General features: G+C 37.1%; 56 protein-coding genes and 1 riboswitch. Of the genes, 32 read left to right on the forward strand and 24 right to left on the reverse strand.

Annotation, left to right across the window (positions count from 1 at the left end; genetic code table 11):
* Positions 1–313: 313 nt before the first annotated feature.
* The 3 genes from B2R82_RS10340 to B2R82_RS10350 form a co-directional block, all read right to left on the reverse strand.
* Positions 314–568, reverse strand: a complete 255-nt coding sequence (locus B2R82_RS10340) for a hypothetical protein (RefSeq protein WP_286924770.1) — start codon at positions 566–568, stop codon at positions 314–316.
* A gap of 68 nt (positions 569–636) precedes the next feature.
* Complete coding sequence (locus B2R82_RS10345) at positions 637–2,331, reverse strand: methyl-accepting chemotaxis protein (RefSeq protein WP_286924772.1); 1,695 nt, start codon at positions 2,329–2,331, stop codon at positions 637–639.
* A gap of 270 nt (positions 2,332–2,601) precedes the next feature.
* Positions 2,602–3,603: a M23 family metallopeptidase gene (locus B2R82_RS10350; protein WP_286924773.1), complete on the reverse strand. Its 1,002-nt coding sequence runs from the start codon at positions 3,601–3,603 to the stop codon at positions 2,602–2,604.
* A gap of 241 nt (positions 3,604–3,844) precedes the next feature.
* Here B2R82_RS10350 and B2R82_RS10355 point away from each other — a divergent pair, with 241 nt between their 5' ends.
* The 3 genes from B2R82_RS10355 (at position 3,845) to B2R82_RS10365 (ending at position 8,512) form a co-directional block, all read left to right on the forward strand.
* Positions 3,845–5,740: a PrkA family serine protein kinase gene (locus B2R82_RS10355; protein ID WP_376781211.1), complete on the forward strand. Its 1,896-nt coding sequence runs from the start codon at positions 3,845–3,847 to the stop codon at positions 5,738–5,740.
* Positions 5,741–5,904: 164 nt separating this feature from the next.
* A complete protein-coding gene (yhbH, locus tag B2R82_RS10360) occupies positions 5,905–7,062 on the forward strand; it encodes a sporulation protein YhbH (RefSeq protein WP_286924775.1) in 1,158 nt (385 codons plus the stop codon).
* Between the two features lie 46 nt (positions 7,063–7,108).
* Positions 7,109–8,512, forward strand: a complete 1,404-nt coding sequence (locus B2R82_RS10365) for a SpoVR family protein (RefSeq protein ID WP_286924776.1) — start codon at positions 7,109–7,111, stop codon at positions 8,510–8,512.
* A 348-nt stretch (positions 8,513–8,860) separates the two neighbouring features.
* Here B2R82_RS10365 and B2R82_RS10370 read toward each other — a convergent pair whose 3' ends face one another.
* A complete protein-coding gene (locus B2R82_RS10370) occupies positions 8,861–9,226 on the reverse strand; it encodes a hypothetical protein (protein ID WP_283869664.1) in 366 nt (121 codons plus the stop codon).
* 191 nt (positions 9,227–9,417) lie between these two features.
* Here B2R82_RS10370 and B2R82_RS10375 point away from each other — a divergent pair, with 191 nt between their 5' ends.
* Positions 9,418–10,296 carry a radical SAM/SPASM domain-containing protein gene (locus B2R82_RS10375; RefSeq protein WP_286924777.1) on the forward strand — a complete coding sequence of 293 codons (879 nt, stop codon included), beginning with the start codon at positions 9,418–9,420 and terminating at the stop codon, positions 10,294–10,296.
* A gap of 162 nt (positions 10,297–10,458) precedes the next feature.
* Here the strand turns inward: B2R82_RS10375 and B2R82_RS10380 are convergent, their stop codons facing one another.
* A complete protein-coding gene (locus tag B2R82_RS10380) occupies positions 10,459–10,848 on the reverse strand; it encodes a helix-turn-helix domain-containing protein (protein ID WP_286924778.1) in 390 nt (129 codons plus the stop codon).
* A gap of 178 nt (positions 10,849–11,026) precedes the next feature.
* On the opposite strand from B2R82_RS10380, the gene B2R82_RS10385 reads away from it, so the two are divergent.
* On the forward strand, positions 11,027–11,707 hold the full coding sequence (locus B2R82_RS10385) for a restriction endonuclease subunit S (RefSeq protein ID WP_286924779.1): 681 nt from the start codon (positions 11,027–11,029) through the stop codon (positions 11,705–11,707).
* A 48-nt stretch (positions 11,708–11,755) separates the two neighbouring features.
* On the opposite strand, the gene B2R82_RS10390 is transcribed toward B2R82_RS10385, so the two are convergent.
* Positions 11,756–13,429, reverse strand: coding sequence for a ribonuclease J (locus B2R82_RS10390; protein WP_286924780.1), 1,674 nt, complete (start codon positions 13,427–13,429; stop codon positions 11,756–11,758).
* A 165-nt stretch (positions 13,430–13,594) separates the two neighbouring features.
* Here B2R82_RS10390 and B2R82_RS10395 point away from each other — a divergent pair, with 165 nt between their 5' ends.
* Positions 13,595–14,362: a DUF2935 domain-containing protein gene (locus tag B2R82_RS10395; RefSeq protein WP_376781210.1), complete on the forward strand. Its 768-nt coding sequence runs from the start codon at positions 13,595–13,597 to the stop codon at positions 14,360–14,362.
* Positions 14,363–14,415: 53 nt separating this feature from the next.
* Here the strand turns inward: B2R82_RS10395 and B2R82_RS10400 are convergent, their stop codons facing one another.
* Entirely contained in the window at positions 14,416–14,910 is a 495-nt protein-coding gene (locus tag B2R82_RS10400) for a L,D-transpeptidase family protein (RefSeq protein ID WP_286924782.1), read from the reverse strand.
* A gap of 119 nt (positions 14,911–15,029) precedes the next feature.
* Here B2R82_RS10400 and B2R82_RS10405 point away from each other — a divergent pair, with 119 nt between their 5' ends.
* From B2R82_RS10405 to B2R82_RS10430, 6 genes are all read left to right on the forward strand, one after another.
* On the forward strand, positions 15,030–15,263 hold the full coding sequence (locus tag B2R82_RS10405; protein WP_286924783.1) for a hypothetical protein: 234 nt from the start codon (positions 15,030–15,032) through the stop codon (positions 15,261–15,263).
* 43 nt (positions 15,264–15,306) lie between these two features.
* The gene (locus B2R82_RS10410; protein WP_286924784.1) at positions 15,307–15,516 is read left to right on the forward strand and encodes a hypothetical protein; all 210 of its coding nucleotides are present in this window, start codon (positions 15,307–15,309) and stop codon (positions 15,514–15,516) included.
* A gap of 15 nt (positions 15,517–15,531) precedes the next feature.
* The gene (locus B2R82_RS10415) at positions 15,532–15,729 is read left to right on the forward strand and encodes a gamma-type small acid-soluble spore protein (protein WP_286924785.1); all 198 of its coding nucleotides are present in this window, start codon (positions 15,532–15,534) and stop codon (positions 15,727–15,729) included.
* A gap of 73 nt (positions 15,730–15,802) precedes the next feature.
* Positions 15,803–15,988: a cysteine-rich CWC family protein gene (locus B2R82_RS10420; RefSeq protein WP_286924786.1), complete on the forward strand. Its 186-nt coding sequence runs from the start codon at positions 15,803–15,805 to the stop codon at positions 15,986–15,988.
* Between the two features lie 172 nt (positions 15,989–16,160).
* Complete coding sequence (locus B2R82_RS10425) at positions 16,161–16,742, forward strand: DUF305 domain-containing protein (protein WP_286924787.1); 582 nt, start codon at positions 16,161–16,163, stop codon at positions 16,740–16,742.
* 317 nt (positions 16,743–17,059) lie between these two features.
* The gene (locus tag B2R82_RS10430) at positions 17,060–18,811 is read left to right on the forward strand and encodes a protoglobin domain-containing protein (protein WP_286924788.1); all 1,752 of its coding nucleotides are present in this window, start codon (positions 17,060–17,062) and stop codon (positions 18,809–18,811) included.
* Between the two features lie 41 nt (positions 18,812–18,852).
* Here the strand turns inward: B2R82_RS10430 and B2R82_RS10435 are convergent, their stop codons facing one another.
* Entirely contained in the window at positions 18,853–19,467 is a 615-nt protein-coding gene (locus B2R82_RS10435; protein WP_286924789.1) for a metallophosphoesterase family protein, read from the reverse strand.
* Between the two features lie 247 nt (positions 19,468–19,714).
* Here B2R82_RS10435 and B2R82_RS10440 point away from each other — a divergent pair, with 247 nt between their 5' ends.
* The 9 genes from B2R82_RS10440 (at position 19,715) to B2R82_RS10480 (ending at position 32,402) form a co-directional block, all read left to right on the forward strand.
* Positions 19,715–21,211, forward strand: a complete 1,497-nt coding sequence (locus B2R82_RS10440; RefSeq protein ID WP_286924790.1) for a class I adenylate-forming enzyme family protein — start codon at positions 19,715–19,717, stop codon at positions 21,209–21,211.
* Positions 21,212–21,475: 264 nt separating this feature from the next.
* On the forward strand, positions 21,476–22,462 hold the full coding sequence (locus B2R82_RS10445; RefSeq protein ID WP_286924791.1) for a C39 family peptidase: 987 nt from the start codon (positions 21,476–21,478) through the stop codon (positions 22,460–22,462).
* 68 nt (positions 22,463–22,530) lie between these two features.
* Complete coding sequence (locus B2R82_RS10450; RefSeq protein WP_286924792.1) at positions 22,531–23,763, forward strand: ATP-grasp domain-containing protein; 1,233 nt, start codon at positions 22,531–22,533, stop codon at positions 23,761–23,763.
* A complete protein-coding gene (locus B2R82_RS10455) occupies positions 23,760–24,461 on the forward strand; it encodes an aspartate/glutamate racemase family protein (protein ID WP_286924793.1) in 702 nt (233 codons plus the stop codon). Before B2R82_RS10450 ends, B2R82_RS10455 begins: the two co-directional genes overlap by 4 nt.
* Positions 24,462–24,679: 218 nt before the next feature.
* On the forward strand, positions 24,680–25,825 hold the full coding sequence (locus tag B2R82_RS10460; RefSeq protein ID WP_286924794.1) for a DEAD/DEAH box helicase: 1,146 nt from the start codon (positions 24,680–24,682) through the stop codon (positions 25,823–25,825).
* A gap of 5 nt (positions 25,826–25,830) precedes the next feature.
* A complete protein-coding gene (locus B2R82_RS10465; RefSeq protein WP_286924795.1) occupies positions 25,831–27,060 on the forward strand; it encodes an aminopeptidase in 1,230 nt (409 codons plus the stop codon).
* 33 nt (positions 27,061–27,093) lie between these two features.
* Entirely contained in the window at positions 27,094–27,996 is a 903-nt protein-coding gene (locus B2R82_RS10470) for an SGNH/GDSL hydrolase family protein (protein ID WP_286924796.1), read from the forward strand.
* Between the two features lie 171 nt (positions 27,997–28,167).
* Positions 28,168–29,325, forward strand: coding sequence for an exonuclease SbcCD subunit D (locus B2R82_RS10475; RefSeq protein WP_286924797.1), 1,158 nt, complete (start codon positions 28,168–28,170; stop codon positions 29,323–29,325).
* The gene (locus B2R82_RS10480) at positions 29,322–32,402 is read left to right on the forward strand and encodes an AAA family ATPase (RefSeq protein ID WP_286924798.1); all 3,081 of its coding nucleotides are present in this window, start codon (positions 29,322–29,324) and stop codon (positions 32,400–32,402) included. The genes B2R82_RS10475 and B2R82_RS10480 overlap by 4 nt, the downstream gene beginning before the upstream one ends.
* A gap of 107 nt (positions 32,403–32,509) precedes the next feature.
* On the opposite strand, the gene B2R82_RS10485 is transcribed toward B2R82_RS10480, so the two are convergent.
* From B2R82_RS10485 to B2R82_RS10520, 8 genes are all read right to left on the reverse strand, one after another.
* Complete coding sequence (locus B2R82_RS10485) at positions 32,510–33,229, reverse strand: LutC/YkgG family protein (RefSeq protein WP_286924799.1); 720 nt, start codon at positions 33,227–33,229, stop codon at positions 32,510–32,512.
* A gap of 3 nt (positions 33,230–33,232) precedes the next feature.
* Entirely contained in the window at positions 33,233–34,657 is a 1,425-nt protein-coding gene (locus B2R82_RS10490) for a LutB/LldF family L-lactate oxidation iron-sulfur protein (protein ID WP_286924800.1), read from the reverse strand.
* A complete protein-coding gene (locus B2R82_RS10495) occupies positions 34,648–35,391 on the reverse strand; it encodes a (Fe-S)-binding protein (protein ID WP_286924801.1) in 744 nt (247 codons plus the stop codon). The genes B2R82_RS10490 and B2R82_RS10495 overlap by 10 nt, the downstream gene beginning before the upstream one ends.
* A 45-nt stretch (positions 35,392–35,436) precedes the next feature.
* Entirely contained in the window at positions 35,437–36,750 is a 1,314-nt protein-coding gene (locus B2R82_RS10500) for a GntP family permease (RefSeq protein WP_286924802.1), read from the reverse strand.
* Positions 36,751–36,861: 111 nt separating this feature from the next.
* Positions 36,862–37,422 carry a PucR family transcriptional regulator gene (locus B2R82_RS10505; RefSeq protein ID WP_286924803.1) on the reverse strand — a complete coding sequence of 187 codons (561 nt, stop codon included), beginning with the start codon at positions 37,420–37,422 and terminating at the stop codon, positions 36,862–36,864.
* Between the two features lie 22 nt (positions 37,423–37,444).
* Entirely contained in the window at positions 37,445–38,608 is a 1,164-nt protein-coding gene (locus B2R82_RS10510) for a GAF domain-containing protein (protein ID WP_286924804.1), read from the reverse strand.
* Positions 38,609–38,835: 227 nt separating this feature from the next.
* Positions 38,836–38,961: a hypothetical protein gene (locus tag B2R82_RS10515; protein ID WP_286924805.1), complete on the reverse strand. Its 126-nt coding sequence runs from the start codon at positions 38,959–38,961 to the stop codon at positions 38,836–38,838.
* A 55-nt stretch (positions 38,962–39,016) separates the two neighbouring features.
* Positions 39,017–39,349: a DUF4870 domain-containing protein gene (locus B2R82_RS10520; protein WP_286924806.1), complete on the reverse strand. Its 333-nt coding sequence runs from the start codon at positions 39,347–39,349 to the stop codon at positions 39,017–39,019.
* A 125-nt stretch (positions 39,350–39,474) separates the two neighbouring features.
* Positions 39,475–39,582, forward strand: a riboswitch (TPP riboswitch).
* 118 nt (positions 39,583–39,700) lie between these two features.
* On the opposite strand from B2R82_RS10520, the gene thiT reads away from it, so the two are divergent.
* Both thiT and map read left to right on the forward strand, forming a co-directional pair.
* The gene (gene thiT / locus B2R82_RS10525; RefSeq protein ID WP_286924807.1) at positions 39,701–40,261 is read left to right on the forward strand and encodes an energy-coupled thiamine transporter ThiT; all 561 of its coding nucleotides are present in this window, start codon (positions 39,701–39,703) and stop codon (positions 40,259–40,261) included.
* A 199-nt stretch (positions 40,262–40,460) separates the two neighbouring features.
* The gene (gene map, locus B2R82_RS10530; protein ID WP_286924808.1) at positions 40,461–41,216 is read left to right on the forward strand and encodes a type I methionyl aminopeptidase; all 756 of its coding nucleotides are present in this window, start codon (positions 40,461–40,463) and stop codon (positions 41,214–41,216) included.
* Positions 41,217–41,235: 19 nt separating this feature from the next.
* On the opposite strand, the gene B2R82_RS10535 is transcribed toward map, so the two are convergent.
* Complete coding sequence (locus B2R82_RS10535; RefSeq protein ID WP_286924809.1) at positions 41,236–41,949, reverse strand: hypothetical protein; 714 nt, start codon at positions 41,947–41,949, stop codon at positions 41,236–41,238.
* Between the two features lie 198 nt (positions 41,950–42,147).
* Between B2R82_RS10535 and B2R82_RS10540 the strand changes: the two genes are divergently transcribed.
* Together B2R82_RS10540 and B2R82_RS10545 are read left to right on the forward strand one after the other, a co-directional pair.
* Positions 42,148–42,975, forward strand: a complete 828-nt coding sequence (locus tag B2R82_RS10540; RefSeq protein WP_286924810.1) for a polyphosphate kinase 2 family protein — start codon at positions 42,148–42,150, stop codon at positions 42,973–42,975.
* Between the two features lie 140 nt (positions 42,976–43,115).
* The gene (locus B2R82_RS10545; protein WP_286924811.1) at positions 43,116–43,703 is read left to right on the forward strand and encodes a GNAT family N-acetyltransferase; all 588 of its coding nucleotides are present in this window, start codon (positions 43,116–43,118) and stop codon (positions 43,701–43,703) included.
* Between the two features lie 87 nt (positions 43,704–43,790).
* Here B2R82_RS10545 and B2R82_RS10550 read toward each other — a convergent pair whose 3' ends face one another.
* From B2R82_RS10550 to B2R82_RS10560, 3 genes are all read right to left on the reverse strand, one after another.
* A complete protein-coding gene (locus tag B2R82_RS10550) occupies positions 43,791–44,360 on the reverse strand; it encodes a beta-class carbonic anhydrase (RefSeq protein WP_054771975.1) in 570 nt (189 codons plus the stop codon).
* Between the two features lie 177 nt (positions 44,361–44,537).
* On the reverse strand, positions 44,538–44,672 hold the full coding sequence (locus tag B2R82_RS10555; RefSeq protein WP_283869632.1) for a hypothetical protein: 135 nt from the start codon (positions 44,670–44,672) through the stop codon (positions 44,538–44,540).
* Positions 44,673–44,812: 140 nt separating this feature from the next.
* Complete coding sequence (locus B2R82_RS10560) at positions 44,813–46,048, reverse strand: aminopeptidase (RefSeq protein ID WP_286924812.1); 1,236 nt, start codon at positions 46,046–46,048, stop codon at positions 44,813–44,815.
* A 194-nt stretch (positions 46,049–46,242) separates the two neighbouring features.
* On the opposite strand from B2R82_RS10560, the gene motA reads away from it, so the two are divergent.
* Entirely contained in the window at positions 46,243–47,046 is an 804-nt protein-coding gene (gene motA, locus B2R82_RS10565) for a flagellar motor stator protein MotA (RefSeq protein WP_286924813.1), read from the forward strand.
* On the forward strand, positions 47,030–47,806 hold the full coding sequence (gene motB, locus B2R82_RS10570; protein ID WP_286924814.1) for a flagellar motor protein MotB: 777 nt from the start codon (positions 47,030–47,032) through the stop codon (positions 47,804–47,806). The genes motA and motB overlap by 17 nt, the downstream gene beginning before the upstream one ends.
* A 61-nt stretch (positions 47,807–47,867) precedes the next feature.
* Here the strand turns inward: motB and B2R82_RS10575 are convergent, their stop codons facing one another.
* Entirely contained in the window at positions 47,868–48,089 is a 222-nt protein-coding gene (locus B2R82_RS10575) for a DUF1128 domain-containing protein (RefSeq protein ID WP_283869628.1), read from the reverse strand.
* A gap of 294 nt (positions 48,090–48,383) precedes the next feature.
* On the opposite strand from B2R82_RS10575, the gene B2R82_RS10580 reads away from it, so the two are divergent.
* Together B2R82_RS10580 and B2R82_RS10585 are read left to right on the forward strand one after the other, a co-directional pair.
* Positions 48,384–48,710, forward strand: coding sequence for a YtxH domain-containing protein (locus B2R82_RS10580; RefSeq protein WP_286924815.1), 327 nt, complete (start codon positions 48,384–48,386; stop codon positions 48,708–48,710).
* A gap of 24 nt (positions 48,711–48,734) precedes the next feature.
* A complete protein-coding gene (locus tag B2R82_RS10585) occupies positions 48,735–49,676 on the forward strand; it encodes a YihY/virulence factor BrkB family protein (protein WP_286924816.1) in 942 nt (313 codons plus the stop codon).
* A gap of 46 nt (positions 49,677–49,722) precedes the next feature.
* Here B2R82_RS10585 and B2R82_RS10590 read toward each other — a convergent pair whose 3' ends face one another.
* Positions 49,723–51,627 carry a heavy metal translocating P-type ATPase gene (locus B2R82_RS10590; protein ID WP_286924818.1) on the reverse strand — a complete coding sequence of 635 codons (1,905 nt, stop codon included), beginning with the start codon at positions 51,625–51,627 and terminating at the stop codon, positions 49,723–49,725.
* Between the two features lie 338 nt (positions 51,628–51,965).
* On the reverse strand, positions 51,966–53,501 hold the full coding sequence (locus B2R82_RS10595; RefSeq protein WP_286924820.1) for a fumarate hydratase: 1,536 nt from the start codon (positions 53,499–53,501) through the stop codon (positions 51,966–51,968).
* 618 nt (positions 53,502–54,119) lie between these two features.
* On the opposite strand from B2R82_RS10595, the gene B2R82_RS10600 reads away from it, so the two are divergent.
* The gene (locus B2R82_RS10600) at positions 54,120–54,917 is read left to right on the forward strand and encodes a YwqG family protein (RefSeq protein WP_286924821.1); all 798 of its coding nucleotides are present in this window, start codon (positions 54,120–54,122) and stop codon (positions 54,915–54,917) included.
* A 62-nt stretch (positions 54,918–54,979) separates the two neighbouring features.
* Here the strand turns inward: B2R82_RS10600 and B2R82_RS10605 are convergent, their stop codons facing one another.
* Positions 54,980–55,165: an SE1561 family protein gene (locus B2R82_RS10605; RefSeq protein ID WP_286924823.1), complete on the reverse strand. Its 186-nt coding sequence runs from the start codon at positions 55,163–55,165 to the stop codon at positions 54,980–54,982.
* 367 nt (positions 55,166–55,532) lie between these two features.
* On the opposite strand from B2R82_RS10605, the gene B2R82_RS10610 reads away from it, so the two are divergent.
* Together B2R82_RS10610 and B2R82_RS10615 are read left to right on the forward strand one after the other, a co-directional pair.
* Positions 55,533–56,714: an MFS transporter gene (locus tag B2R82_RS10610; protein ID WP_286924824.1), complete on the forward strand. Its 1,182-nt coding sequence runs from the start codon at positions 55,533–55,535 to the stop codon at positions 56,712–56,714.
* A gap of 281 nt (positions 56,715–56,995) precedes the next feature.
* Positions 56,996–57,631, forward strand: coding sequence for a hypothetical protein (locus tag B2R82_RS10615; RefSeq protein WP_286924825.1), 636 nt, complete (start codon positions 56,996–56,998; stop codon positions 57,629–57,631).
* The last annotated feature ends 40 nt before the right edge of the window (positions 57,632–57,671 follow it).

The raw sequence follows: 57,671 nt of genomic DNA on the forward strand, positions 1-57,671 counted from the left end.
AAGAACTTGCTCAGGTGTCCCCCAAAACTGCTCGGGTATGGAAAGAACTTGCTCAGGTGTCCCCAAAACTGTTCGGGTATGACAAGAACTTGCTCAGGTGTCCTCAGGAACTGCTCGGGTATGGCAAGAACTTGCTCAGGTAGCTCCCAAAACTGCTCGGGCAGCGCAAGAACTTGCTCAGGTGGTTCCCAGAACTGCTCGGGTATGGCAAGAACTTGCTCAGGTGTCCCTCAAAACTGCTCGGGTAGGGGAAAAACTTGTTCAGGTGATTCCCAAATTGCTCGGGTAAGGCAAGAACTTGCTCAGGTGTCCCTCAAAACTGCTCGGGTATGGCAAGAACTTGCTCAGGTGGTTCCCAAAACTGCTCGGGTATGGCAAGAACTTGCTCAGGTGTCCCCCAAAACTGCTCGGGTAGGGGAAAAACTTGCTCAGGTGGTTCCCAAAACTGCTCGGGTATGGCAAGAACTTGCTCAGGTAGCTCCCAAAACTGCTCAGGCAGCGCAAGAACTTGCTCAGGTAGCCCCAGGAACAGCTCGGTCAAGGCAAGAACTTGCTCAGGTTGCTCCACAAACTGCTCGGTCAGGGCAAGAAACGGCCAAGCAGTCCCAAAACAGTTATCGAAAAACGGCTGGATTTTTAGATTTTAAATTGTTGCAACTGACTGTTTAGCTCTTCGGACAAACCGGCGAGCTGGTTTGCGCTTCTTGAAATTTCATCCATAGTACTTGCGGTTTCCTCTATGGTTGCTGTTGTTTGCTCCACACCTGCCGCAGATTCTTGGGAAATCGAGGCCATTTCATCGACAGAGGTATTGACGGATTCAGAGTTTTGAGCTAGCTTATTTAAATTTTCCGATATGGCGTTAATATTGAGAATCATATCCTCAACTGCACCTGATATCTGTTCAAAGGTTTCATTTGTCTGATTTAATTGGGTTGAACCTTTTTTTACTTCCTCATAGCCTGATTGGAGTGCTGCTGTTACATTGCCAGTCTCTCCTTGGATGCGGTTAACGATTGTTGAAATATCTGTCACGGAGAATTGGACTTGTTCAGCCAGCTTACGCACCTCGTCGGCTACTACTGCGAAGCCCTTTCCATGTTCTCCTGCGCGAGCTGCTTCAATGGCAGCATTTAAAGCAAGCAGGTTTGTTTGATTTGAGATATCATCAATAACCGAAACTAGCTTGGAAATTTCCGCGGATTGCTCGTTTAAACTTTCCACTTTTCTTACTGAATTTAAAACAATTTCATTTATCGCGTTCATTTGATGTGTAGATTGGATCATTAAATTTTTACCTGTCGAAGTTAAGCTTTGAACATGGCCTGAATGCTTGTTCAATTCAATGCCCTCTTTTGTCATATCATGAATACGGTGTTGGAATGATGTCATTGTTTCCGCTAAATCACTTGCAGTAGATGCCTGTGTTTCAGTACCAGAGGCAAGCTCCTGCATTGTTACAGTTATTTGCTCTGTTCCCGTTTGGACCTCATTGGCAGATTGAGCAAGCTCCTCGCTACTTGCTGCTACAGTTTCTGAAACAGTATGAATCGAGCTAATTGTTTGCTTTAATTTTTTATTCATTTCATTTGCGGCCTGCATTAATTGACCTATTTCATCCCGTTGATCTATAAATAGTGGCTCATGGCGGAGATTTCCATTTGCTAATTCTCCCATACGCTCTGAAACAATCGAAATGGGCTTTGAAATTTTACTTGCAGTTATAATGGCAATAACAATGCCAGCAACCGTCAAGACAATACTAGCTATTGTGCCAATAGTTTTATTACTGGAACTTGTAGAGACAACTTCATTCCCTACGTTGGTAATAGATTCAGAACGATTATTGGCTAATTCCTCATAACCGATGCGAACTTCCGTTACAAGATCATTAATGGCTGTTAAATTTTGTAATGCTAATTCTTTATCACCTCTTTTATAGACATCAAATACTTGAGTATTTACACGATTACTCCATTCCCGTGCCATTGTTACTAGTTTTTCACGCTCTGGTGTATTTTCAAATTTTTCTACAATACTATTGCTTTCCTCTGCAATTTGCCGGTATTGATTGAACGTCTCTATGTATTTTTCATCGCCTGATACAACATAGCTTAAAGCCGATGATAATCGAACACTCATAGACATGGCTAAATTTTTACTGGCTGTCATAACAATTAAATCTTCGGTTACTAGACCCTTTGCCTGCTTCTCCATCTGAGTATTAGAAAGGTAAGTATAGGTTATGAAGCAAAAAACAAAAACTAACAATAGAAGAAATGCACCTAAAATCCTTGCTTTAAGTGTTTTAAACTGAAATATCCCTTTCATCTTTCCCATCCTTTTTCGTGTTTAATAATCCGCATAACATGCAAATTGTTATAGTACAAATATTATTTTATAACTAAATCAGTGTATAAATAAGTACTTTTAGTGGGAAAATTTAAAATAGTTTTTTAGTACAATAATAAATAGAGGAAAATTTAGTGAGTAGTGAAATGTATATGCTCCTAAAATATTCCTGAAAAAATTCACTGCTTGTTAAGTATTTCTACCTAAATAAAAAAAGCACTTGCTGCAAAAACATCAAGTGCTACTCAATTATTGTTTTGCCTTTGCCTTTTTGGCTAGTCGTTCCCATTGTAATAATGAAGGATATGGATCGAATGCCCATTCTGTGCGTCCATTGAATTTATAGATACCATAATGCAGATGGGGTGGGAATTTACCTGAAGTACCTTCCTTGCCATAGCCAGAGCTTCCTACATAACCAAGAACAGTGCCAGGCTCGACAATGTCACCTACTTCAATATCCTTATGATAGCTACCAAGATGGGCATAATAGTGATATGAATTATGATTATCGCGGATGCCTATTCGCCAGCCACCGAATTGATTCCAGCCTTTTATTTCCACCACTCCATATGAAGTAGAAACTACAGGAGTTCCATAACTAGCGAAAATATCTGTTCCTTCATGGATGCGTCGTCCACCCCAGCCTCTGTTATCTCCCCAAGTACCTCGATAACTGTAATCGTAATTTGTAGGAATTGGGAAGGTATGAGCATCGAGTTCGGTTGTTTTAAAATGTCTATACATAGTGGAGATGGTGAAGATTTGATTAACAGCTTCCTCACTTCCATAATAATCCCATAAAGCTAATTTAAAATCCTCATCAGTTGTTCCAAATTTGCTTAAAAAATTAGCCATGGAAAATATGACATCTGCATCGTCTGCTGGACTGGCAATACCATCACCATTACCATCGAGACCCATTCCTCCAAAATAGCTTATCGTTTCGGGAGAGGTATCCTCTTTTATAGGATTTAAAGCGCCTGACCAATATTCATCGGAAAATTGTATGGCGATAATACCATCTCTTTTTGGTATATCCTTACGAACGGATTGTAGATTACGCTCATATTGGTCAATGGCTGCTAAAAAATGCCAAGGAATGAGTAATTCACCAAATTGGACAAAATAGGTCATGCGTTGCTGTATAATTTCTTCTTCTGAGGGTTTATCATTTGCCAAAGCAATGGTGGGGCTAGTATAACTCCATAATAATATCCATGATAAAAGAAAAATAAAATGGCGATTCAATAATGGACCTCCTTTCTAACGTTAGAATAACCGAAATTTTTTTCTTCATTCAGTACTTTTTGTGGGAAAAGAAGTGAATTGCTGTAGTCCGTTACTAAAATAAACTAATATCGTGCAGCCAATAATTTCATGGGTAAATAGAACAATAAGAAGAAACTTTGGCAAAGAAAAAGTATTGGGTATCATAATGTCATTTACTTCATACTATGTTATAAATCAAGCCCTGAATGGAGGGAAGGCTATCAACATTTTAGATAAAGTGAAAAACTATCGCGAAGAAGAAAATCGGCTGAAGTGGGAAGGGACATTTGCAGATTATTTAAGCATCATTAAGGAAAGACCTGAAGTTGCACAAACAGCCCATTCACGCGTCTACAATATGATAAAAAGTGCTGGTGTAGAGGAACGCGATGGGCAAAAAATGTACAAATTTTTTGGGCAAGAAATTTTTGGGCTTGAAACAGCAATTGAAAGACTGGTGGAGGAATATTTCCATCCAGCAGCACGAAGATTAGATGTGAGGAAGCGTATTTTGTTATTAATGGGACCCGTAAGTGGAGGAAAATCAACAATCGTGACCTTGTTAAAACGCGGGCTTGAGCAATTTTCGCGAACAGATGAAGGCGCAGTTTATGCAATTAAGGGATGTCCAATGCATGAGGATCCACTACATTTGATTCCTCATCATTTGCGTAATGAATTTTTTGAGGAGTATGGCATAAGAATTGAGGGAAGCTTATCACCTTTAAATACGATGCGTCTTGAAAAGGAATACGATGGGCGTATTGAAAATGTGATGATTGAACGTATAACTTTTTCAGAAGACAAACGTGTAGGTATTGGTACATTTACACCATCAGATCCTAAATCACAGGATATTGCAGATTTAACAGGTAGTATTGATTTCTCCACAATTGGAGAGTTTGGTTCAGAATCGGACCCTCGAGCTTACCGCTTTGACGGGGAACTAAATAAGGCAAATAGAGGTATGATGGAATTTCAGGAAATGTTAAAGCTTGATGAGAAATTCTTATGGAATTTATTATCTTTAACACAGGAAGGGAATTTCAAAGCAGGTCGATTTGCATTAATTAGTGCTGATGAATTAATCGTAGCGCATACAAATGAAACGGAATATCGTTCATTTATTTCCAATAAAAAAAATGAGGCGCTACATTCCCGTATTATTGTTATGCCAATTCCGTATAACTTGAAAGTTAGCCAGGAAGAGCATATTTATGAAAAGATGATAAAAGAAAGTGATATGTCCCATGTGCATATTGCGCCACATGCATTAAAGGCCGCAGCAATCTTTTCGGTTCTCACAAGACTAGAAGTACCGAAAAAGCAAGGTGTGGATCTTATAAAAAAAATGCGCCTGTACGACGGAGAAAATGTGGAGGGATTTAATTCCGTTGACTTAGAGGAGCTTAAAAAAGAGTTCCCAAATGAAGGCATGAACGGTATTGATCCACGCTATATCATTAATCGTATTTCTTCGGCTATTATTCGCAAAGAGATACCATCTATTAATGCATTAGATGTCTTACGGGCACTGAAAGATGGATTGGATCAACATGCTTCCATTTCTCAAGAGGATCGCGAAAAATATATGAATTACATTGCGGTTGCTCGTCGTGAGTACGATGAAATTGCTAAAAATGAAGTACAAAAGGCCTTTGTCTATTCGTATGAGGAATCGGCAAAAACATTGATGAACAATTATCTTGATAATGTAGAGGCGTTTTGTAATAAAAATAAAATTTTAGATCCATTGACTGGGGAGGAAATGAATCCTGACGAAAAATTAATGCGCTCAATTGAAGAGCAAATTGGTATTTCAGAAAATGCAAAAAAAGCATTCCGTGAGGAAATATTAATTCGGATTTCTGCGTATGCTCGAAAGGGTAAGCGTTTTGATTACAATTCTCATGAAAGATTACGAGAGGCGATTCAGAAAAAATTATTTGCAGACTTAAAGGATGTCGTGAAAATTACAACATCTTCAAAAATGCCGGATGAATCACAGCTTAAGAAAATTAATGAGGTTGTTGCAAGATTAGTCGATGAGCATGGCTATAATACAGCATCTGCTAATGAATTGCTGCAATATGTAGGTAGTCTGCTAAATCGATAAGCAAGTTTGATAGGAGTAATAGGAGTGTCCCAATTTAAGGGCCACTCCTTTTATCTTCATACTAAAAAAAACGAACATAATTGATTTCTCGAAAAATGTTCAAGAAAGAGGATTTCTAGCATAGTATAGAAAAAGCGAATTTGAGCAGATGGGTGAGGATAAAAATGACTGAACACGAAAACAAACGCTTTGTCATCTCTCAGGAAAATTGGTCCCTCCATCGTAAAGGGCACCAGGACCAGCAACGTCATATGGAAAAGGTAAAAGATGCAATCAAGAATAATTTGCCTGATTTAGTTAGTGAGGAAAGTATAGTCATGTCCAATGGCCGTGATGTTATAAAAATTCCTATCCGTTCACTGGATGAATATAAAATTCGGTATAACTATGATAATTCAAAGCATGTTGGGCAAGGACAAGGAGACAGTAATGTAGGGGATGTAGTTGCTCGCGAGCCAGGCAGAGGCAATCAAGCTGCTGGTAAAGGGAAGGAAGCTGGTGATAAGCCAGGTCAAGACTATTATGAGGCTGAGGTAAGCATTGAAGAGGTCCAAAAAGTCTTATTTAATGAGCTAGAGCTACCTAATCTACAACAAAAAGAAAAAGCAGATATTAAAACTGAAAAAATCGAATTTAACGATATTCGGAAAAAAGGTCTTATGGGAAATGTTGATAAAAAACGCACAATTCTAAATGCACTTAAGCGCAATGCGATGCAAGGAAAACCAGAAATAACGCCAATTCATAATGATGATTTACGTTTTAAAACATGGGATGAGGTTGAGAAGCCCGAATCCAAGGCAGTTGTCCTGGCGATGATGGATACGAGTGGATCGATGGGTTCCTTTGAAAAATATTGTGCGAGAAGCTTCTTCTTCTGGATGACGAAATTTCTACGTTCTAAGTATGAAACAGTGGAAATTGAGTTTATTGCCCATCATACAGAGGCAAAAGTGGTTACGGAGGAAGAATTTTTCACAAAGGGAGAAAGTGGTGGCACTATATGTTCGTCAGCCTATATAAAAGCGCTGGAGCTAATTCGAGAAAAGTATAACCCTACTCGCTACAATATTTATCCAGTGCATTTTTCAGATGGTGAGAACATTTCAATGGATAATGAAAAATGCTTGAAGCTGGTTAACGAGTTAATGGAAGTTTCGAGTATGTTTGGATATGGTGAAGTGAATCAGCATAATCGTTTTTCTACACTAATGTACACCTACAAAAAGATAGATGATCCGAAATTTAGGTATCATATTTTGAAAAAGAAAGGCGATGTGTATGATGCCTTAAAGAGCTTTTTCAAAAAAGATGAGGAATAAATCAAAAAGTTTCAAGCCTATATGTTCAAAGGAGGGGGCAGAAAAAATGGAGATGAATGAGCTGCATCGAGCGATTGATGAAATTACCGAAATTGCCTCAGGCTTTGGCTTAGATTTTTTTCCAATGCGTTATGAAATTTGTCCAGCAGATATAATCTATACCTTCGGCGCATATGGTATGCCTACACGGTTTTCACATTGGAGCTTTGGGAAACAGTTTCATAAAATGAAGCTCCAATATGATTTAGGACTAAGTCAAATATATGAGCTAGTGATTAATTCGAATCCATGCTATGCATTTTTGCTTGATACAAATACCTTAACACAGAATAAACTAATTATTGCTCATGTGTTGGCACATTGTGATTTCTTTAAAAATAATGTACGCTTCTCTAATACTAGAAGAGATATGGTGGAGAGTATGACGGCCACAGCTGAACGGATTGCTGGCTATGAAAGAGACTATGGCAAGGATGAGGTTGAAAAGTTCTTGGATGCAGTTTTAGCAATTCAGGAGCATATCGATCCATCTATTTTACGTCCAAAGCTATCCTGGGATACAGAGGAAGAATTTGAAGAGGAAATTATCCCCACAAAATCACCTTATGATGATTTGTGGAATTTAGACAATAAGGAAAAACAATCAAGTCCAATTCGTCGGAAAATAAAGCAATTTCCGCCAAAGCCGGAAAAGGATCTATTATTATTTTTAGAGGAGCATAGCCGTGAGCTAGAAAATTGGCAGCGAGATGTGTTGACGATGATGCGAGAAGAGATGCTCTATTTCTGGCCACAGTTAGAAACAAAAATTATGAATGAGGGCTGGGCTTCCTATTGGCATCAGCGCATTATGCGAGAGCTTAAACTCACAACAGCGGAAACAATCGAATATGCAAAATTAAATGCGGGCGTAGTGCAGCCCTCAAAGACGTCTATAAATCCTTATTATCTAGGTGTGAAAATATTTGAGGATATTGAAAATCGTTATAATCATCCAACAGAAGATATGAAAAAGCTAGGTATTCAACCGCATTCAGGTAGGGAGAAAATGTTTGAGGTAAGGGAGATAGAATCCGATATTTCCTTTATTCGCAACTATTTAACAAAGGATTTAGCAAAACAAGAGGATCTCTATTTGTTCCAGAAAAAGGGGAATGAATACCGTATTACAGATAAGGAATATGAGATGGTAAGGGATCAGCTCGTTTCTATGCGTGTTAATGGAGGATTTCCTTATATTGTCGTCAAAAATGGAGATTATCTTCGAAATGGGGAGCTTTATTTAGTACATGGCTATGAGGGAATGGAGCTAGATCCACACTATTTAGAAAATGTCCTACCGTATATTTACCAGCTTTGGGGCCGCCCTGTACATTTAGAAACATATGTTGAAGGTAAGCCAGTATTATATTCATATGATGGCACAAAGAATTATAAACGAAATGTATGAGCAGGCTCTTTCAAACCAAAAGCTTCTATTTGTTGGAATACTACAAATAGAAGCTTTTATAGTGTTGAAAAACTAAATGGTCAAAGGTCTCTTTGTGAATATTTAGTCAAAATGAAGGTGATTTCCGTTCCAGGCTTCGGCAAATGTTTTCTGTAGCGAAAGCAAAGCGACAGCCACAAACCACTCAAGCGTAACGGAGATTAACCCGTCGTTTTGAAAAAGGGATATACTTTTTAATTTGTCACCTTGATTTCATTGACATAATAGTATTTCAACAACATGAAAGCTTCTATTTGTTGGAATACTACAAATAGAAGCTTTTATTGTTCAGTATATTAAAGCTTATACTTATTCATTCTCCTCTTCATTACTTTCACTATGGTTAGAGGATGAATGGATATCGCTGTCAATTACGAGACTATCCCTTACTTTTATTCCTTGTTGTCCTCCAGCTTCATCATTATCATTCCCAGCTATACCGCTGCGACCATTTCCATCGGCGAATTGAGAGTTTACGTTTCTAGTGCTGCCGTTAATTGCATTTTGACCGCCTTGGTTGGCATTAGTACCTACATCCTTATTGATTTGCCCACCACCCTCAGCCCTTTGTTCAAAATGGATATCCGTATTCCCGATGTTAAAAGTAAAATTGATGGTAATATGATTTTTGGCTGGATCCTTTGAGTGTTCATTATCACGTTTATGATCAGACATAGTTTTCACTCCCTTCATTTTAGTATCATTATTAAGATATTAATATTTTTCGAACTTACTTGTATAGGTAGCCATATAATGAATAAATAATACAGAGTATAAGACAATACTGAAAGCTGCCCCTTATCATATAAAGTTTGTTAAAATAAATAGGATTTGAATATTTAAAGAACTGGAACGGTGAATCAACTTTGAGAACATTTAAAAAGGTTTATATAGAGATAACAAGTGTCTGTAACTTAGCCTGTAGTTTTTGTCCGCCAACTGCCCGTGCAAAGGGTCTGATAAAAGTAGAACAATTTAATCACATACTGGATGAAATACGTCCGCACACAAAATATATTTATTTGCATGTAAAGGGAGAGCCACTGTTACATCCCCGAATTGACCAGCTGCTTGATGCTGCACATGCAAAAGGTTTTAAAGTAAATATTACAACAAATGGGACGCTGATTAAAAAGAATCGTGAAAAGCTACTAGGAAAACCAGCCTTACGTCAAATCAATTTCTCTTTACATAGCTTTGATGGACATGAGGGATCAGAAAATCGGGAAAAATATTTAGGAGATATATTGGATTTTGTTCGTGCTGCGCGAGAATACAATACAATTATTTCCTACCGTTTATGGAATTTACAAAAAGACCATGTCTCTGATATTGCTGCTCGTAGAAACCGTGAAACATTGGAAGTTCTAGAAAATGAATACCATCTAGACTATCACATAGAAGAAAAAGTGCAGCCTGGTAAAGGTGTAAAAATTGCTCCTAATATTTATTTGAATCAGGATCATGAATTTAGATGGCCAAGCTTACTTGCCCCTGAGGATGAAGGCAAGGGTTTTTGCCATGCACTTCGAAGCCAGGCAGCTATTTTAGTGGATGGTACGGTTGTGCCATGCTGTCTAGATGGTGAGGGTGTCATTAATTTAGGAAATGTGCATGATAAATCCTTTGGTGAAATTGTGGAAGGAGAGCGTGCAAATAATATTGTGGATGGTTTTTCACGGAGAGAAGCGGTGGAGGAGCTTTGTAGAAAATGCGGATACCGCCAAAAATTCGGTATGGAATAAAAACTTCAATATGATTCCCATTCAGGGCCCAGTGTTTGTTTTGTCGAATGTATAAGGAAATCTGTGTTTTGAAATTTATTTATGCTAGATAGAGGGCTTTGGTACTTAATAGAAAATTCATCATTGCTTAATTTGTCATTTTATCGCAAAACAGCCCCAATGTTATTGACCATTGGAGCTGTTTTTCTTTGATTGTGAATCAATCGTATCTAAAAAATCCTTCGTAATGCGTACTACGTATTTTACTTCGTCTAAATTACGCTCCCTTAATAATGAACGATGGATATCAAGCATGAGGTTCTTTTCTTCAATATCAGTAACGCCAGATAATTTTTGGAAATTAAAAAGCTCCTCAGGGGCAATATCTAACGCTTTCATTAGTGTTTCTAGAGTACTCAATGTAATATTTGATTGCCCATGTTCAATATTTGAAACTCTACCTTTGCTAAAACCTAATTTTCCCGTTCTTTCTGCCACTTCTTCCTGACTAAGTCCCTTGGACACTCTGATAATACGGAGTTGTTCACCTACTAGCTTTAAAAAGTCTGACATATGAATCACCTCTATGTAAAAAGCTAGTGAAAAACCTTAAAAATGCATATACTATTATATTGGTATAATAGAGATTATGTTTCATTAAAATGGTACAATTGATAAAAGGAAGCTCTTATTAAGGCAAGTGGCATGTGAAAAATGAGTTTCCATGTATGTTAGATTGGAGGATTCAAGCATGGTTAAATGTTATCGATTAGATGAGGTAGCTATAATAGAGACTGGCGAAATAGTACCGAAGAAAAAATATTTCTCAAAAAGAGGATCTCCCTTCATTTCAGCAAAATTCTTAAAGCAGCTAATACTAAATGGTAAAATTGCTGAATTACCGAAAATTGATCGTACATATGAAAAATATTTTAAGTGTACAACAGTCCCCGCGAAAACTATCATACTTACGAAAACTAACTTAAATGCTACCAATAAGCAAGTGTATCAGTGTGAAGAAGAAGTATGGATTGCCAAGGATCTCATAGCGATTATTCCAGATGAATCGATTATTTTAAGCGATTATTTATACCATTTTTTGAACTGGTATCGTGTAAATAAAGAATGGTACCATCTACATCAAATTTCCCTTAAAATTCCGAATGTCGAGATTCAATATAGTATGGTACAAATTTTAAATAAAGTGCAGCATTTAATAAACAATAAAGACTTTTTATTGACCCAAATAGATGGGTTACCACAGTATTTCCACCATTTCTCCGTACCGATAGAAGGGCACGCCAAAAATGTATGTCATGGGTTTAATCAGGTTCAGCACCTTTACAATCTTTTGCTATATAGAATTTTTAAGGGCGAATTAGTCAAGGACATACAGGAGACAGACTTTTTTAAAACATTCAGCATTCAGTAGCATAAATAAGTGGTGCGAGCGAGAGAAGTTGAACCCTCGCACCGACTTTTATATATCAATAATAATAGGCAGTATCATTGGTTTTCTTTTTGTTTGTGTAAAAAGATATTGACCAATAGCGCGTTTAATTTCTCTTTTTAAGACATGAATTTGCTGTCTACCTTCCTCTTGTAGCTCATTGACTGTTTCTTTTACAAGAAAATTAACTTTTGTTAAAAGTTCCTCAAAATCTTTTGCATAAACAAAACCTCGTGAAATTGTATCTGGCTCTGAAATAAATGTTCCATCAGCCTTACTAAGTGTTAAAACGATGACTAGCATTCCATCCTCGGAAAGCTGTTTACGATCACGCAGGACAATGCCTTCTACCTCACCGATACCAATGCCATCTACATATGTGTCTCCGGACGGAATTTTTCGGGTTTGTCTAGCCTTTGCATCTTCAATATCAACAACATCCCCGTTCTTCATAATAAAGGTATGTCCTCTTTTGACACCAACAGATTCTGCTAGCAAGCGATGCTGGTGTAACATTCGGAACTCCCCATGAATGGGAATGAAAAATTTAGGCTTCATTAAAGTGAGCATTAGTTTTAAATCCTCCTGATAGCCATGTCCTGAAACATGCATACCTGTATGGCTGGAGGAGCCATAAATAACCTTTGCGCCAAGCTGAAATAAATTATCGACAATGCGTGATACACCCTTCTCATTTCCTGGAATAGGGGATGAGGCTAAAATTACTGTGTCATCAGGTAATATTTTTACCTCACGATGACTACCACTTGCTAGCCGTGATAGAGCTGCTAATGGCTCCCCCTGACTACCAGTACATAGTACGACTACTTCCTCAGGTGAGTGATATTTTACTTCACGAGCATCGATTAACATATCCTCTGGAATGTTTAAATACCCCCGCTCAAGTGCTACATCCACCACATTTACCATGCTACGACCTAGCAATGCAAGCTTTCTATCTGTAGCGATAGTGGCATTGACAATTTGTTGAATACGATTCACATTTGAGGCAAATGTAGAAATAATAATTTTACGCTCGGCATGTAAAAATGCTTCTTCAATATGATCACCGACAAGCTTTTCTGATGGTGTTAACCCCGGTCTTTCGGCATTGGTACTTTCAGAGATTAGAGCCAATACGCCATTTGTGCCGATTTCAGCCATCTTATGAATATCTGCAAACTGATTATTAACAGGCGTTAAATCAAATTTAAAATCCCCAGTGTGTACTACATTTCCCTCAGGAGTATGGAAAACGATTCCTAAACAATCAGGTATACTATGATTTGTTCGGAAGAAACTAACATCAACTTGTCCAAAGTTTAATAATGAATCAGAATGGATTTCTATTAAATCGGTTTCTCGTAAAAGCTTATGCTCTTTTAGTTTTAATTCGATTAATCCAAGCGTAAATCGTGTGGCATAAATAGGAACATTCAACTTTTTTAAAAGGTAAGGAATTCCTCCAATATGATCCTCATGCCCATGTGTCACAATCAATGCTTTAATTTTTTCTTTGTGTTCCTGTAAATACGTAATATCAGGGATGATTAAATCAATTCCCAGCAAGCTTTCGTCTGGAAACTTTGCACCACAGTCAATGATTAGCATTTCGTTTCCATACTGTACTACATACATATTTTTGCCAATTTCGTTAATGCCACCTAAAGCAAAAATAGATAATAAATTGTTTTTTGTGGACAAGTGTATCCCTCCAATTCTTTTTGTTGCTTCAGCATTATGTAGTATAGCTATAAGCGTTTCATCCTATACGAAAAGACAATTAGAGGGATTAACTTTCATCCAATCATTAATATTAGATTTTTAAGAAGAATAGAATAGAGCAACGAACAGAATAAAGGAGATGTAATGTTGTCGAATTACTTACAGCATGCAGTATTTGAGCATCGGTTTTGGCTGAGAATACTAAAAGATCATTCTCAATTCATTCATGATTCATTATATCCATCAGAAACAGAGGAAATTAAAAAGGCGAGTTCATTTATCCAACAATTTACACAACTGCTTGCTTATGTGAATTCAATAGATGCCAATAATGCGGTATCCTTTTCAGTTACTGTTGATGAAGCAGTAGAGCAACTAAAGCAATTTAAATTTCATATCCTCAGAAAGCAATTAGTAGGAAATATTAATATTCATCTACCACCAACCTTTATAAATCATATGGTCAATGAATTAGAGGAATATCAAATTGTACTAAGCTATCTTAAGAAAGGAGAAGTTCCACCTATTTTTCATGAACTGCATCATCATTTACTCTGGCTTTTAGATGCATCAGGACATGCAGGAGCCATTCATGATGATTTGGACGGGGTGGAACAAAGGCTGAAGCAAAAAAGTCATGAATTTACACAGCATTTTGATCAATTTTATTTAAAAGCAGTAGAGCTTACTGGTTATTTACGTTCTAATATAGAAACATTCCCCGCATTAAACCGCTTTAATAAAGAAGTAGAGCTAGAAATGACTTTATTTAAAACTTTTTTACGTGAGTTAGAGGAAATGGAATTAAGTGCAGAAGTATTAGGAACGTTTACAGCACTTATGGCCGACCATATGCTGAGAGAGGAGCAATATTATTTATCGAAGCTAACTCAATCTAGAGAGGTAGAATAACTAGGGCAAGAGGCTATCTGACTACGGAAAGAAGAGATGGCCTTTTAAAATTTTTAAGGATGAATAAATACACTCGTACCGATTGGAATAATGCTCGCTAGCTCCTCAACATCTTGATTATGCATGCGAATACAGCCATGTGATACGGCATGCCCGATAGAGCTAGGGTCGTTTGTTCCATGAATACCATAATGATCCTTAGAAAGACTCATCCACATTGTGCCGAAGGGACCACCAGGGTTTGGAGCTTTATTTATGATAATAAAATTACCTTCTGGCGTAACATGTAGCATTCTACCAACCGCAATGGGATACTGTTTTTGCAGAACATCATTTTTATATAATCGAAGCCAGCGATTATCTGTTGATATTTCAATTTTATAGGGAATTGTATTGGCACTAGGAATTCCGGGGATGATTATTTGTTGTCCTATATAAAGTGCATATGGATTGATTCCTGGATTGGCTGCAATGATAGACGAAAGGGTTGTACGATAATCTCTCGCTATTTGAGGCAATGTTTCTCCCGTTTTCACTGTATGGACCAATGCCATCACCTCCTCATGTTTTTCTATAAGATATGCTAACGGTATGAAAAAATCCAATAAAGAAGTACATATTGGGATATGATAAGCAGTAAATCCAGTAGTCAAGGAGCTATAGCCAAATGAAAGAGTATAAAATAACCTATTTCTTTGATGAAGTGCATTATGTAAGGAGGTTTATTCATATTGAGTCTCAGGAAAAGGCGGAGGCGTTGGTACGAAGTGAACGAGATCAATATATAACCTTTACAGATAGTAGGGGAATATATCATGAACTGCATACAAAGCATGTGAGAGTTATACAAATTTCTGAATATCATCGCGTTGATAAAAGTATAAAAATGAAAAACACATAATATACTCACCATTACACACATTAGTGTTAAAGGAGTGAGAATAATGGATAAAGACAATATACCACATGAAAAAAAGATGTTTATGCATTTAGCAAGTAAGGATAAGCCTGATATGGTTGATTCCGATAGGATTAGCATTTTTGATTTGCACGAAGATATGCAAACAGTAGACGCCATACCGATTGAAGAACTAAATAAAAGAGTGGGACGTGAAGGTGACGAACTAATTGAATTGCAACCAGATGAATTATAGGAGGTCATAGAAGCCATGAATAATCAAAATGAAGCCAAGTATACTGTTGCTGGTACCGATATTCATGATGTCAAAAGAAAAAATGCAGAGGCAGGCTTATCTTACAATGAGGCAAAAAGGATTTTGGCACAGAATGGTGGGCACGGTACAGCGAAGTATAGTGATACAGACGTTACAGAGGTAAAGCAACAGATTCAGGGAAAAAATCAATAAGCAGATCTAGAGGGGTATGTAGTACTCCTCTTTTGTTATTATGTAGAGTAATGATAAGGAGGTGATTTGCCCAATGACAGTTGAAGTAAACAATTGTCCATTATGTGGGAAAGAAAATCACTGCGGTATAGTCAATGGGCAAAAAGACTGTTGGTGCATGGCAGTGTATTTTCCTGAAGAAATCTTTCAAGCAGTACCACAGGAATTACGCAAATGTATTTGTCAAAAGTGCTTGGATACATATAAAAATACAAAATAGGTTTGGGCGTATTGGAGGGTGTAGCAAAAACATTTGGTGAGCCATACTATACTCCTGACACGCTAAAATAATAAAAGCACTTGTAAAAGGGAACTGATGATTATTCATTGGTACATTTGTCTACCGCACATCAACCTTTCAGGCATACATTACTCTGAAAGGAGTGTGTCTAATGGCTAAATCAATTGAACTCAGTAATGTTACAAAGGCATATTTAGAGGAATATCAACGAATCCTCGATAAAATGATGCAGGGTATGACCTATGTGACCATTACATGTAGTATCTCTGAAAATTTTATTAAACAAATTATCCCGCATCAAGTAGCTGCCATTAAGATGTCAGAAAATGTTTTACGCTATACGACAAATATACCTGTTCAAAATCTCGCATTAGAAATTATTAAAACAAGCACAGAGACGCTAGAATGCTTGGAAGCGATACAAAATAGATGCTGTATCGTCCAAAATTCGGAGTATGAATTGTATGAATATATGTGTGCCTACAAAGAAATTACCGAAGCAATGTTCCAGGCGATGTGTGCACCACCTGTCTCTAATAATATTAATATCAACTATCTAAGGGAAATGATTGTTCATCATCAGGGTGGGGTACGATTGGCACAGAATGTATTGAGATTCTGTATTTGCCAAGAATTAATACCTATTCTACGATGTATGATTGATACAATGTGCCAGCAGATTTGTGATATGGAAAAACTGCTAGATGCATTGCAGGATTGTGAGAATTGTTAACTTTATCGCAAATAATCTATCGAAAAAAACGCTAAGATCAAAAGATGATTTTGGCGTTTTTTGTTGAATATAAATAAATATAACAAAATGAAAATTGTCAATAAGGTGTACAAGAAAATAAGAAAGTGTAAAGAATTTATAGAGAATGTATGCTAGTTTTTGTATTATTGGTAAAATGTATATGCTAATTTTTCATTCATAATTATGGTAATTAATAATGGATGAAAAGAACCAAGTTATGGATAAGAATTGAAAAAATAGCTTAACGACTTATAGATTTGAATGCTTGTATTTAAAATTTAGGGGAGTGGACTACTATGTTCAAAAGGAAGAAAATTAATCTAGACTATGATTATTTTTCAGCTGAAAAAAATTCAGACATTGAGGCAAATGAGCGTTTTAAAGAAAAACTAGATTTCCTCGCATTATCTAGAATTAGAAGAGAATCAGTAAGCTTTTTAAGAAAAATTTACGAAAATAATAGGAAGGAAATATTGGATAATTTTTATGATCGTTTATTAGAAATTCCCGAATTTAATCATGTTATCAATACGCATTCAACTGTGGAGCGCTTAAAAGGCTTATTCGACTCTCATTTTATCAGCTTGTTTGATGATGAATTGGACTTAGACTATGTCTTTAAAAGACGGAAAATTGCTTATGTTCATGCACGGATTGGTGTTTTGCCAAACTGGATGATTTCTGCCTACACGCTTATAAATCAACTAATTATCCCGTTGATTGTGAAGGAATTATCCCGTGATCAGGATAAAATGCTGGATGTATTACTGTCTTATGATAGTTTAGTGACGATTGACCAGCAAATTATTCTTGAAACATACATTGAAATCCAAGGAGGCTCAGTTGTCAATGGCTTAGGCGAGATCATTACATATAATACACAATTAGACTCCATTAAAGAGCTTATTGAATTTCAAGAAACCCAACAAAAGGAAATCGTTGCGGTGGACAACTCCATGCATGATTTAGATGCGAGTATTGAGGAAATAGCAGCTTCAGTAGGGGATGTCTCCACTCATACAAAACAGGCTTTGGAAAAATTAAACGGAGATTTAGAGTCACTGCAACAAGTTTCTGCCATTTTACAGTCAACAGATGAAGGTCATAAGTCCATGCAAGACGATATTGCTCGCTTAGTTGATCGGGTTAACAGTGTAGCGAAGCTAATGGAGCTAATAAAAAGAATCGCCGACCAAACAAATTTATTGGCACTTAATGCTTCGATTGAGGCTGCACGTGCAGGTGAGGCTGGTAAAGGCTTTGCTGTAGTAGCTGAAGAGGTACGAAAGCTAGCAGATGATACAAGTACATCGGTAAAATCCATTCATACTGATATTCAGGAGCTATTACTTATTACAAATAATATTAACACCTTAACAAATCAATTCTCACAGGATTTACATCAGGGTGTTACAGATACACTGCAAATTTCACAAACACTTACAGAATTAAATAAAAATCTTCAGCAGCAGGGAATACGCTTTGAGGAAATTGCGACAACTACTAGAGCACAGGCAGAAGCATCATCAGAAATTTCAGAGCGCAATCGTAATATAACGGAGAGTATGCAAAAAAGTAAGGTGATTGTGTTTGATATGGGTTCTGCGATTTATAAGCTAAGTAAAATGATTGATGGCTATCGTTCATCTACTATTTCGAAAAACTTTATCATCAGCCAAGAGGATATTATTGAACTGGCAATTACAGACCATTTATTATGGCGCTGGAAAATTTATAATTTATTGCTAGGCTTTGAACAAATGACGGAGCAGGATGTTGGCTCCCCAAATGAATCTCGACTTGGAGAATGGTACTATGGTACAGGGAAAAAGTTGTTGAGTAATGAGCAGGCATACATTGCATTAGAGCGTCCATTTATCCATGTTCATGAATTAGCAAAAAGGGCGGTGCAAGAGTACAATCGAGGTAATAAAGCAGTGGCTGAAACTTACTTAACTGAAATTACTAATGAGTCTTATATAGTCATCGACAAACTTAAAGAGCTAAAGGACATTTTAATGAACGAGAAAAAACAATATATTCATTAATACAAAGGGGTCTTCCTATACGGGAGAGCCCTTTCTATTATCTAACACGATGATGAAGCACTTACATTTTCAAGTACAGATGCACACATAAATGTTACTGTTCGTTTTTCGCTGTCATAGAGACACCACTCACGATGATCAACAACAGAGCCAACATTGATGCCATATTGCTTATCCTGTAAAACGATAGGTTGACCAAAGCGAATTCGAATAGATAGTTTTTTATTGCCGTGATAAAGACCAGATTCATGGCTATGTCCAAAGAAAAGGAGTGATTTTTTAAATGAAGGGAATGTTGGCTGCCATGACACGCTCCATTTAAATTGATGTCCATGCATTAATACTGCCCCTTCAATTTCCATTGTTTCAGGTAGTTTTGTAAATCGTTCAATGCCCGTTACATGTGTAATGCGTTCCTCTTGGTTGCCACGAATCGAAGGAAATGTTAGTAAATTTTCAAAGTCATTATTGACAATGGCAGCTTTTTGAAGGGATAAACCAGATACTATTTGTGCCTTTTTCTTACTTACAGTACATTCATATAAGTCCCCTAAACCTATTATTCTGGCATCTTTGGCAGTTTCCTGGATATGGGCTAATACCGCCTTTGTATCTTCTATATTAGAATGTAAATCTCCTAAAAGTGCGTACTGCATTTTAACCAAGCCTTTCTTAAAAACATTGTATAAATATCATACACCTAACAGAAATTGATAGAAAAGTAAAATGTCTAAGTATATTTTGAAGCATGTTGTTCATATTTTCGAATAGGTAGAAAAATTGCCACATTTTTAATAGCCTGATAGAATGTAATCATAATTTTCTGAAAATTTTAGGGGGTGCCAAGGTCTATTAAGGTAGTATGTTTTTAAAGTTAAAAATAAAAAATTCAGGGGGCTTATAATGACAATGCTAATGACAGATATTTTACAAAACTATGCTGTGCAACAACCTGAAGGAATTGCAACGTTATATGATGGAAAAAGGCTAACCTATCAAGAATTTTTCAAATGTGCAGAAACCTTTGCAGCTTATTTACAAGAGCAGGGTTTTAAGAAAGATGATGTAATTGCCTTATACACATTGAATTCTGATTTATTTTTAATTGCGTATATCGGCGTTCAATTAGCGGGTTTTGTAGTTATGCCCATTAATACAAAATTAGCGGCTCCAGAAGTCGAATTTATTTTTAACCATTCAGAAGCAAAAGGACTCATTTATGATGAGCGATTAAGTGAAATACTAGGAGATATTCCATATTCCTTTTCACATGCTGTTGGGTTTAAGGAAATGGAAAAAATTTTAGAGAATTACACTGGACAGCTACGTTCTGTCAAATTGGTGAATGGTGATACTGCTGTTGTTATGTATACGTCGGGGACGACAGGTAAGCCAAAGGGAGTAATGCTAACACATCAAAATATTGTCTCAACGGCAGAGATATGGTCATCCTCAATGAATATGACGAAGGAAGACAGAATGTTTATTTGCACGCCTCTATTTCACTGTGCAGGACTTCATGTATTTGCAATGCCGATGTTTTATCAGGGTGGTACAGTTATCATTGAAGAAGCCTTTTCACCAGCAAATACATTAAAGCAACTTGCCACGACTGAGGCGACAATCTTTTTCGGTGTTCCGTCAATGTATACAATAATATTAAATACACCTAGCTTTATGGAACATACATTTAAGCGTTTACGTTTATTATGTTATGGGGCAGCTCCAATGCCATATGAGCTTGTGAAGCAAGTGAAAGAGGCATTTCCAAATGTCAAGGTACAAAATCTTTATGGTCAAACTGAAAATTCACCTGCAGCTACCTCTCTTTTAGATATGGACGCTTTAACAAAAATTGGATCAGTAGGAAAGCCATTGGCTCAAACAGAGGTACGTGTAGTAGATAGCTTTGGAGAGTCTGTTCCGGCGGGTGAGGTAGGAGAAATTTGTGTAAGAGGTCCACAGGTAATGAAAGGCTATCTTCGAAACGAGGAAGAAACAGCTAGGACGATTAGAGATGGCTGGCTTCTATCAGGGGATTTAGGCCGGTTTGACGAAGATGGCTATCTTTACATTGTTGATCGTAAAAAAGATATGATTATTCGTGGTGGTGAAAATATTTATCCAATTGAGGTAGAAGAGGTATTATATCAGTTACCAGAAATTTTAGAGGCAGCGGTTGTTGGACTACCACATGAGGTATATGGAGAAGTACCAAAGGCATTTGTTGTATTAAAGGAAGGCAAAGCTCTTGACGAGGAGTCCATATTGGTCTATTGCCGAAAGCAGCTTGCAAAATATAAAGTACCTTATGAGATTGAATTTTTAGCAGAGCTACCTCGTAATGCCTCAGGAAAAGTTTTAAAACATACTTTGCGGCCTAAGGTAAGTACGCATTAAATACTATGATTGTTAAAATGGACAAAGGAAATCTCTGTGTATGATGGTGCTTTAAAAACACTTAGCTATTGGAGCCTTTAGCTTTGGTTACCTTGTGTAGAAAAGCGAGTTGGTCACAGATTTCCTTGACCATTTTGACGTAGGTTCATTAAAGAAAGATAGAATAGGAACGACTATGAAATTAGCGTATAATAGAGTCTACGACAAATTGAAATATAGATTTGAAGTGGTGGTCTTCAAAATAGAATAGGAGCGGAATTTGTCTTGTGGACGGGGTATAAACGCTTTTTACTAATAGGTATTATCATCATTATGTTACTTTCAGGCTGTCATCAATTTTCGCAGCAGGAAAAACAAAAAAGTGAATTAACAGTTTTAACGGTAGAGTTTAATAGTGGTGCACCCATCCCGAATCTATATTTAACGGTTACTGATGTGAAGACGGGAAAAATAGTAGAGGATGTTATTGGCTCTGATGAGGGAGAGGCAACCTTTTCAAAGTTAATAGAGGGACAGGAGTATGCCATTGCTGCAACTACACTTGAAAATAGTACTGAAAATAATGGCTATACGACAATTGAAAATTTTACGTACGATTCAACAAAGCCTTACTATCGACTACAAACACATTTTTCAAGAGATGAGCAGGAATTGGATGTACCAGTTGTTATGCAAAATCCTGAGCTACCACATGGCTGCGAAATTACAGCGTTAACAGCCGTCTTAAATTATTATGGTGTGAATGTGACAAAGCTTGAAATGGCTGATACGTATTTACCGAAGCAAAAAATTTCTACTGTAGATGGGCAACGATTTGGTCCAAATCCAAATCAGGCTTTTGCAGGTGATCCTAGAGATAAAGCAAACGGTATGTATGTCTTTGCAGCTCCAATTGTTAAAGCGGCAGAGGCAGCAATAGCTGATAAACAGGCAAATTTACGTGTCACAAATATGAGTAAAGCCTCACAGGACGAAATTTTACAGCTTGTTCGTGAGGGTGTGCCCGTTGTGACTTGGGTTACATTGGATTTATCGAAGCCCAACACAAATGCAGCTAAGGGCTGGATCTATAAAGGTGAAACAATACCGCGTGAAGCATATATGAACTTGCATGCGGTTGTCTTAACAGGACATTTAGGCAACAAAGTAGTTGTCATGGACCCATTAAAAGGCTATGTTACATATAATGTCGATCAATTTTTCAAAAGCTATAAAGAGCTAGGAGAACAAGCCGTAGCATTGCATAAATAGTTTCTTAGCAGCATCATAAAGTAGCAGTATGTTACACTTAGAAAAAAAGCTAAAGTGAGTTGAGTAGAATGGCTATTACCCATGCTTTTTTACCGGTTTTATTAGGAGATGAAATGAATGCTTATGGCATGGCTAGAGCATTTTACGAATCCTATGGTGTAAAACCACTTGCAGTAAATCATACAAATATGGCGAAAATACAACAGAGTGATTTATTAACATTTCGTGAAATACCAAGACTAAATATTGAAGAACGTTTTGTCGTGGCTTTACAGGCAATCGCAGAGGAATTTGCTGATAAAAAACTATTGTTGTTGGCCTGTGATGAGTTTTATGTAAAAAAAATAGTGCAACATAAAGAGGAGCTAGCAGAGCTTTTTATCATACCTTATGTAGATGCGCCACTAGCTAACCAGCTATTAACGCGTGAGAGTATGTATGAGCTTTCAGCAAAATTTGGCTTTCAATATCCTGCTATGCATGTTTGTACGGTCAATGACTATGAAGAATTTGAAATTCCCTTTGAGTATCCAGTTGTCATTAAACCAATGAATATGACAAAGTATGCTACATGTATTTTTCCAGGTAAGAAAAAGGTATATATTGCATATAATACTGAGGAAAAGGATGCAATTTTCCAGGCTATTTACAAGGAATCTGCCTACCGAGATGACTTGATGGTACAGCAATATATTCCAGGTGAGGATGCCAATATGCGTGTCGTCAATGCCTATGTTGGGCAAGACGGACAAGCGAAGCTATTAGCTATCGGAAATCCCATTTTAGAGGAGCATTCTCCTGATGGAATAGGTCGTTATGTAGCGATTATGACGATATATGATAGGGATTTAATGAATCAAGTCAAAGTATTTTTGGAGGAAATCCAATTTCAGGGCTTTGCCACGTTTGATATGAAGTATGATGAACGTGACGGGCAATATAAGCTTTTAAGTATTGAATTACATAATGAGCTTTCAAATTATTATGTGACAGCAAGTGGCTATAATCTAATGCAATATGTTGCGGATGATTTTATCCGTGGTAGCAAGCTACAGCTCACTTATGTGCAAAACAAGCATCTTTGGACAATTGTGCCAAATGGTGTACTTTTTAAATATGTTCAAAATGAGCAACTTGTGATTGAAGCAAAGAGCCTGATTCGACAAGGGCTAGCAACTGACTCCATCTTCAATTATAAGGATATGAATGCTAGGCGTTTGTTGAACATTACGCTCGATAATCTAAGCTTTTATCGAAAATATAAGAAATATTTTAACAACAAAGGTCTGTCTAACTCATGAAAAAACAAACTTTAGGTATTATTGGTGGCGTTGGTCCACTTGCAACAATGTTTATCGGTGAAATGATTGTAAGACGTACAAAGGCAACGAAGGATCAGGAGCATCTGCATACAATTATTGATAATGATACAAACATTCCTGATCGTACAGCTTTTATATTAGATCAAACAAAAGAAAATCCTGTTCCAGTAATTATAGATGATGCAAGAAAGCTTGCTACAATCGGGGCCAATATAATAGCTATTCCGTGTAATACAGCGCATACCTTTTATGATGAAATTGCGGAAGGCTCTCCAGTTCCAGTGCTCCATATGATACGAGAAACTGCGAAGCGTGCCTATAATTTAGGCGCAAAACGTGTTGGTATTTTAGCAACAACCGGCACTTTAACGTCGCGCATGTATCAAAGTGCGTTAGAGGAATATGGTCTAACACCTGTTGTTCCAGATGAGCAAATCAAGGAAAAAGTGATGTCAATTATTTACGACTTTGTTAAGGCTGGAAAGGATGTCTCATTAGAGGAATGGCAACCGATAGAAGAGGCGATGCTAGCACTTAATTGTGATCGTATTGTTTTAGGCTGTACAGAATTATCAATTGTAAATAGAGATTTAAAACTAAATGATAAATATATTGATTCATTAATTGTTCTGGCAGAATGTGCGATTTTGTCATGTGGCTATGAATTAGTAGATTAACCAGCTAAAAAAATCTGCTCGCTTTTCGCGGATAACCCCAAGCCTTCCATGAAGCGCAAGAGGCTTACATTCCGTGCATGAGGCGTGCAGATTTTTTAGTTATTAGGTATCACATACTGAATTAGTGAAACGATTCGCAAATGGTTTTCGTACATATGAAGTAGGAAAATGCTTAGTGTGTTAAACTAGTGTCAAGCAGATAGAAGGTGGGAAATAACATGTCAGTTATAAACTTATTAAATGAAGCATTACAAGCAAAATGGAACTTTGAAGAACCGATGAAAATTCAAGAGGAAATGATTCCAGCCATGCTTGAAGGTAAAGATATTGTGGCAGAATCGCCAACAGGATCGGGGAAGACATTAGCTTATGTTCTTCCTTTATTAAATAAAGTAAAGGGTGCAAAAAAACAAACACAAGGACTTATTGTAGCCCCATCACAGGAGCTGGCTATGCAAATTGTAGAGGTTATCCGTGAATGGACAGCAGGCTCAGATATTACAGTTCAGCAATTAATTGGTGGCGCAAATGCTGCACGTCAAATTGAAAAGCTAAAGAAAAAGCCGACAATCGTAGTTGGAACACCTGGTCGATTAAATGAACTAGCACGAGCAGGAAAATTAAAGCTTAAAGAAATAGAAACAATTATTCTAGATGAATGCGACCAGTTGCTTAGTCGAGAATATCGTGTGGTTGTAAAATCCTTTATCGAAGGCTCTGCATATGGGCGACAAGTAGTGGTGGTTTCGGCAACGATCACTGAGGAGATTGAGTTAGTGGCTAGTCGCATGATGTTTGAGCCAGTGCGCTTTAAAATAAAGCCTGAGGATATGGTGAAGGTTGGAAAGGTTGTGCATTCCTTTATCAAGCTTGAAGAGCGAGATAAAACTGATTTCCTACGTCGCTTAGCACATACAGAAGGGCTACGTGCATTAGCTTTTGTAAACAATATCGATCAATTATTAATGAAAGAAACGAAGCTACAATATCGTTCTGCACCAATTGTGACATTACATTCTGACATGAAAAAAGAAGAGCGTAAAAAGGCATTAGATGCATTCCGCAAAGGAGAGGCACGTATTTTAATCGCTACAGATATTGCTGCACGAGGTTTAGATATTGCAGGTTTAACACATGTTATTCATGTTGATGTACCAAGAACGATTGAGCAATACTTGCATCGCTCAGGACGTACAGGACGTGCTGGAGCAGATGGCGAGGTATTAACGTTATTAGCTTATCGAGATGAAAAAGCGTATAAAAAATGGATAAGAGAAATTCCAGGCAAATCTGTACAAAAGATATGGCATAATGGCATGCTAGTAGAAGGAAATTCAAAAACAATTGGACAAAAGCGAGGTTAATGAATATGACGTTTGAAGAAAAATTACAAGCATATGCAGAGCTTGCAGTAAAAGTTGGTGTTAATATCCAGCCAGGGCAATACTTATTAGTGAATACTTCAGTAGAAGCACTCGATTTTGCGCGCTTAGTAGTGAAAGAGGCTTATAAGGCTGGAGCAGGACGTGTTCACGTAAATTTTTCTGATGATGTAATGGATCGAGCTTATTTCGAGCATGCCTCAGAGGAAGAATTCAATCGTTTCCCTGAATGGGTAGTGAAGATGCGTGATGAGCTAATTGAACGCAAGGGTGCTTTATTATGGATTGATGCTGCAGATCCAGATAAATTAACAGGTATTCCAGCCGAGCGTCTTGCAACACATCAAAAAGTATCAGGAGCAGCACTGAAAAATTATCGCAATGCGGTTATGAAGGATTTAATCGCATGGTCTATCGTTGCAGTTCCATCACCGAAATGGGCCGCGAAGGTTTTTCCGAATTTATCAACTGAGGAACAGGTGCCAGCTCTATGGGAGGCAATTTTTAAAACGGTTCATATTGGCGAGGGCAATGCAGTTGAAAATTGGCGCGAACATGTTGCCAATTTAGAGTCTCGTGCTGCTTTACTTAATCGTAAAAAATACGCAAAGCTTCACTATACAGCACCAGGTACTGATTTAACAATTGCATTAGCTCCGCAGCATAAATGGCTTACTGGAGGTAGTAAAACACCAGATGATACGGTCTTTATTGCAAATATGCCGACAGAAGAGGTATATACGTTACCATTAAAACAAGGTGTAAATGGCTATGTGAGCAATACAAAGCCATTAGTATACCAAGGTAATATTATTGATGGCTTTAAACTAACATTTGAAGAAGGAAAAATTATCAAGGCCGAGGCACAGGTAGGTCATGATTTATTACAGGAGCTTATACAGGTAGATGAGGGCTCATGCTATTTAGGTGAAGTAGCGCTAGTACCACATGAGTCTCCAATTTCAGCTTCTGAGATTTTATATTTTAATACTTTATTTGATGAAAATGCATCCAACCATTTAGCCATCGGTGAGGCGTATCCAACTTGCCTAGAAGGTGGCAGAGATTTAGAAAGTGGACAGCTTGAGGCTTTAGGTGCAAATATTTCTGTCACACATGAGGATTTTATGATTGGCAGTGGAGAGATGGATATTGACGGTATTTTACCAGATGGTACTGTGGAGCCAATTTTCCGCAAAGGTAGCTGGGCTTTTTAAATTCTGTTGATATAAGGGGAAGGGGTTGAGCAGATGAAGCGTTTACTAAGTCTTATTATAGTTATAAATACAATGATATTTGGTGCTTCATCTGCCTTTGCTCAAAGTGAAAATTACGTGGCTATTGGAGATTCCTTGGCAGCCGGTCAAACACCCTATCAAGAGATTGATCACGGCTATAGTGATTTTATTGCCATGAGGTTGGGCATGACTGGGCAATTAAGTAACTTTACCAAGGAGCTTGCTTTCCCAGGCTTTACAACAACAGATGTACTGAAACGGATAAAATCTAAGGAAGCAAGTGACCTTTTAGCAGATGCTACGCTCATTACAATTTCGGCAGGTGCCAACGATTTACTGCGTCTTGTTCAGGTCAATCCAACAGCTGGTACATTAGCCTTTTCACAGCTACAAACAGATTATGCATTAAATATCGCCAGAAAAAATATGGTAGATATTTTAGAGGAATTGAAGGTAAGGGCACCTAAAGCAAAAGTCTATGTAATGGGCTATTATTTTGCATATCCTAATGTGCATGCTACGCAAAAAGAAGGCACAAATAGACAGCTAATAAAGCTAAATACAATTTTACAACAGCAGGCTGAACAGGCTGGAGCAGTTTATGTAAATGTGTTTGATGCTTTTGGCTTAAATGCTACAAGCTTTTTACCGAATATTTCTGATGTACACCCAAATTTTGAGGGCTATCGTCAAATGGCCAATGCATTTCTATATGAATATAGTGGAGGCGATGCATTAACGATTTCCGCCATTGAGTTGCCTAAGCCTCATCCTATTTCATTTAATGACATCTTAGAAAAACAAACAAAGTCTATGCCAATAAGAGAAGAGAAGAAGAAACCTGATTCTATTGCACGTACTATACAAGGATTTATCGGTTATGCAGCATTTATAGAAAAGGCGAGAGCAATTTAATAAAAATAAAAGGGTATCGATAGAGATGCTCTTTTTTTCATGTGGTAACGGATAAAACTTTCAAATCAATGAATAAAAGTGGAGAAATAAAGGATAAAACAATGCTAATAAAAGGTAAATCAAACATTCTAACAGTCGTGATAAAATGAAGATAGATTGGAGGCGCAAAGAATGAAAATATTTCATACAGCAGATTGGCATTTGGGAAAGCTCGTACAGGGAGTCTATATGACGGAGGATCAGCGCTATATTTTACAGCAATTTATGCAAGCCATTGATGAAGAAAAGCCTGACGTTATCATTATAGCAGGTGATTTATATGACCGTTCAATGCCCCCTATAGAGGCCGTTAATTTACTGAATGATATTTTAGCAGAGATTGTGCTTGAAAAGAAAATTCCAGTGTTGGCGGTTGCCGGGAACCATGATAGTGCAGGTCGATTGAATTTTGGCAGTAGTCTAATGCGTGATAGTGGATTACATATGAAGGGTCAATTTACGAAGGATCATGCTCCAATTATTGTAGCGGATGATTTTGGTGATGTACATTTTCATCTTGTGCCATATGCGGAGCCTTCGTCAGTTCGTACAATTTTAGAAGATGATACAATTCGTTCTCACCAAGATGCGATGCAAAAAATTATTGACCACATTGGGCAGGGCTTAGATCCAAGAAAGCGTCATGTGTTTGTAGGACATGCCTTTGTAACAAAGTATGGTGAGGAGGAAGCGAATACGAGTGATTCAGAGCGCCCGCTATCAATAGGTGGCTCTGATTGTATAGATGCGGCGTTATTTAAGCCTTTTCATTACACGGCACTTGGCCATTTACATAAAGCACATTTTGTGTTGAATGAAAAAATTCGCTATGCTGGCTCTCCATTGAAATATTCATTGTCTGAGCATTTACATGAGAAGGGCTTTTTAATCGTTGAACTAGATGCACAGGGAGATATTACTGTTACAAAACGAAAGCTTCTACCAAGGCGAGATTTACGTATAGTAGAGGGCTTGATGGATGATTTATTAGCATTACCGCCAAATGAAGATTATGTATTTGTCCGTTTAACTGATACGACACCAGTGGCTTCACCGATGGAGCGTATTCGTACAGTATTTCCTCATGCAATGCATATCGAACGGAAAGTCATGCGCCCAGAAATACTACATGAAATTCAAGCAGTCGAGTCCGAGAAGGTAGATGACATTGATTTATTCCGTTCATTTTTTACAGATATCATTGGTGTACAGCCAGATCAGGATACAGAGCGTCTTTTTACAGAGATGCTTCAGGAATTATTAGATGAGGAGCGAGAAACAGTAAAATGAAGCCATTGAAGTTAACAATTACTGCATTCGGTCCATATAAAAACACAGAAATAATTGATTTTCAACAGCTTGGTGACCATCGTTTATTTGCGATTTCTGGTAAAACAGGTGCTGGCAAAACGACTATTTTCGATGCTATTTGTTATGCGCTATATGGATCAGGTAGCGGTGAGGATCGTCAGGATACAGCAATGCTACGAAGTGGTTTCGCAGAGGATGATATTTATACTGCGGTAGAGCTCACTTTTGAAATGGATGGCAGGATTTATCATGTTTTACGTCAGCCTGGCCATATCAAAGTAAAAAATAAAAGTGTTACAGGTAAGAAAATTGAATTGGCTGAAGTCAAAGAAGGTAAACTTGATTTTGGTATTGTAGAAAAGCAGCAAACACTTGAGGTAGATAAAAAGCTACAGGAAATAATAGGTCTGACAAAGGACCAGTTTAGCCAAATTGTCATGCTGCCACAAGGAGAGTTTCGCAAGCTATTAACCTCTGATTCTACAAACAAAGAGGTTATATTACGTAAAATATTTAAAACAGATCGCTTCGGTGCAATGACTAAAAAACTAGATGCCAAACGAAAAGAAGCAGAGAGTGATTTACTACGAGCTCAACAATTAAAGAAGCATTTACTTGGTCAAATTGCAGGAGCCTTACCACAGCGACCTTCTTTTTTATTTACTTGTATAAATGATAATACCGAAAACATGCATCAAGTAAAAAAGGCACTGGAAGAGGAACATGCCTATTATATTGAATGTATTCAAGTAGAGCAACAGCGCTATGAGGAGGCCTATGCTCATCATCAAAAAGAACAAGAATATTATAGTATGGCAAAAACACTGAATGAACAATTTGAAGAGCAATCCAAACGTCAAAACCAACTGCAAGCATTGCTACAAGAACAGGATGTATATACTGTTAAGGAACGTGAGATTGCTTTGGCAGAGAAAGCAGAACGGCTAGTGTTAGTTGAGCAACAATGTATCGATCTACGCAATGAGTTAAATAGAAAAGAACAATCCTATCAACAAGCGTTGATGGAACAGCAAAATGCAGAGGCTCAGCTGATAGTTGCACAAGAAAAGTTTAACGCTGAAGAGGCAAAAGAGCCTGAACGACAACGCATACTACAGCAAGAAATACAGCTCCAAGCATTATTACCGAAATTTGAGGCGTATGAGCATAATCTTCAGCAAATGCAACTAGCTGAGCAATATGTCGTTACAGCCAAACGGTCACTAGCAGATAATGTTGCATTGCTGGAAAAAGAACAACTGCAATTACAGCAATTAACAACAACAATTGAGCAATATGAAAAACAGCTAGAACCATATGAAAGTTATTTAGAGCAACTGCCCAAGCTAAAGGAACAAGTATCATTACTAGCGCAAGTTGAAAAGTATACAAAAGCAGTTGAGACAATTGAGCAGGATGTAATGACTACTAATGTCCGTAACCAAGAAAGTAAACAAGCTCTTCAAAAGCTAGAACAGCAATGGATTACTAACCAAGCAAGTATCTTAGCTCGGCAGCTTAAAGATGGGGAGCCTTGCCCAGTTTGCGGTAGTACAACACACCTCAAAACACATTTAGAACAATTGGAGAGTATTGAGTTAACCCAGGTGGAAGCTTTACGGGTCAAGGCAACAACTAATGAGCGTAAGTTTTTGGAGAAAGAAGCTTTATTGAACTCCACTAAGCAGCTTTTACAAGAGGCACTAGCGCAGCTGGAGACTAATCATATCGATCAAACTAATCAAGCGCAAATAGTAGCCTCCTTACAATATATAGAGCAACAAATTACCTTTTTAAAAATAGTGAATCAACAATTAGTTGGTGTACGCTTGAAACAAAAGCAACAACGTGGAAGTCTGGAGTTGCTACAAGAAAAGCACATAAAGTTAGAGCGATATTTAGCTGACCAGATGCAGGAATTAACAAAGCAACGGGCAATTGTGGAGGAACAGCAAAAGCATATCCCTGAAAATATTAAGACATTACAGGCGTTAAAGCAGGCAATTGCGGCTATCGCTTCACAGAAGGTTGTATTACAAACTGCTTGGCATACCAGCCAACAAAGCCTACAAACTGCCAAGGAAGCGGTAAACGGTGCTAAAAAGGCTGTTGAAATAACCAAACAGGCTTTCGAGGAATTCAAGCAGAAAATGGATGAAAGGCGTGAGCAATTTTCAGAAAGTATGAAAATCGCAGGCTTTGAAAATTTTGAAGAATTTGCCGCTGCGAAGCGTAGTGAGTTCCAAGTAGAGGCTTTACGGAAGGCTTGTAGTGATTATACGCTACAAGTACACACAATGCAGGTACAAATTACTGAAGGAGCTAAACATCTTCAAGGAAAGGAAAAGCAAGATTTAGCGTTAATGGAAGAAAAGCTAGAGATATACCGTGTAACATATGAGGAAGCGTTTAAAGTGTTACAGCAAATGAAAGGATTTGCAAAAGCATGTGAAGACTTTGTTGAAAAAATCGAAGAAACAGCACAAGAGATTCGTTTACTTGAAAAAGAAGCAGGACGAGTGAAAGAACTCTATGCCATGTTAAATGGTCAGAATACGAAAAAGTTATCCTTTGAGCGTTATATCCAAATCAACTATTTAGATAAAATCACAGAGGCAGCAAATGTACGTTTACAGCATTTATCCAATGGACAATTTGAGCTTCGACGTTCTGATCGATTAGAAAAGCATGCTAAGCAAAGTGGTCTAGGGCTAGATGTTTATGATGCCTATACAGATCAATTACGCGATGTGAAAACATTATCAGGTGGAGAAAAGTTCAATGCATCATTAAGTCTTGCTCTTGGTATGGCAGATGTCATTCAAAGCTTTCAGGGGAATATTCATATTGAAACAATGTTTATCGATGAGGGCTTCGGATCACTTGATGAAGAAGCCTTAAATAAAGCAATTGATACACTGATTGATTTACAGGATTCTGGACGTATGATTGGCGTTATTTCTCACGTTGCAGAGTTAAAAGCTACAATGCCAGCTGTGTTACATGTTGAAAAAACAATGAATGGTCATAGTCAAACTTATTTTGAAGTGAAGTAGAGGCGTAAAACGATACGCCTCTTTTTTTATCTTCATTTAGCAAATGTTTTTTATATCGAAAGCGTAGCGGCAGCGGCAGCTACAATTACGTCAAGGCGAAATGGATTCTATAAATCATCGATAATGATATAGGTCATGTAAATTGGACCATGAACACCAACGACTAAAATCATTTCAATATCAGCAGAATTACTAGGACCAGAAATAAAATTAACACAAGAGGCGAGAGTTTCTCCATTTTGTAGACGCTCCCGAATTTGTATAGCTGCCTGTGTCATTCGAGGCACAATCGAGCTTTTGGGTATTAGGATAATAGACTTGGTAGGTAAGAAACTCACAGTACGACCATGATGTGGATTGCTAAAAAGTACAGCTGTACCGGATTCCGCAAGTGTAATATCACTAATTGTAATTCCTATATTGGCCTTCTCTACTAGTGCTATATTATCTCTGCCGATTGTTGGGTCCCAAGTATGTAGTTCGATTTGTTTTTGAGGTAATGTATTTGAAAAAAGCTCTGTCAGACCAAAAGCGTCAAATCGTTCATCCTGCCAAGTCATAATTGGCCCACCATCATAATCGTCAATGACTTTTTCCAGTGCCATAGCTAAATCAGTAGAGGATGTGACGACGCAGTTCGTATTGATACGTGTGCATTGTTTTTGTAATGTGACCAACAGCTCATCCTGAGATAAGTTTTGTAATGTTTTATGTTGTGGTGTATACCGCCACTGAGGACGCTCTACATGCACAGGAGTAGATAATCGTTGAAGTCTAGAGGATAATTGACGAATAAATATCTCACGATTTTGAATTTTGCCTACCATTCCTCACTCATCTCCTTTTTGTCTATTTTCGAACCAGTCACGGAAGCGCTCTTTTTTAGGTGCAGGGAATTCACGAATAGTTGTCCAACTTTTTAATGGACCAATGCCTTTAGATAATTGGTCATTTTTTGTTAATGGCTTTAAAACACTCGATGCAACCTTAGATCCGAATTTATACATACCACTTGATGAGGAACCAATTCCGAAAATAGACATAAGGAAGCGCTCTGATATAGGGGCACGACCTTCTTTTTCTACAATGGTTTGTCGATGCTTATGCAATAATTCATGTAACGGAATTTTTACGGGGCAAACGTCTGTGCAAGCACCACAAAGTGTTGAAGCAAATGGTAGCTCCTTATAGTCATCGTAGCCACCCAGCAAAGGAGATAAGACTGCCCCAACTGGTCCGGAGTATATTGAACCGTATGAATGACCACCTACATGTCGATAAACAGGACAAATATTAGCGCATGCACCACAGCGAATACATTGTAAGATTGCTTGAAATTCACTACCTAAAATTTCAGACCTTCCATTATCAACAATAACTAAATGAAACTCTTCTGGCCCATCTACATCACCATCTTGACGAGGACCACTTAAAACAGTTACATAACTAGGAAGCTTTTGGCCCACTGCACTTCTTGTTAGCATATTGACTAGTACTTCGAGCTCTTCAAATGTTGGGACAAGTCTTTCCATCCCCATTACGGTAATTTGTGTTTTTGGTAGTGCTGTTGATAAGTCAGCATTTCCTTCATTTGTTACGATGCAAACAGAACCAGTTTCAGCCACCGCAAAGTTACAACCCGTAATGCCGATATCAGCTGATAAATAATCATCACGCAGCATTTTACGGGCATGCTTTGTTAGCTCCTCAGGACGTTCAGAGCCTTCATATTGGTGATGAAATTGGAAGCTTTCCTGCACCTGTTCTTTCTTTCGATGTAAGGCGGGTGCCACGATATGTGAGGGTAAATCATTATCTAGTTGTAAAATATATTCCCCTAAATCAGTTTCAACAACCTGACAGCCAACATGCTCTTCTAAATAATGATTTAAGTCTATTTCCTCTGTTACCATCGATTTTGATTTGACAATTTTTTTAGCCTCCTTTTCCTTTGCAACATTAGCAATATAAGCTTGGGCTTCCTCTGCAGTAGTCGCAAAGAAAACATGCCCACCTCGTGCAGCAACTTTTTCACTTAACTCCGTTAAATAATAATCAAGATTTGCAAGTACATGCTGACGGATCTCTTCACCAAGAGAACGCCACTCCTCCCAATGACCAAGCTCCTCAGTAGCTAATTGACGATTTGTTTCCAAACGATCTTGTGCACCCGAAACGGCACTGCGCATAAAAGTATTTTGAATGCCTTCACCAACACGATTATTAAATGATTCGTTACCGACCTTCATTGGCATGATGTATGCACCTCCGCTTTTCGAGAATTCAAAATTTCAGCTATATGAAGTACCTGTATACGGGCACCTAATCGTTCTGCACGTCCACGAATATTCATTAAACAGCCTTCATCCGCACCAACTAAATAAGTGGCACCAGTTTCAATGATATGCTGTACCTTTTCATCAACCATTTGCTCAGAAATTGGTGTCATTTTTACAGAGAAAGTTCCACCAAAACCACAGCAAGTTGTTTTATTAGGAAGCTCAGTATATGTTAAGCCTTTAACATTTTCTAGTAATATTAAAGGTGCGCTTTTTACACCAAGTAAACGTGTCATATGGCATGACATGTGATAGGTCACATTTCCGTTGAAGCTAGCACCCACATCTGTTATACCAAGAACCTCTACGATAAATTGTGTTAACTCATACGTTTTTTCAGCTAATTGCTTTGCACGAGAAGCCCATTCAACATCATTCACAAAAACTTTTTCATATTCTCGGAACATATAAGCACAGGAACCAGAAGGGCAGACGACATATTCAGCATCATCAAATGCTTTTATCATATTTTTCATGGCTTCCTTTGCTTCATTAACATACCCTGAGTTATAGGCAGGTTGTCCACAGCAAATTTGTTCCTTTGGAAAAATGACTTCACAGCCAAGATGTTCTAGAAGTTCTACAGTTGCTTTGCCCACATTTGTTTGAAACATATCTACTAAACATGTTGCGAAAAGTGAGACTTTCATGTTTGTTCATCTCCTACTGTTTAATTAATAATCGAGCGTATTAACCTAAGAATAAAGTATGATCGCAGTAATTAATGCCGGTATTGCTGCAATAATGGGCCCAATTACTGAAACAAAAAATATATGTTTGTAGGCATCTTTATGTGTTAATCCTATAACAGCCAATACCGTAATAACGGCACCATTGTGCGGTAATGAATCTAAACTACCGGAGGCAATTGTCGCAACGCGATGAAGTGCCTCTGGATCAACCCCTAAATCTAAATAGGTCTGAGCAAGTGTTTCCATTGCAATTCCAAGTCCACCAGAGGCAGTACCTGTAATCCCTGCAAGTGCTGCAATAGCGACATAAAGAGAAATTAAAGGACTTCCAGGTATATTGGCAAGCATTTCTGTAATTACACCAAAGCCTGCAGTTGCTGCAATAACTGTACCGTACCCGACATCAGCGCTTGTATTGACAATTGGTAGAACGGTATTTGTTGCACCCACATTAATTGCTTGGAGTTTGTTGTCTATAAATTTCCAAAAAATTATAATAGAGAGAAGCACAGTAAGCATCAATGTATAAAGGATATCAACCTTAAAAACGTTTAACGTAACAATTAAGAAGATGGGTGGTAAAATACTTAAGACAAATGGCGGATATCTTCTCACACTTGCCTCAAATGCTTTTGAATCTTGTTTTTCAGGATTTTTCATATTTTCATATGTTTCACCACGTGCCTCTGTTTTAGATAATTGTCTTTTTAAATAGAAGCAATTAAAAAGAATGATGGTGATTGTAGCAACAATCCCAACAACAGGTGCTGCAGTAGCTGTTGTATCTAGATATTTTGTTGGAATGATATTTTGTACAGATGGTGAACCAGGTAGCATGGTCATTGTAAATGTTGCCATTCCAAAGAAAAATGCTCCCGTAAATAAATGCCAAGGTATATTCATAGCCTTAAATAATGGTTTAGCAATAGGTAAAATGGCGAAAATTACGACGTATGTATTAATGCCACCTAATGTTAAAAAAGCACAAATGATTACGACTGCCATTAGCGCGTTAAATTTACTATGACGACCCATAATATTTAAAAGTTTTTCAGCTATTGAACGTGCAGCACCACTTTCCTCCATAAATTTTCCGAAAATTGCGGCAAATAAGAAGATGAGGTAGTAGTTTTTCATAAAATTTATAAACCCGCTCATATAGTTGCCTTGTAATGACTCTAAAATAGGCATTTGATTTAAAATGATGACGATTAAACTGGCTACTGGGGCAATAATAATGATACTGAAGCCACGTAATGCTAAAAATATTAATAAAGCCAGTGATGCAATAATTGTAAATAAACTCCATATTTCCATACCTAGACAGCCCTCCTGCTTAATAAAAATATTCAGAAAATTCAACAAGTAGGGTTTAGTATAACAATGAATACTATGAAAATACTATGTGAAAACAGACAAAGATAAGACCTATCCTTTGTCTGTTTTGGCTAATTTTATATTTTGTAAGTATGAAAACATATAGATAGCAAGATTTAATTCGAACATAGTTTTGCCATTTTGCTCGTCAATCTCTATTAATGAAAAAATCGTCTGGAGTCTATATTTAATGGTGTTTAGGTGTACAAAGCAAGCCTCGGCGGTTTTTTTTCGATTTTGATTATGTTCAAAAAATAGCTTTAGTGTATATAACAAATCGGTTTTATGTTGATTATCATATTCAATAATTGGACCAAGCTTCAGTCCTACATACTCAGCCATTTCCTGTGGGTCATTATTTAAAAAAAGTGTATAAGGTCCAAGCTTATCATAGGATATGATGAATGGTGCCTGTTCTAGTGTCTGCAAATAGTCAATACACTTTGTGGAGTCCCGATATGAACTGAAAATGTTTTCAATTGTGTCAAAGTGTCTTCCGAGACCAACTATAAACGAGAGTGAATTGTACTTTGTCGAGTCCTTTTCGAGGAGTACAAAAAAATATTGAATACGCTCTTTAAACTGTTCGACTGAAACTCGCAAATTGTTCATAAATAAAAAATGATAGTGCAAATCATGCTCCGAGATAAAAACTGGTAAGGAAAATAAGCGAGTTAAACGATATAGNNATTCTTTTTGTTTGAGCAACATGATATGTACTCCCATCAAGTTGTAGAGTAGCACATAAGTAATGAGAAGTTTGATGAGCTTCTTGACGTTTATAAAAGGCATTGAAATTTGAGCTTAAAAGCTGTTGTAGCAAATATCCATCATATTTAAAGGAATTTTCTAGCTCCTTTTCCTCCTCTGCTAACTGTAAGGCAAATAGTGCACTTGCCTGCTCCACTGCAAATAAATCTAAAGGGTCCATCTGTAAATGATGATTCATAACGATTAATAGTACTCCTATAACACCTCGCTCTGTATGAATAGGAAACAAATAACTTACATACGTTTCATCTTTGATTGGTATGTATACTTGATGTCGTTCACATTGCTGTACAACTTTATCAAGATGCATTGATTTTTGTTCTTTTAAAATGTCAGTAGCAAACTTAGCTGTAGGCGAAGATGCGATAAGTAAATCGTAAAAATCTGTCATAATAGCTACAGACTGGCCAAGTAATGATGCAAGCGTATCAATCATATCGCTTAGTCGACCCCGTGTTAAGGAAACCCGTGTTAAAGCATTATAAATGCGCTTTGAGCGTTCGTTTTGAGTAAATAATTTTGCATTTTCTATCGCAATAGAGGATTGGTTTGCAAATGCTTGTAACATCGTTAAATCGCTATTTTCAAACTGTGTGTCTCCTGAAAAATTGACGATTGTTAATACCCCTATGCATGAGTTACTTTTATCAAGAAGTGGAGCACAAACAGCACTTTTGGGGTAAGTAAAATCACCAACTGCTTTTGTATAGTTTTCTTCATACTGTGGAAATAAATCCGCCATGCTTTCTGTAACATCGCTGCTAGAGTGGAATCTAAATGCTTGTTTTTGGGAAAATACCTTTCCAGTCATCCCTTCATTTGAGGCAAGGTGAATCTTTTTTAAATAAGCCAGGTCATAGCCAATGGCATGCTTGGCAACAAGACGATTAGTTTCTGTATTCAACATAAACAATACCCCTGCATCAGCACCTTCAATTACATGGAGCACCTCACTCATCAGTTTTTCTAATACTTGGTTAATATCGAGTGTTGAAGTTAGAACCTGTGCTGCATTAACCAAGCTCATTAATTGTTTTTCGCTATTTATTTTAAACAACCCCTCATCTGTAGTGCTAAACCCTATTTTAATATAAATCTGCTATACCAAGTATAAGAATGCAGTTATTTGAGGCATAAAAAAATCTGCCATAAAAAAGTAAGCGTTTCAAATCCTAAGGGATTGGAATGACGCTTACCAGTAAAAGAGAGCAGATTTTTAATTTAGATATTTACCTTAAAATGAGTTTAGGGGTATTATTTTTTATAGCTGTCTTTGGAAGAATAAGGGGCTCCTTTCTTCGCGGCAATTACTTTTTTTACAATGGGTATAATGATAGGTGCTAATTTTACGGCGGTTTTGACAACTTTAGATACTTTCATAAAATAACAGCTCCTTTTACTATTAGTTCTACCTTTTTATGTTAGAAATGAAACATTAACGAATAACACGAACAGCTTGCACGATATTCCAAATAACAATCCCTAATGAGACGAGTAAGTAAATGGCAAATGATGCAAACCAAACGATTATAAATGTATTACTACCTGATCCTGGGTCAAAAGTGTTAAAGGATATAGTTGAGAAGACAAAAACAGCAAAGAAGATGATACCAAATACAACTGGGATTAAATGCGAAATAAGTGCTCGAATAGAGTGTCTTTTTACATCACTATCTTTAGAAACAAAGTAAACAATTAACGGCACAATAAAGGGTGCGAAAAAGACGCTAAGATAACTAAAGGCAGATAAAATTTTTTGGTTCTCCATAGTTGTACCTCCTTTTTTAATATTTACGCATGAAAAACAGCAAAGTTTCAAAAAATATTGTGAAATTAGAGTTGTAATCATATCCGTATTTGCGTACAATGAGGTTGTTCAAATAAAAAAGATGTAACGACCACAAGGGGAGCTGATGATGTCAGCTGAGACTAGGCACGTAATGCCTTCACTCTTTGAACCTGTAAGTTAACACTTGCGTAGGGATGTGGATAGAAACCGACACTTGTACGATGTGAGGCTCTGTCCTGGCATTGTTTTTTTTTGCCAGATAGAGTCAAAAAGTAATTTGATTTCTATTCCTGCTCTTGTATCCTACATCGGAACAAAGGAGAGAATAAAATGGACAAAAAAAGACTTTTAATGCTTGTGGAGATTGCGATATTTGCAGCAATTGGTCTTGTGCTAGATCAGATTTCCTTTAAAGTATGGGCACAAGGTGGCTCTGTTAGTCTAGTGATGGTACCAATAATTTTAATAGCCTTCCGTTGGGGGCTTTTGCCTGGACTGACAACGGGCTTTCTTATTGGTGCTATGCAAACAATGTTTGGTCCTACAATTGTACATTGGCTTCAGGGCTTACTCGATTATGGCGTTGCCTTTACGGTAGTCGGCTTGGTAGCAATTGTTCGTCGACCAGTGCTTGAGGCTGCAAATAATCTAAACAAAACGAAAATGGCACTATATATTATTGTAGGAACTGTATTGGCAGGTTTTTTACGCTATGCAGCACATACTATTGCAGGCGCGGTATTTTTCTCAGAGTATGCTGGCGATCAAAATGCATGGATTTATTCAATTATTTATAATGGAACATATATGTTACCAGCAACAGTTTTAACTGCCATTGTCGGTGTTCTATTATTTACAGCAGCACCACAATTAATGCAACGAAAATCATAAATACTCTACCCTTCACAGTAGTGGAGGGTTTTTGGTATTTAGATTTGGCTATTATAAATTTTACTCGCTGTAGAAATATTGTTACATTTCAGCACTTTGCAATTTATGAGGGCATACAATATTTAAAGCGTTTAGCGTTTTATGTCAAACAAGTTATGTTATATTAAAGTGTAGATATTAGATGAAAGGGACGTTATAAATGATTGTAAAAACACAAGAAGAGATTGAAGCCTTTAAAAAAATCGGTCGTATTTGTGCCGAAATTCGTGAAGCAATGAAGGCTGCGACAAAACCTGGTGTAACAACACTTGAACTCGATGAAATTGCCGGTCGTATGTTTACTGAGGCAGGTGCGATTTCTGGACCTAAAGGAGAATATGACTTCCCAGGATATACATGTATCAGTGTCAACGAGGAAGTAGCTCACGGTATTCCCGGAAAACGCGTAATTCAAGAGGGAGACATTGTTAATATTGATGTTTCTGGTTCTTTAAATGGCTACTTTGCAGATACAGGAATTTCATTTGTCGTGGGTGTAGGCTATGAGGATAAAGAAAAACTATGTCGTGTGGCAAAAAGTGCCTTCGATCGCGCAATGACAAAAGTAAAAGCTGGGTCAAAATTAAATCAAATTGGAAAAGCAGTTGAGCGTGAAGCATATGCCAATGACTTAACGGTGATTATGAACCTAACAGGTCATGGCTTAGGTCGTTCCTTACATGATGAGCCAAATCATATTTTAAACTATTATGATGCATGGGATTCTACCATTATGAAAGAGGGCATGGTACTTGCGGTTGAGCCTTTTATCTCAGCAAAGGCAGAGCATATTGTTGAAGCTGGTGATGGCTGGACATTTGTTACACCAGATAAATCACTTGTTGCCCAAATTGAACATTCGATCATTGTGACAAAAGACAAACCAATTATTCTAACTTCATTAGATGAGGCATAATAAAAATCCTGCTACCCAATTATTTTTGGGGGGCAGGATTCTTTTTTATGAAAAGTATACCGACTAATAGTACACCACATAAAAATAATGCAGCTGTTGTTACAAGTAGCTCTTCTAAACCATTATGTAACGCGATTCCAATATAAGCCCAAATAAAAACAGATGGATACATAATATCGAAATGATGGAAGCGCATATGTAATGCGATGGCAACACCAATTGTCAATAAGATGACTGCCCATAGAGGATTGCTAAGACCAAAGCCGTTCCATCCATAAGCTGTTAATGTAAAGCTTGTATCTGTCATCAACATAAATGTCGACCATGCATAGTAAATAGAGAAAGGGATGCGTCCTGTCAATGACTTGTCGCAAAGAGGATATGTATTGTACAGCGAAAACAAACAGAAGACTAAAAGTAATGTACTGCCAAGAGATGCGATAAATAACTCCTGATGCCACACGATTACCGTGGAAATCTGCAATATACATATGCTGCTAAAAAGAACAGTCTGTTTAATTGTTGTCTTTTTAAAATTCATGACTAACCAATAACCAAGTAACATATAAATGACGATCCAAATTACATGACTAACATTAAAAGGTGCAAATACAACAGGAAAACGATTAGAGATGTCTAACGAAGATTGACCATTTATTTGCATGAAAAAGGATGAAAAGGTTAGGATGACTGAGACAATATAAGTGATTGTCATCAAAAAAAATTGAGGCATGTTTTCCTCTCCCTTCATATTAAATTGTATAGGGAAAAGACAAATAAGTATAGGACTGCACTCTTCCCATTATAACGGAAATTCCCAACAATGTATCGCGTTGTTTTGCTGAAATTATCTACAATTTACCATTTGTATAGGCATCTAAATGTTTCTTTAGTACAATAGGATTAATCCAAATAGAAGGAGTGAAATTTAATGGCTCAAAATTTAACCGATTTAGATTTATCTATTGAACTCGATAAAAAAATGTATAAAAAGAAATTAAAAGTACTCCAATATGAAATGTTAAATGCACAACAATTTTTATTAAAAAATAAAATTGGGCTGATTTTAGTATTTGAAGGTATGGATGCAGCAGGTAAGGGAGGGGCCATCAAACGTCTAATTGAACGTGTTGATCCGCGAGGCTATGTGGTACATCCGATTTCTGCTCCTCAGCCCCATGAACTACGCTACAACTATTTACAGCGATTTTGGAGAAAGCTTCCACAGCATGGACAAATCGCTATTTTCGATCGTTCTTGGTATGGACGAGTTTTAGTGGAACGAATTGAAGGCTTTGCAACAAAGAATGAATGGTCTCGAGCTTATGAGGAAATTAATAACTTTGAAAAGATCTTAACAGCAGGGGATTACATAATTATTAAGTTTTGGCTTCATGTCTCAGATGAAGAGCAGCTCAAACGTTTTACTGAACGTGAGCAAAACCCTTATAAGTCTTGGAAATTAACAGAAGAAGATTGGCGTAATCGCGAAAAGTCGCCTCAGTATGTAGAAGCAGCGAATGATATGTTTGAGAAAACAGACAAAAAGAATGCGCCATGGATTTTAGTTGCAGGGGACGATAAAAAATATGCACGTGTGCAGGTGCTACAAGAAACTATTGCGCATATTGAACGCGAAGCACAAAAGCGGGGGCTTCATGTAACAAATGTTTTAGAAAAGGCTCAGTTAGAAGATGAGGAATCTTCAAGCCTTGAAACACTAAATGGTCAATCGAAAAATAAGAAGAAAACAAAATAATGAGGGTAAGATGCTGTGCAAACAATACGAGCTGTTTTAGTTGTAGCAGCATCTTTTTTTACATACAATAAAGTGACTAACTTATTTTTGAGTGAAGCATGGTCCAAGTAAGACAATTATCGGAAGGCTAGTGTGGAGAAATGGTGCTTAAAATTTGGAATTTATTAAGGAAAAAGGGTGGAAATGTGGTATCAATTCGAGGAGAGAAATGCTACATTCGCACATTCCAAGAAAAAGATGCACAAAGTTTAACTGGTCTCGTAAGCCGTAATAAATACTTTTGGTCTACATACGAGCCGTTACAACGACCTGAATATTATACAGTTGATGCTCAATATAAAAAAATTCAAGAAAGTCTATACTTAATGGATTCAAAAAGAGAATTTACTTTTGGTATTTACGAGCTAGGTACTAATAATCTAATTGGGCATATTGCGCTTTACGCAGTCAAACGATTACCTTACTCAAGTGCTTTTGTTGGCTATGCGATGGATGAGATTTATATTGGGAAAGGGATTGTAACAGAGGCTGTTAAAATGGTCGTACGTTTTGCGTTTGACCAAATAGGCTTACATCGTGTAGAGGCCTATGTGTCAACACAAAATAATGCTTCTATTCGAGTTTTAGAAAAATCAGGATTTCAACGTGAAGGATTGTTAAGGAAGCTTTTGTACATCAATGGTCAGTGGGTAGATCATTACATGTATGCCTGTTTAGAGGATGAATAAAAGAGAGTCTATCTTTCAAACAATGAAGGATAGACTCTTTTTATCTGCATTGACTATTAATCCTTTATTTGGATGTGAAAATGGTGTTTAGCCTTGATAAAGACTACCATCTTCGATTAAATCAAGTCGACCTGTATTTGGATCAATGACTAATCCATGGACAGGAACATCCTTCACCATTAATGGGTGATTGCGAATAGTATCAACACTTTTCTTTACACTTGTCGCTACGTCGCCAAAGCCTCGTAAAAATTCCTTTAAATCTAGACCAGAGTATTCCATCATCTTGATAGTTTCTGGGCTAATTCCGCGATTCACCATTTTGCTAAGCATTGCTTCAGGATCAACTGCACTCATACCACAGTCATAATGCCCAACAACGTACACCTCATCTGCTTGTAGCTCATAAACCGCTACAAGTAAACTACGCATAATTGCACCAAAAGGATGACTAACTAATGCGCCTGCACTTTTAACAATTTTTACATCACCATTTCGTAAATTCATCGCTTTAGGTAATAGCTCAACAAGACGAGTATCCATACAAGATAAGACAACGATGCGTTTATCAGGATACTTAGTTGTAATAAAAGGCTCATATTTTTTTTCTTGAACAAAATCTACATTAAATTTTAGAATATCTTGTAACATTGTCATGAAAGTTTGCTCCCTTCCCTACAAAAATATTTTAGAGCAAATCTTTAAATATGCAAATAATAATGACAATATTCACGCAATTTTTACGAAAAAGAAAGAAGTTTAGTAAATTATTTAGCGATTCGAAAGAAACGTTCATAAAAAAACAGCTACTAGAATGTAGCTGTTTTTATAACATTAATACTTTTCTTTTGGTTTTGGATCTACAGTTACTGAAGATTTAGAATCTAAACCAACTTGTAGATAATGGATGAAGAATCCTGTAGCGATTAATAAAACGGCTGAAAAGCCTAGTACAGTCGTTAAAAACATGATAAAAGTTCCTCCTTACTAGAAATAATCAAGTATATTATCTAAATTAATTATACAATAGGTTACTAGGAAAATCTAAGGATAATTTATGACATCAATAACATACCTTACCTAGAAAAAAATTAGTAGGAATGAATCACTTAAATTGCCCAATTACCATTGCGGAAAATAGGTTCTTTTTGGTCGTCCTTAGTGATTCCTTCTATATTCATTTGCTCAGAGCCAATCATAAAGTCCACATGTGTCAAACTATGATTAAGTCCCTTTGCAAGTAATTCTTCAGAGGACATTTCTTTGCCACCCTCAATGCAAAAGGCATAGGCATTACCTATGGCTAAATGATTAGAGGCATTTTCATCGAATAATGTATTGTAAAATAATAAACCAGATTGTGAAATAGGTGATTGGTGTGCCACTAACGCTATTTCACCAAGATAACGTGCACCCTCATCTGTTTCGATAAGAGAGGTTAAAATTTCCTGGCCCTGCTCAGCTACTATGTCAACAATTCGGCCATCCTTGAATGTTAGCTTGAAATTATTAATAATATTTCCGCCATAGCTCAAAGGCTTAGTGCTTGATACATAACCGTTTACACCTGTTTTAAGAGGTGCAGTAAAAATTTCCTCTGTCGGCATATTTGCCATAAAAGTTTGCCCTTGTATGTTTTCGCTACTTCCGCCCGTCCATACATGTTTTGACGGTAAGGCAATCGTCAAATCTGTCCCTGGCGCCAAATAGTGTAATGCTTTAAATTGTTTGCTAGTTAGATAATCAGCTTTGCTATGTAATTGCTGATCATGCTCTAGCCAAGCAGCAACTGGATCCTCGAGATTGATACGTGTAGCGTCAAAAATCGCTTCCCATAGAGCATTCATTTGTTGGTCTTCTGACAAATGAGGAAATACCTTTGCTGCCCATTGTTTTGAGGGAGCGGCAATAACTGTCCAACTGAATTTATCTGCCTGTAACCAACTATAATAATTAGCTAATGCTTTTCCTGAGGCTTTTTGGAAATTCATGATTCTTTCGTGCTCGATACCCTTTAATAAGTCGGGATTATGAGAAGTAATGCTTAAAAAGGCAGCCCCGTTCTTTGCAAGCCACTCACGCTCCTGCACCTTCCATGGTGGGAAAAAATCAAATGAGTCTTTTGGGGCCTTTTCGTAGCGAGTACGTACGAGCTCATCGTTAGATAAATCTACAAATACCTGTTTTGCACCATTTTTATATGCTGATTTAGTAATTATTTGCGCTAGTTTTAAATTATCGGTCGAACAGCTTATATAGAGGTACTGATTTTTTTGGATATTTACTCCTACTTTCACAGCTAATTCGGCATATTTTAGTAATTTTGTGTTAAAAGATGATAACAAATTCTTAACTCCTTCCTAATAAAGACAATTTAGTGTACTATTCTTAATTCAATATAATCAAATATGGCTTTAAAGTGAATAAAAAGCATTTATTACATCGAAAAATTAGTGAAATACATTTATACTATATTATATATTTAAAAATATGGAAAATAGACGAAAATAACATTAATAGTAGATTTGGAGGTTCTAGAATGGATATATCGTCGATTGTAGGGTTAATAATTGCTTTTATAGCATTATTAACAGGAATGGTGCTAAAGGGAGTAAGCTTAAGTGCATTTTATAACCCAGCAGCCATTCTAATTATCATCTTCGGTACTATTTCCGCTGTAACAATCGCCTTCCCTATGAAGGAATTGAAGCGAGTACCAAAGCTATTTAAAATTCTTTTTAAAGAAACTAAATTAGCGGATGATATAGAGATTATTAAGATGTTTTCACAATGGGCAGATTTAGCTCGTCGTGAAGGATTATTGGCACTCGAAAGTAAGGCTTCAGAGATTGAAGATCCATTTTTGAAAAATGGGCTTACATTAGCAATTGATGGGCAAAATGCTGACTATATCCGTGATGTTTTAACGGAAGAGGTTGAAGCAATGGAAGAACGTCATGCTAGTGGTTCTGCAATTTTTACTCAAGCAGGTACATATGCCCCGACTTTAGGGGTACTTGGTGCGGTAGTAGGGTTAATCGCCGCATTAGGAGATATGAATGATATCGATAAATTGGGACACGCTATTTCGGCTGCCTTTATGGCTACATTATTAGGTATTTTTACAGGTTATGTTTTATGGCATCCATTTGCAAATAAGCTTAAACGTAAATCTGCTGTAGAAGTTAAACAAAAAAGAATGATGATTGAGGGGATTCTTTCGGTTTTAGAGGGGGAGGCTCCACGTGTTATTGAACAAAAACTTGCTTCTTATTTAACGATGGAAGAACGTCGTCAAATTTCGAGTGAAAGCGGGGCGGGTGGCCTTGGCAAAGAAAGCTAAGAAAAAAAAGCATGATGAGCATATTGATGAGTCTTGGTTAGTACCATATGCAGATATTTTAACATTGCTGTTAGCTGTGTTTATTATACTATTTGCATCTAGTTCCATAGATCAAGATAAATTGCAAAGAATGTCAGCAGTTTTTAATCAGGTATTTGATGGCGGTACAAGCTTTTTAGAGCAGCCTTCACCAGTAGAGACTCCGAATGCAGAAAGTGATAAAACGCCACAACAAATACAGCAGAATTCAGCCTATTTAAAGGATCAGCAGGAGCTAGCTCAAATTAAAGATAGTGTTGAAAATTTTATTGCTGTTCATGAGATGGAAGGTCAATTTGCAACAGAAATGACGGATGAAGGTCTGCTTGTAACAATTCGTGATAGTATTCTATTCGATTCAGGTAAAGCAACCATTAAACCAGAATATAAACCGATTGCAAAAGAGCTTGCTGATGTATTAGTATCAGATCCAGCACGTAGCATTTTAATCACAGGACATACAGATAATGTACCACAATCAAGTGTTGAATTTGCCTCAAACTGGGAATTATCGGTTATGCGTGCAGTAAACTTCTTGAAGATTATAGTAGGAAGTAATGCGAACTTAGACCCAAGATATTTTAGTGCGAAAGGGGAAGGTGAATATAAAGCCATCGCTCCAAATGACACTTCTGAGGGTCGTGCGAAAAACCGTCGTGTTGAAGTGTTAATACAACCCCTTGTTACTGAGGATGGTTCTGCAGCTAAAAATACACAATAGAAAAAAGCTATTGGCAAAAGGCTTTGATCCTTTGCTAATAGCTTTTTCTCTCTAAAAATTATTATTTGCGTAACGATCCTAATTCAGCAACAATTGCCTGCATCTCACTTGGGCTAAAGGATTCCCGTTTCATCACCATTTCGTATAAATAAACTAAGTCTTCGTAATTTGCTTCATCAAAGTTTTCTGATTTCATGGCATCAACATTTACCATACGTAGCTTGTCTTTCATTTGGTCAACCATATAAATAACGTTCTCTTTTGACGGTACCGATAAATCCATTTTTGAAACCTTCCTTTCGTCATCCTCGCACATATCATTTCATTGAATAAAAAAAATGTCAACACTGTATTTGGGCATTGCTTTAAAAATAGACTATTATTGGGTAGAATAAGGGCAGTAAGTCGTTTATTGGCTCTAAGGATTAGGAAAAGGTGATTATGAAGCTGAATGTATCTATGGAAAATGCTTAGTGGGAACGAAAATCAACTATAGATAATGGCTATAAGCTTGTTTATTGTTTACTGAAGAAATTTTAGGGAATATACATTTACACAAACGCAGGGGGTTTTTATTATGGGTCAAAGTAAATTATTAATTTCTGTTGTAACAGGTGCGGTAGTTGGTGCTGCGTTAAGTATGCTGGATCGTACTACTCGCGAAAAAACAATAGCTTCTACACAAAAGATGAAGGAAGCAATTTCGTATTATGCGGCTAATCGCGATGAATTACAGGTTTTAGTTGAGGAAAAGGTATTGGCAGCAAAAGTACTTTGTGAAAGTGTATCAGAAAATGTCAACACAATAGCTGAAAAAGTGGATGAATTTAAAGAGCTACCTTCCACAATTCAGGAAATGATAAATGATACAAAATCAGCCTTTTCTTTACCTCATAAAGAATAGCTTGTCTGATAGGAGGGGAATTGTATGGAAAAGAATAAAACATCCATACATACAGCAATTGGTGTGGTGAAATCATTTGTTAAGCCAGATGAGGATAGTGTAGATATGACAACCTCTAGGGGCTTTCTGCAAGATTTATTACTACGCTTACAACGGGTTGAAATATCAGCTCTTGCTGCCCAGTTGGCTTATTTCTTTTTACTATCTTTCTTCCCACTACTGATTTTCCTAGTCACTTTACTACCATATTTAAATTTAGAAACGACGCAGGTGTATTCGTTTTTAGTGAATGTCATGCCAGATGAAGTATATAGACTGATCGAGAATACATTAAACGAAATTTTAAACAATCGTAATAGTAGTTTATTATCCATTGGGGTATTGGGTACATTATGGTCTGCCTCCAAAGGCATTAATGCATTGATTCGAGCGTTAAATAAGGCTTATGAGACAGAAGAGAGTAGGGGGAGTATACTGGATCGAGGACTGTCTCTTATTTTCACGATAGCCCTTGTTTTTGTATTCGCTGTAGCACTTTTATTACCTGTATTTGGACAGCAAATTGGACATTTCCTATTTTCCATTGTTGGTATTGAGGAGCAGTTTGAAACAATATGGCATAGGTTACGATGGTCGATGCCACCTCTTTTAATTTTTCTTGTATTAATGGCAATCTACAGATTTGTTCCTAATACAAGTCCGCGCTTGAGGTTAATGAGCGTTTGGCCAGGAGCCTTGTTTTCAACCTTTTCTTGGTTAGCTGTAACGTATGCTTTCTCGTTTTATATTAGTAATTTTGCAAATTATTCTGCTACATATGGAAGTATTGGTGGAGTTATTATTTTGATGCTCTGGTTATATTTCACAGGTATTATATTGATTTTTGGTGGAGTTCTCAATGCAACTATGCAGAAAAAGGCTTTACAAAAGGAATATCTCAAACAAAATACACTAATGGATAGCTAGCATGAAAACAGCCTCGTATCACAAAAGTGATTACGAGGCTGTTTGTTTAAACATTTTTATTTAGCATGCGTAAGCCATTTAGAATAACTAAAATGGTACTACCCTCATGTCCAATTACACCTAATGGTAAATCAACAACTTGTAAAAAGTTTGAGGCAATTAATAACACGATAATGCCAATAGAGAAAAAGATATTTTGTTTGACGATACGTTGCATTTTACGGGATAAGCGTACTGCATAAGCAATTTTCGATAAATCATTTTTCATAAGGACGACATCTGCGGTTTCTAAGGCTACATCCGTGCCTTCTCCCATAGCGATACCTGTAGTGGCTGTTGCTAATGCTGGTGCATCATTAATGCCATCCCCGACCATTCCTACAAATTGGTGCTGCGAAAGTAGTCGTTTCATCTCAGTAACCTTTGTTTCAGGAAGGCATTCTGCAACATATTCAGTCACGCCCGATTCTTTAGCAATTGCCTTGGCTGTTTTCTCGTTGTCTCCTGTTAGCATGATGACATTAATACCAAGCTCTTTAAGTAATGCGACAGCTTTTTTTGCTTCATCACGAACAGTATCCTTAAGGGCTGTTAATGCGACAATACCGTCTTTATCACGAATGAAAATTACGGTTTTACCCTCTGTAGCTAATTTTGCTGTAGCTCCATCTGCAAAGGAATTTGCTTCTTCTGCGCCCACAAAATCAGGTTTCCCAACGAGATACTCCATATCATTTACATAACCCTTTATACCCCAACCCGGAATATCTTTAATTGCCACTTGAGAAGAGATGATTACTCCCTCGGCTTTAGCAAAGGAAGTGATTGCTTGTGCTAGCGGATGATTTGATTGTGATTCGATACCCGCAAGGACAGACAATGCCTCTTCCCGTTCTACGCCTTCACGAACAATAAAGTCAGTCACAACAGGTTTCCCCTGTGTTAATGTTCCTGTTTTATCAACTGCTACTGCACGTAATACACTTAAGTGCTCTAAATGTAAGCCGCCTTTAAATAGGATGCCGTTTTTGGCACCATTTGAAATAGCTGCTAAAGTAGCAGGCATAATAGATGCTACAAGAGCACATGGTGATGCAACTACTAGTAGCACCATTGCGCGGTAGAATGTTGTAGTCCAATCCCAATCTAATAAAAAGTGAGGTAAGAACATCATTAACGCCACGCTAAGTAAAACGAATTTTACGTAAGTCCCTTCAAATTTTTCAATAAACTGTTGAGAAGGAGATTTCTCACTTTGAGCACTTTGTACAAGCTGAATAATTTTTTGGAACAATGTTTCTGAATTCGGCTTTGTCATTTCCATTGTAATAGCGCCATTTAAGTTAACCGTACCTGCAAATACTTCATCGCCTTCACGTTTTGCAACTGGAAGTGGTTCGCCACTAATTGCTGATTCATCGATAGAAGATTGCCCTTTAAATATGACACCATCTGCGGGTACTCGTTCACCAGGTTTTATAAGTAGATGATCTCCGATTTGTAATGTGGAGACAGAGACTTTCATTGGTTCAAAGCCACCACGTACAAGCCAAGCCTCCTCAGGTTGTAAATTCATAAGTGCCGAAATTTCACGATTACTTTTATTCATGGCATATGTTTCGAGAGCACCACTTACTGCGAATATGAAAATAAGGATGGCACCTTCAGTCCAATAACCAATTGCAGCTGAACCAATTGCTGCTAATATCATTAGTAATTCAACATTTAATTTCTTATCTTCGATTGTTTCTTCAATACCCTCTTTTGCCTTAGCAAATCCCCCAACGCAAAATGCAACAATATACAAAATAACAGAAGCCGTAGTTTGCCCGCTAGTATCTAAACGCCATGCAAGTAAGATAAACAAGCCTGCTATAAGGGCAGCAAGTAATTCAGCATGCTCCTTTACTTTCTCGATTAGATTTATATTTTCTCGATTAGAGTATTCCATTCTTATCCCTCCTGATAATGAAAATCAATATCAAAAACCTTATAATATAATGATTTCGTAAAGTTTTTAAATGAAAAACAATTTCATTTAACTCCTTTCTAATTTAGAATTATTATAACAAAGGTTTTTGGGAAAAGAAAGCCAGAAGTTTTAAAATGAATTTTTATCTGGCAATAAAAAAATATAAAGTTTAAGCAAACAAAAAGCACAGTCTATTCACTAGGAATATTCTGTGCTTTTCAAATTGGTGCAGTAAAATGTCTCACCTTTGTGGAGAAATACCGCATTCGATTATTATGATGTTAATTTTTACAGCAGTGGATGCTTCACTTTGCTAATTAGAATACTCTTTCTGCATGCAAAGCAAGTTTTTCTAAAGATGATTTATCTACATCAGCATGTAAAGAATTACCATGGGAGTCCATTGTAACTACAGCAGTGAAGTTCTCTACATTTAAGTGCCACATAGCTTCTGGTACACCAAATTCCATTAAATCAACGCCGTCTACACCTTTAATACAGTCAGCGTAGTATTGAGCCGCTCCACCGATAGCGTTTAAGTATACACCGCCATGCTCTTGTAATGCAGCAAGTGTTTTTGGTCCCATACCGCCCTTACCAATAACAGCACGGATACCGAATTTTTTCATGATGTCACCTTGATATGGCTCCTCACGAATAGAAGTAGTTGGACCAGCAGCTTTTACGGTCCAGTTGCCTTCTTCGTCTTTAGCCATAACAGGACCACAGTGGTAAATAACCTGTCCATTTAAATCAACAGGTGCATCATGGCTCATTAAATGATGGTGAATGGCATCGCGACCTGTATACATACGACCAGTAATAGATACAACATCTCCAACCTTTAAAGTACGGATTTGCTCCTCAGTAATCGGTGCAGTAAGTTCCACTACATCTGTAGTCGTATCTTCTGTCGTTGCTGCAACTTCATCTTTAAATGTAATTTTTTCGCCTTCTTGATAGTGCCATTTAATGATTTCACCAGTTTGTGGGTCAATGTCCACAGCCATACGACGATAAGCCCAGCAGTTATAAGCGACTGATACGTAGAATGATGCAGGGATACGGTGCATAACCCCAATTTTACAGCCAAGTAATGTTGCTTCTCCACCAAAGCCCATTGTGCCAATACCAAATGTGTTAGCTGTTTTTACAACATATTCTTCTAATTTGGCAAGATCAGCATTTGGATTTGTATCTTCCACATGACGGAATAATTGTTCTTTCGCTAAGTCGTAACCAGAAGAACGGTCTCCACCAATACCTACACCGATGAAACCAGCTGAACAGCCTTGACCTTGAGCTTGATAGACAGAGTGTAAAATACATTTACGGATGCCATCTAAGTCACGACCAGCACGGCCGAGACCATCTAGTTCACAAGGAAGGCTGTATTGAATATTTTTGTTTTCACAGCCGCCACCTTTAAGAATTAATTTAATCGTAATGTAGTCATTTTCCCACTGTTCAAATTTAATAACAGGTAAACCTTCTCCAAGGTTATTACCACTATTTTCCCCAGTTAATGAATCAACTGCATTCGGACGTAACTTTGCATCAGCTGATGTATCATTGATTGCTTTTTTAATAGCAGCTTTGATTTCTAATTGATTAACGCCTACAGGAGTGTAGACCTTAAATGTTGGTAGACCTGTATCCTGACAGATAGGTGATACATTATCTTCTGCCATAATAATATTATTTGCAATTGTGTCTAAGCTCATTGCTGCACGCGTGCCAGCATTCTCTGCCTCTTTGGCTTTTTTTATAGCACGGCGCACGTCTTTCGGTAGGTTCGTAGATGTTTCAGTAATTAAATTGTATAGACTTTTCTCCAAAGTTTGTACATTCATTTTTGTATTGCCCCCCATAGAAAATTTGATTATTTCCACGTTACATTATACTCTTTTCAACTAATGAAAAAAAGAGCCCATCTTTTAGAGGTAGGAATTAAAGGGTGTTGTAATTAAAAAGGGAGGGAGGTAATTAACAATCTGGTGGATTTAATTAAGAAAAGGGTGAAGGTGATCGACAATCTAGGGAACTTGATCAAAAATAAGGAGAAGGTGATCAATGATTAGGAGGAGCTGATCAAAAAAAGGTGAAGATGATCAGCAATCTTGGGAACCTGATCAAAAATAAGGAAAAGGTGATCAATAATAAGGAGGACCTGATCAAAAAAAGGGTAAAGGTGATCAACAATCTAGAGAACCTGATCAAAAATAAGGAGAAGGTGATCAATAATTAGGAGTACCTGATCAAAAAAGAGTGAAGGTGATCAAAACTCAGGAAGACCTGATCAAAACTCAAGAGAACCTGATCAAAAAATCCGAGTCTCTAATCAAATTCCATACGAAACGAGTTATGTATATGAAATGCACTTAACCTAGTATTTTTTTCTCTTGAATTAGATTGATAAACAGGAACGTTTGTTCTATAATAAGGATAAATCAACTTTAGGAGGGAATTTAGTGTCTGAAAAGAGTGCTCTTATGTTACCTGAAGCATTTGAAGTATATAGAAAAACTATAGAAGAAACATTACAGCCGGTTATAAATATTGAAACAACAATGCGAAAAACATCATTATTTGAAAGTAAGTTTGCAGGTAATCCATATTTTCCATTGTCGATGGAATATCCTAAAAATTCTGATGGACAGCCATTAAAATTATTAGCGCAAATTAATTTTGAAGAAGTACCTAATCATTTATCGAAATTCCCTGAGGAGGGAATTTTACAATTTTTTATCGATTCCTTTGACGATGTATTGGGAATGGACTTTGGTAATGGTCAAAACCAAAAAGGCTTTCGTGTTATTTATCATGAACGGATCGTCAATGATGCATCACAATTAATTCAAGATTTTTCGTTTCTTGAAGCGAAAAAGGATGACATGTACTTTCCTGTTGAAAAGGAGATGGCATTGACCTTTGAACCCACCTATGAACCTTTATCAATAGATGATTTTAGAAGTGATGACCATTACACAAGTATTTTAGATAATATAGAAGATGATACACTAGAGGATGCTTTTTACGAAACATTAACGGGTGATGGTCATAAAATTGGTGGCTATCCATTTTTCACACAGGATGATCCAAGGGCATATGGAGATTACCAACAATCTACGGTTTTGTTGCTACAAGTTGACAGTGTCGGTGATCATATAATGTGGGGCGATTGTGGTGTAGGGAATTTTTTCATCACGGAGGAGGAGCTTCAAAAGAAGGATTTTAGTAAGGTTTTGTATAACTGGGACTGTCATTAGACAGCTAAAAGCGCGAGAAATCAAACGTGATTTTTCGCGCTAAACTTATTCTTGTGCTTGGGCTATTGTTCACGAACGTTAAATTGCTCCATTTTGTCTTCTAAATCATCCATCATTTGTATTAAACGATCAATGTCCTCTAATTCAGTTGTTTCAGGATCAATTGCATCTAATACTTCTAAAAATATTTCAAGACGTTCTCTTAAGTAATTCACTTGCTGCTTTTTATCAGTTATTGGCTTAGACATTCGTACACCTCATTTCATCCCCTTCATCGTAGCTGATTTAGGTCTAAATTTCAATGTTTAGGTAAACACCTAGGACTTAACGATTAATTTTAAAAAACAATAAACAGAATATTTACAATATTGAATACCTGTGTTAAAGTTGTATTAAGAAATCGTAAAGGAGTGATCATCACAATCTTTCGAACTCTAACTCGAAAAGGAGGGAGTTTAAACAAGTTCTCGGCGAAAGTAAATGCTGAAATTCGTGTTTATACAATTAAATGAAAATTAGTATTCGTTAAGCCTTAGCGTAAAATCACATGTGGTGAGCGCTAAGGCTTTTTGGTATGCTGTTCTTTGGAAGAATCACTTGATGTTGGAGGAAATGATGACGTACTTCTCAGATTACAGCAAAAAAAGATTTGCCATTCTAGTGTTAATAGTTTCAATATCGGGCTTTTCACAAGGGATGCTATTACCACTAATTTCAATTATTTTCGAGCGGGATGGTGTATCCTCTGCATTGAATGGATTGAATGCAACAGGTTTATACATAGGAACTTTATTAATCTCCCCGTTTATTGAGCAGCCTCTAAGAAAATGGGGCTATAAACCAATTATTTTAATAGGTGGGGCATTGGTGTTTCTATCGCTCCTCGCATTTCCTCTATGGAAAAGTGTGACCTTTTGGTTTATCCTTCGATTACTTATTGGGGTAGGGGATCATGCGTTGCATTATGCGACACAAACGTGGATTACTAGCACAGCAGATCATAAAAGCTTAGGAAAGGGCATGGCAATTTACGGCTTATCCTTTAGTACAGGTTTTGCAGTCGGACCGTTAATGGTAAAGCTTATTCAAATTACAGAAGCATTGCCGTTTATAGTCTCCTCGATTCTGTGCTTATTGGCATGGTCGTTTGTATTTTTATTGAAAAATGAGAAACCAGAGCGTTTAACGGGAGATTTACATGCAAGAGGCTGGCAGCGTTATAAAATGGCCTTTGTTTTTGGATGGATTGCGTTTTTAGGTCCATTTGTTTATGGGTTTTTAGAATCTTCTTTAAATGCTTTGTTCCCAGTCTATGCTTTACGTAAAGGTTTTGAGGTTGGTATGATTCCTATTATTTTATCCGTCTTTACTTTTGGAGGGATTTTAACACAGGTGCCTCTTGGAGCAATGGGTGATAAGGTTGGTCGTAGAAAGGTATTGATGATAGGCTCTTTTGGCGGAGCTGTTATTTTTGGAATTGCAAGCTTTTTAGAGCATTCACAAATTGCCGTAGCCATCGCATTTTTCCTTACAGGTACATTGGTAGGCTCGATGTTTTCGTTAGGAATTACATATATGGCTGATTTAACACCAAAGGAATTACTGCCAACTGGAAATCTATTGTGTGGTATTGCTCTAAGCATTGGAAGTTTAACAGGACCGTTTCTTGGCGGGGTATATATAGAATATGTAAAGAATTATAGCTTCTTATTATTAGTGGCAATGCTATTACTTGTGGTAGCCATCGTGTTAATGATATTTGGTGGAAGTAAAAATAAGCGTTCTGCGACAATATAGGTAAAAAACAGGTAGAGGAAATTACAAAGAAAAAGAGCGGGGCTCATCTTCCCGCTCATAAAACAAAAAACGCCCAGCAAATCCGTGCTGTATTGGCGTTTTTTGCGTGATAAGGATGTTCCGTCCGAATCACTTAGGTTTGGCACCTAGATTGATATTATACAGATAAGGAATCATAAAATCAAATATTAAAATAAAGGTAATATTTGTACTTTAATTAGCTAACTGGATATAATAGAAGAACATTGTGCGTAGATTACAATTTATAGGGAGAATAAAATATGACTGAAAATAAAAAATTGTCCATTCACCGGGCATTAACAGAATTAAAGATGCTCAATCATCGTATAGAAGCAGCAACAAATGAAGTTAGTGCAGTTTTAGCTAATCGTAAAAGCAATAGCAAGATTAATGGTGTTGAGATTCAAGAATATGAAAAACAGATGCAATCCTCATACGATAAAGTAGTCAGTTTAATTGACTATCGCAACCGTATTAAATCCTTAGTTGTAGAATCCAATGCTAAAACAAAGGTGACTGTAGGGAAAGAGGAAATGACTGTGGCAGAGGCTATAGAACGAAAGCAGTCTATTCAATTTGAAAAGAAATTATTAGAAGTGATGCAGCATCAATACCGTTCAGCAATCAATATGGTTGCTAAAGAAAATGATGCGCTACCTGCAAAGCTTGAAACATATTTAATCAATATATTAGGTAATAAAGATAAACAATCTCCAGAAGAGGTAAAACTACATACAGAGACATTTATGAAAAGAAACGAATATGAGTTAATTGATCCGATGAATGTTAAAAAGAAAATGGAAGCATTAAATAGTCGAATTGAGGAATTTGAGTCAGAGGTAGACGCTGTGCTATCTGAATCAAATGCCACAACTTTTATTGAAGTACAAGCTTAATGTAATATGCATGGTCTAGCGAAAATGGAAAACGAAAAAT

The sequence above is a fragment of the Lysinibacillus sp. UBA6686 genome (genome assembly GCF_002455205.1).
Classification (GTDB): domain Bacteria; phylum Bacillota; class Bacilli; order Bacillales_A; family Planococcaceae; genus Lysinibacillus; species Lysinibacillus pakistanensis.

Excerpts from the sequence above, each read along its gene's own strand:
- B2R82_RS10345 (WP_286924772.1), bottom strand. The coding sequence starts at position 2,331 with ATGAAAGGGATATTTCAGTTTAAAACACTTAAAGCAAGGATTTTAGGT.
- yhbH (WP_286924775.1), top strand. The coding sequence starts at position 5,905 with ATGACTGAACACGAAAACAAACGCTTTGTCATCTCTCAGGAAAATTGG.
- B2R82_RS10365 (WP_286924776.1), top strand. The coding sequence starts at position 7,109 with ATGGAGATGAATGAGCTGCATCGAGCGATTGATGAAATTACCGAAATT.
- B2R82_RS10370 (WP_283869664.1), bottom strand. The coding sequence starts at position 9,226 with ATGTCTGATCATAAACGTGATAATGAACACTCAAAGGATCCAGCCAAA.
- B2R82_RS10380 (WP_286924778.1), bottom strand. The coding sequence starts at position 10,848 with ATGTCAGACTTTTTAAAGCTAGTAGGTGAACAACTCCGTATTATCAGA.
- B2R82_RS10385 (WP_286924779.1), top strand. The coding sequence starts at position 11,027 with ATGGTTAAATGTTATCGATTAGATGAGGTAGCTATAATAGAGACTGGC.
- B2R82_RS10395 (WP_376781210.1), top strand. The coding sequence starts at position 13,595 with ATGTTGTCGAATTACTTACAGCATGCAGTATTTGAGCATCGGTTTTGG.
- B2R82_RS10405 (WP_286924783.1), top strand. The coding sequence starts at position 15,030 with ATGAAAGAGTATAAAATAACCTATTTCTTTGATGAAGTGCATTATGTA.
- B2R82_RS10410 (WP_286924784.1), top strand. The coding sequence starts at position 15,307 with ATGGATAAAGACAATATACCACATGAAAAAAAGATGTTTATGCATTTA.
- B2R82_RS10415 (WP_286924785.1), top strand. The coding sequence starts at position 15,532 with ATGAATAATCAAAATGAAGCCAAGTATACTGTTGCTGGTACCGATATT.
- B2R82_RS10420 (WP_286924786.1), top strand. The coding sequence starts at position 15,803 with ATGACAGTTGAAGTAAACAATTGTCCATTATGTGGGAAAGAAAATCAC.
- B2R82_RS10425 (WP_286924787.1), top strand. The coding sequence starts at position 16,161 with ATGGCTAAATCAATTGAACTCAGTAATGTTACAAAGGCATATTTAGAG.
- B2R82_RS10430 (WP_286924788.1), top strand. The coding sequence starts at position 17,060 with ATGTTCAAAAGGAAGAAAATTAATCTAGACTATGATTATTTTTCAGCT.
- B2R82_RS10435 (WP_286924789.1), bottom strand. The coding sequence starts at position 19,467 with ATGCAGTACGCACTTTTAGGAGATTTACATTCTAATATAGAAGATACA.
- B2R82_RS10440 (WP_286924790.1), top strand. The coding sequence starts at position 19,715 with ATGACAATGCTAATGACAGATATTTTACAAAACTATGCTGTGCAACAA.
- B2R82_RS10450 (WP_286924792.1), top strand. The coding sequence starts at position 22,531 with ATGGCTATTACCCATGCTTTTTTACCGGTTTTATTAGGAGATGAAATG.
- B2R82_RS10455 (WP_286924793.1), top strand. The coding sequence starts at position 23,760 with ATGAAAAAACAAACTTTAGGTATTATTGGTGGCGTTGGTCCACTTGCA.
- B2R82_RS10460 (WP_286924794.1), top strand. The coding sequence starts at position 24,680 with ATGTCAGTTATAAACTTATTAAATGAAGCATTACAAGCAAAATGGAAC.
- B2R82_RS10465 (WP_286924795.1), top strand. The coding sequence starts at position 25,831 with ATGACGTTTGAAGAAAAATTACAAGCATATGCAGAGCTTGCAGTAAAA.
- B2R82_RS10470 (WP_286924796.1), top strand. The coding sequence starts at position 27,094 with ATGAAGCGTTTACTAAGTCTTATTATAGTTATAAATACAATGATATTT.
- B2R82_RS10475 (WP_286924797.1), top strand. The coding sequence starts at position 28,168 with ATGAAAATATTTCATACAGCAGATTGGCATTTGGGAAAGCTCGTACAG.
- B2R82_RS10480 (WP_286924798.1), top strand. The coding sequence starts at position 29,322 with ATGAAGCCATTGAAGTTAACAATTACTGCATTCGGTCCATATAAAAAC.
- B2R82_RS10485 (WP_286924799.1), bottom strand. The coding sequence starts at position 33,229 with ATGGTAGGCAAAATTCAAAATCGTGAGATATTTATTCGTCAATTATCC.
- B2R82_RS10490 (WP_286924800.1), bottom strand. The coding sequence starts at position 34,657 with ATGCCAATGAAGGTCGGTAACGAATCATTTAATAATCGTGTTGGTGAA.
- B2R82_RS10495 (WP_286924801.1), bottom strand. The coding sequence starts at position 35,391 with ATGAAAGTCTCACTTTTCGCAACATGTTTAGTAGATATGTTTCAAACA.
- B2R82_RS10500 (WP_286924802.1), bottom strand. The coding sequence starts at position 36,750 with ATGGAAATATGGAGTTTATTTACAATTATTGCATCACTGGCTTTATTA.
- B2R82_RS10505 (WP_286924803.1), bottom strand. The coding sequence starts at position 37,422 with ATGAACAATTTGCGAGTTTCAGTCGAACAGTTTAAAGAGCGTATTCAA.
- B2R82_RS10515 (WP_286924805.1), bottom strand. The coding sequence starts at position 38,961 with ATGAAAGTATCTAAAGTTGTCAAAACCGCCGTAAAATTAGCACCTATC.
- B2R82_RS10520 (WP_286924806.1), bottom strand. The coding sequence starts at position 39,349 with ATGGAGAACCAAAAAATTTTATCTGCCTTTAGTTATCTTAGCGTCTTT.
- thiT (WP_286924807.1), top strand. The coding sequence starts at position 39,701 with ATGGACAAAAAAAGACTTTTAATGCTTGTGGAGATTGCGATATTTGCA.
- map (WP_286924808.1), top strand. The coding sequence starts at position 40,461 with ATGATTGTAAAAACACAAGAAGAGATTGAAGCCTTTAAAAAAATCGGT.
- B2R82_RS10535 (WP_286924809.1), bottom strand. The coding sequence starts at position 41,949 with ATGCCTCAATTTTTTTTGATGACAATCACTTATATTGTCTCAGTCATC.
- B2R82_RS10540 (WP_286924810.1), top strand. The coding sequence starts at position 42,148 with ATGGCTCAAAATTTAACCGATTTAGATTTATCTATTGAACTCGATAAA.
- B2R82_RS10545 (WP_286924811.1), top strand. The coding sequence starts at position 43,116 with ATGGTGCTTAAAATTTGGAATTTATTAAGGAAAAAGGGTGGAAATGTG.
- B2R82_RS10550 (WP_054771975.1), bottom strand. The coding sequence starts at position 44,360 with ATGACAATGTTACAAGATATTCTAAAATTTAATGTAGATTTTGTTCAA.
- B2R82_RS10555 (WP_283869632.1), bottom strand. The coding sequence starts at position 44,672 with ATGTTTTTAACGACTGTACTAGGCTTTTCAGCCGTTTTATTAATCGCT.
- motA (WP_286924813.1), top strand. The coding sequence starts at position 46,243 with ATGGATATATCGTCGATTGTAGGGTTAATAATTGCTTTTATAGCATTA.
- B2R82_RS10575 (WP_283869628.1), bottom strand. The coding sequence starts at position 48,089 with ATGGATTTATCGGTACCGTCAAAAGAGAACGTTATTTATATGGTTGAC.
- B2R82_RS10580 (WP_286924815.1), top strand. The coding sequence starts at position 48,384 with ATGGGTCAAAGTAAATTATTAATTTCTGTTGTAACAGGTGCGGTAGTT.
- B2R82_RS10585 (WP_286924816.1), top strand. The coding sequence starts at position 48,735 with ATGGAAAAGAATAAAACATCCATACATACAGCAATTGGTGTGGTGAAA.
- B2R82_RS10590 (WP_286924818.1), bottom strand. The coding sequence starts at position 51,627 with ATGGAATACTCTAATCGAGAAAATATAAATCTAATCGAGAAAGTAAAG.
- B2R82_RS10595 (WP_286924820.1), bottom strand. The coding sequence starts at position 53,501 with ATGAATGTACAAACTTTGGAGAAAAGTCTATACAATTTAATTACTGAA.
- B2R82_RS10605 (WP_286924823.1), bottom strand. The coding sequence starts at position 55,165 with ATGTCTAAGCCAATAACTGATAAAAAGCAGCAAGTGAATTACTTAAGA.
- B2R82_RS10610 (WP_286924824.1), top strand. The coding sequence starts at position 55,533 with ATGACGTACTTCTCAGATTACAGCAAAAAAAGATTTGCCATTCTAGTG.
- B2R82_RS10615 (WP_286924825.1), top strand. The coding sequence starts at position 56,996 with ATGACTGAAAATAAAAAATTGTCCATTCACCGGGCATTAACAGAATTA.